Source organism: Botryobacter ruber (assembly GCF_003347595.2).
Classification (GTDB): Bacteria; Bacteroidota; Bacteroidia; order Cytophagales; family Hymenobacteraceae; genus Pontibacter; species Pontibacter ruber_A.
The window spans coordinates 1-42,464 of record NZ_QCZK02000012.1 but is presented as its reverse complement, the minus strand read 5'-3'; the positions used below and the strand labels follow the sequence as shown (position 1 = coordinate 42,464).

32 protein-coding genes, 1 tRNA gene and 1 pseudogene are annotated in these 42,464 nt (G+C 50.8%); 19 read left to right on the top strand and 15 right to left on the bottom strand.

Annotation, left to right across the window (positions count from 1 at the left end):
- Positions 1 to 713: 713 nt before the first annotated feature.
- The 3 genes from DCW36_RS02315 to DCW36_RS02305 all read right to left on the bottom strand — a co-directional run bounded on the left by DCW36_RS02315 (position 714) and on the right by DCW36_RS02305 (position 4,731).
- Positions 714 to 1,964, bottom strand: a complete 1,251-nt coding sequence (locus tag DCW36_RS02315) for an aspartyl protease family protein (RefSeq protein ID WP_114784049.1) — start codon at positions 1,962 to 1,964, stop codon at positions 714 to 716.
- A gap of 204 nt (positions 1,965 to 2,168) precedes the next feature.
- Positions 2,169 to 3,509 carry a voltage-gated chloride channel family protein gene (locus DCW36_RS02310; RefSeq protein WP_114784047.1) on the bottom strand — a complete coding sequence of 447 codons (1,341 nt, stop codon included), beginning with the start codon at positions 3,507 to 3,509 and terminating at the stop codon, positions 2,169 to 2,171.
- A gap of 295 nt (positions 3,510 to 3,804) precedes the next feature.
- Positions 3,805 to 4,731 carry a universal stress protein gene (locus DCW36_RS02305; RefSeq protein WP_114784045.1) on the bottom strand — a complete coding sequence of 309 codons (927 nt, stop codon included), beginning with the start codon at positions 4,729 to 4,731 and terminating at the stop codon, positions 3,805 to 3,807.
- Positions 4,732 to 4,895: 164 nt separating this feature from the next.
- On the opposite strand from DCW36_RS02305, the gene DCW36_RS02300 reads away from it, so the two are divergent.
- The 7 genes from DCW36_RS02300 to mnhG are packed head-to-tail and all read left to right on the top strand — an operon-like array spanning position 4,896 to position 10,822.
- Positions 4,896 to 7,211: a putative monovalent cation/H+ antiporter subunit A gene (locus DCW36_RS02300; protein WP_114784043.1), complete on the top strand. Its 2,316-nt coding sequence runs from the start codon at positions 4,896 to 4,898 to the stop codon at positions 7,209 to 7,211.
- Positions 7,208 to 7,750, top strand: coding sequence for an MnhB domain-containing protein (locus DCW36_RS02295; protein WP_114784041.1), 543 nt, complete (start codon positions 7,208 to 7,210; stop codon positions 7,748 to 7,750). The genes DCW36_RS02300 and DCW36_RS02295 overlap by 4 nt, the downstream gene beginning before the upstream one ends.
- A gap of 4 nt (positions 7,751 to 7,754) precedes the next feature.
- Positions 7,755 to 8,120, top strand: a complete 366-nt coding sequence (locus tag DCW36_RS02290; RefSeq protein ID WP_114784038.1) for an NADH-quinone oxidoreductase subunit K — start codon at positions 7,755 to 7,757, stop codon at positions 8,118 to 8,120.
- A gap of 11 nt (positions 8,121 to 8,131) precedes the next feature.
- Positions 8,132 to 9,643 carry a proton-conducting transporter transmembrane domain-containing protein gene (locus DCW36_RS02285; protein WP_114784036.1) on the top strand — a complete coding sequence of 504 codons (1,512 nt, stop codon included), beginning with the start codon at positions 8,132 to 8,134 and terminating at the stop codon, positions 9,641 to 9,643.
- On the top strand, positions 9,640 to 10,134 hold the full coding sequence (locus DCW36_RS02280; protein ID WP_114784034.1) for a Na+/H+ antiporter subunit E: 495 nt from the start codon (positions 9,640 to 9,642) through the stop codon (positions 10,132 to 10,134). Before DCW36_RS02285 ends, DCW36_RS02280 begins: the two co-directional genes overlap by 4 nt.
- Positions 10,135 to 10,136: 2 nt before the next feature.
- Positions 10,137 to 10,400, top strand: coding sequence for a monovalent cation/H+ antiporter complex subunit F (locus DCW36_RS02275; protein WP_240676020.1), 264 nt, complete (start codon positions 10,137 to 10,139; stop codon positions 10,398 to 10,400).
- Positions 10,401 to 10,402: 2 nt separating this feature from the next.
- Entirely contained in the window at positions 10,403 to 10,822 is a 420-nt protein-coding gene (gene mnhG, locus DCW36_RS02270; RefSeq protein WP_114784030.1) for a monovalent cation/H(+) antiporter subunit G, read from the top strand.
- Positions 10,823 to 10,867: 45 nt separating this feature from the next.
- On the opposite strand, the gene DCW36_RS02265 is transcribed toward mnhG, so the two are convergent.
- Positions 10,868 to 12,283 carry a methyltransferase RsmF C-terminal domain-like protein gene (locus DCW36_RS02265; protein ID WP_240676019.1) on the bottom strand — a complete coding sequence of 472 codons (1,416 nt, stop codon included), beginning with the start codon at positions 12,281 to 12,283 and terminating at the stop codon, positions 10,868 to 10,870.
- A 104-nt stretch (positions 12,284 to 12,387) separates the two neighbouring features.
- Entirely contained in the window at positions 12,388 to 12,846 is a 459-nt protein-coding gene (locus DCW36_RS02260) for a (deoxy)nucleoside triphosphate pyrophosphohydrolase (protein ID WP_240676018.1), read from the bottom strand.
- Between the two features lie 265 nt (positions 12,847 to 13,111).
- On the opposite strand from DCW36_RS02260, the gene DCW36_RS02255 reads away from it, so the two are divergent.
- Positions 13,112 to 13,606: a hypothetical protein gene (locus DCW36_RS02255; protein ID WP_164891006.1), complete on the top strand. Its 495-nt coding sequence runs from the start codon at positions 13,112 to 13,114 to the stop codon at positions 13,604 to 13,606.
- 122 nt (positions 13,607 to 13,728) lie between these two features.
- Here the strand turns inward: DCW36_RS02255 and DCW36_RS02250 are convergent, their stop codons facing one another.
- The 3 genes from DCW36_RS02250 to DCW36_RS02240 are packed head-to-tail and all read right to left on the bottom strand — an operon-like array spanning position 13,729 to position 17,589.
- Entirely contained in the window at positions 13,729 to 14,718 is a 990-nt protein-coding gene (locus DCW36_RS02250) for an NAD(P)H-dependent glycerol-3-phosphate dehydrogenase (RefSeq protein ID WP_170312498.1), read from the bottom strand.
- 18 nt (positions 14,719 to 14,736) lie between these two features.
- Positions 14,737 to 16,107, bottom strand: coding sequence for an efflux RND transporter periplasmic adaptor subunit (locus tag DCW36_RS02245; RefSeq protein ID WP_114784024.1), 1,371 nt, complete (start codon positions 16,105 to 16,107; stop codon positions 14,737 to 14,739).
- Positions 16,108 to 16,113: 6 nt separating this feature from the next.
- Complete coding sequence (locus DCW36_RS02240) at positions 16,114 to 17,589, bottom strand: TolC family protein (RefSeq protein WP_114784022.1); 1,476 nt, start codon at positions 17,587 to 17,589, stop codon at positions 16,114 to 16,116.
- A gap of 460 nt (positions 17,590 to 18,049) precedes the next feature.
- On the opposite strand from DCW36_RS02240, the gene DCW36_RS02235 reads away from it, so the two are divergent.
- The 3 genes from DCW36_RS02235 to DCW36_RS02225 all read left to right on the top strand — a co-directional run bounded on the left by DCW36_RS02235 (position 18,050) and on the right by DCW36_RS02225 (position 21,470).
- Entirely contained in the window at positions 18,050 to 19,015 is a 966-nt protein-coding gene (locus DCW36_RS02235; RefSeq protein ID WP_114784020.1) for a tryptophan 2,3-dioxygenase family protein, read from the top strand.
- 415 nt (positions 19,016 to 19,430) lie between these two features.
- Positions 19,431 to 21,008, top strand: a complete 1,578-nt coding sequence (locus tag DCW36_RS02230) for an NAD(P)/FAD-dependent oxidoreductase (RefSeq protein ID WP_114784018.1) — start codon at positions 19,431 to 19,433, stop codon at positions 21,006 to 21,008.
- 99 nt (positions 21,009 to 21,107) lie between these two features.
- On the top strand, positions 21,108 to 21,470 hold the full coding sequence (locus DCW36_RS02225) for a CoA-binding protein (protein WP_114784016.1): 363 nt from the start codon (positions 21,108 to 21,110) through the stop codon (positions 21,468 to 21,470).
- Positions 21,471 to 21,786: 316 nt separating this feature from the next.
- On the opposite strand, the gene DCW36_RS02220 is transcribed toward DCW36_RS02225, so the two are convergent.
- From DCW36_RS02220 to DCW36_RS02210, 3 genes are all read right to left on the bottom strand, one after another.
- Entirely contained in the window at positions 21,787 to 23,772 is a 1,986-nt protein-coding gene (locus tag DCW36_RS02220) for a tetratricopeptide repeat-containing sensor histidine kinase (RefSeq protein WP_114784014.1), read from the bottom strand.
- Between the two features lie 323 nt (positions 23,773 to 24,095).
- Positions 24,096 to 26,669: an ABC transporter permease gene (locus tag DCW36_RS02215; protein ID WP_114784012.1), complete on the bottom strand. Its 2,574-nt coding sequence runs from the start codon at positions 26,667 to 26,669 to the stop codon at positions 24,096 to 24,098.
- Positions 26,670 to 26,726: 57 nt separating this feature from the next.
- Positions 26,727 to 27,440 (bottom strand): ABC transporter ATP-binding protein, encoded by a 714-nt coding sequence (locus DCW36_RS02210; protein WP_114784010.1) that lies wholly within the window; start codon positions 27,438 to 27,440, stop codon positions 26,727 to 26,729.
- 256 nt (positions 27,441 to 27,696) lie between these two features.
- On the opposite strand from DCW36_RS02210, the gene DCW36_RS02205 reads away from it, so the two are divergent.
- On the top strand, positions 27,697 to 28,398 hold the full coding sequence (locus DCW36_RS02205; protein ID WP_114784052.1) for an arylesterase: 702 nt from the start codon (positions 27,697 to 27,699) through the stop codon (positions 28,396 to 28,398).
- 382 nt (positions 28,399 to 28,780) lie between these two features.
- Here the strand turns inward: DCW36_RS02205 and ispG are convergent, their stop codons facing one another.
- Positions 28,781 to 30,754 carry a (E)-4-hydroxy-3-methylbut-2-enyl-diphosphate synthase gene (gene ispG, locus DCW36_RS02200; RefSeq protein WP_114784008.1) on the bottom strand — a complete coding sequence of 658 codons (1,974 nt, stop codon included), beginning with the start codon at positions 30,752 to 30,754 and terminating at the stop codon, positions 28,781 to 28,783.
- A 163-nt stretch (positions 30,755 to 30,917) separates the two neighbouring features.
- Between ispG and DCW36_RS02195 the strand changes: the two genes are divergently transcribed.
- The gene (locus DCW36_RS02195) at positions 30,918 to 31,298 is read left to right on the top strand and encodes a hypothetical protein (RefSeq protein ID WP_114784006.1); all 381 of its coding nucleotides are present in this window, start codon (positions 30,918 to 30,920) and stop codon (positions 31,296 to 31,298) included.
- A gap of 99 nt (positions 31,299 to 31,397) precedes the next feature.
- Here DCW36_RS02195 and DCW36_RS02190 read toward each other — a convergent pair whose 3' ends face one another.
- Positions 31,398 to 33,590: a glutamine synthetase III family protein gene (locus DCW36_RS02190; protein WP_114784004.1), complete on the bottom strand. Its 2,193-nt coding sequence runs from the start codon at positions 33,588 to 33,590 to the stop codon at positions 31,398 to 31,400.
- A 379-nt stretch (positions 33,591 to 33,969) separates the two neighbouring features.
- Here DCW36_RS02190 and mtaB point away from each other — a divergent pair, with 379 nt between their 5' ends.
- Positions 33,970 to 35,289: a tRNA (N(6)-L-threonylcarbamoyladenosine(37)-C(2))-methylthiotransferase MtaB gene (mtaB, locus tag DCW36_RS02185; RefSeq protein ID WP_114784001.1), complete on the top strand. Its 1,320-nt coding sequence runs from the start codon at positions 33,970 to 33,972 to the stop codon at positions 35,287 to 35,289.
- Positions 35,290 to 35,333: 44 nt separating this feature from the next.
- Complete coding sequence (locus DCW36_RS02180; RefSeq protein ID WP_240676017.1) at positions 35,334 to 35,981, top strand: OmpH family outer membrane protein; 648 nt, start codon at positions 35,334 to 35,336, stop codon at positions 35,979 to 35,981.
- Between the two features lie 138 nt (positions 35,982 to 36,119).
- On the opposite strand, the gene DCW36_RS02175 is transcribed toward DCW36_RS02180, so the two are convergent.
- Positions 36,120 to 37,361 carry an ABC transporter permease gene (locus DCW36_RS02175; protein WP_114784000.1) on the bottom strand — a complete coding sequence of 414 codons (1,242 nt, stop codon included), beginning with the start codon at positions 37,359 to 37,361 and terminating at the stop codon, positions 36,120 to 36,122.
- Positions 37,362 to 37,534: 173 nt separating this feature from the next.
- Here DCW36_RS02175 and DCW36_RS02170 point away from each other — a divergent pair, with 173 nt between their 5' ends.
- Together DCW36_RS02170 and DCW36_RS02165 are read left to right on the top strand one after the other, a co-directional pair.
- Positions 37,535 to 38,800, top strand: a complete 1,266-nt coding sequence (locus DCW36_RS02170; protein WP_114783998.1) for an asparagine synthetase B — start codon at positions 37,535 to 37,537, stop codon at positions 38,798 to 38,800.
- Positions 38,801 to 39,250: 450 nt separating this feature from the next.
- Positions 39,251 to 40,030 carry a DUF6250 domain-containing protein gene (locus tag DCW36_RS02165; RefSeq protein ID WP_114783996.1) on the top strand — a complete coding sequence of 260 codons (780 nt, stop codon included), beginning with the start codon at positions 39,251 to 39,253 and terminating at the stop codon, positions 40,028 to 40,030.
- 30 nt (positions 40,031 to 40,060) lie between these two features.
- On the opposite strand, the gene DCW36_RS02160 is transcribed toward DCW36_RS02165, so the two are convergent.
- A complete protein-coding gene (locus DCW36_RS02160; protein WP_240676016.1) occupies positions 40,061 to 41,689 on the bottom strand; it encodes a rhamnogalacturonidase in 1,629 nt (542 codons plus the stop codon).
- A 268-nt stretch (positions 41,690 to 41,957) separates the two neighbouring features.
- Here DCW36_RS02160 and DCW36_RS02155 point away from each other — a divergent pair.
- Together DCW36_RS02155 and DCW36_RS02150 are read left to right on the top strand one after the other, a co-directional pair.
- A tRNA-Glu gene (locus tag DCW36_RS02155) sits at positions 41,958 to 42,029 on the top strand.
- A gap of 250 nt (positions 42,030 to 42,279) precedes the next feature.
- Positions 42,280 to 42,464, top strand: a pseudogene (locus tag DCW36_RS02150) (Arm DNA-binding domain-containing protein); the annotation flags it as partial.

The window sequence follows — 42,464 nt, the reverse complement described above, 5'->3', positions numbered from 1 at the left end:
CCATTGTAAGAATACTCTTTAAGCTACCCGAAAGCAGCCAATGTGTCTGTCTGTCCCGACCCGTTTTCCTTTTCCTTAGAATTGACGCAGGTAATAATTACCCGCGCGGATTTTAATTTCGTCTCTTTCAATCTCTCAAAGAACTCACAGAAGGACTTCCTCCTTCTCCTGTGCTACTGCTGTAGCTCGTGTTATTTTTTTCAGTTTCAGAACCTTCTGTTCTGATTGGGGTTGCAAAGGTAAGCAGAATTTCTTAACCTGCAATAAAAATGAAAAACTTTTTTTATTTCTTTCGCTGCCCTGCCGGCTGCTGTGCTTTTTTCAGGAAGCGGAGGCAAAGGTAAGCAGCTTTTTCCGTCCTGCCAAAAGAAATTTAAATTCTTTTTTTTACCTCTTTCTGCTTCTGCTTTAGCTACTTACAGCTGTTAGCGAAGCTTCTTCCTGGCCGTCTCCTACTGAAACGGGTTGCAAAGGTAAGTATCTTTTTTCTGGCTGCAAGCAAAAAGGGATATTTATTTTCCTGCTGTTGCTTTCACTACTCCGGCAACCTGTGCTGCCTCTCCCCTGCCTGCTGCGTTGGGGTTGCAAAAGTAGAAATTGTTTCCCGCTTTCCAATAGCTGTAGCCAAACTTTTTACTCCTTTTCGGTAACTGGCTGCAGGTCAGCAGAATTATTATTACGATGTATTTAAAGAAAGGTAAGAGAAATATCTGCTAAATCTTGTTCTCCAGAACCAGCTTAATGTTTATTTTTTTACCGTCGCGGAGTATCCTCATGTGAACCGTACTTCCCGGTTTCTTCTCCAGGTAGCCCAGAATATCCGGAAGCTCAACCTCTTTGCAATCCCTGCTGTTGATCGCAATAAGCTGATCGCCTGATTTAATACCAGCTGTTTCAGCTGTAGAACCACTGTTGACGTGGGAAATTACATATACATTCATTCCTGGCAGGGGTGTACTTACTTCCAGGCCTGTGCCATTAAAATAAAAGGGTTCTTTAAATTTATGATTGGGAATTAAAGCCATCCGGTTGTGCGGGTAATCAAAAATGACAGTAAAGCGGCGTAAAATATCAGCACCAAGGCTGCCATTTCTGTTCGAAAGGTTTAATGCCAGTTTGATATCGTCTTCATCAGGATAAGCAGCCGGTAAGTTGGATAACTCATGTCTGCCAAGTGCAAAGCCATGCAGGCGGCCAATTTTACCATTGATATCACCACCCAGGCCGCGCCCCAGGTAAGCTTCCATGTAGTTCGGCGGCAGTAGCAATTGCTGGTTGCTTGGCAGGTACAACGACATGGTGTTGCTGGCTCCGGTATCTACCACGAGCTTCACATTTATAATATCCCCGTTATGCTGCCGTACATCGGCATATATGTAGGCTCTTTCGCCTTCCAGGTGCAGCGGATAAATCTCCCCTTTCTTTTTGATCTTTATTTCTGTGTCAGGCCTGTAAAAGGTGATTCGCTTGCTGCTGTAATTTATTTTAACAATAAAATTCTTTAATAAGTCGTAGCCGATGAGGCCGTGAATGGGCATTCCCATGCGTGTGGAGATATCCAGTACATCTTCCATCAACACGTAAACATCATGGTCGCGGCCACTAATCCTTTTCAGGCTCATGTTGTTGCCCTTCGAATACAGGGCTTTGATAGAATGCCCGGTTCCGAGTCCTTTGATCTCTATTTCATTTGCTGTATGAAGATTCAGTGAATCGCTGTAATAAAGGCGGGTGATAAGGATATTTTTTACGCCGGAATCTAAAATAAAATTTAGTGGCGGGGAATTGTTTATCTGAACCGGGATCACGATAAGATTATGTACGAGCTTAAAAGGCAGGGTTACCTTTTTATGCCTCCCGCTAAGCTCAACGGTGCTGCCGGAGGACTTTTGTGCCTGTGCCTGAACAAAGAGCAGAATGGTCAGACACAGGCAAAGAAAAGTAAAGCTACCTGACTTTGCCATAATCCATAAATTAAAGGGTACTTAACTGCTTACGTATCAGTATACATAAGGGTGCCTGTTATTGCAAGATCCAAACATATTTTTAAATATGTAACTATTGCCTGGCCGGTAAATAATAGAACATCAGCAAGAGAGATCCTATATTATATAAAGCCCGGATAAGCTCTATAAAGTTCCGGGTAGTGCAGGTAGGGGTAGTATTTATTACTTGAGGCCTTGTTTTTTTCGAAGATCTTTAACAGCGGACAGGTTTTTACCTGTTTCGCGCCCGTAGAACAGATGCTTCGGGCTGCCAATTACCTGGGAGCCGTAAATGCCGGAATGGCCCGAAAAGATATAAGCGGCTACACAGGCCAAAGCCATAAAGACACTGCTTTCGGCTCCGAATAGTTCTATACCCATGACGGTACAGGAAAGTGGGGTGTTGGAAGCACCGGAAAACACGCCCACAAAGCCCATTCCTGCCAGTAGCGCCATGGGCAAGGGGATGGCCTGCGAGAGTGCGTTGCCTAAGGTCGCTCCTGTAAAAAACAGCGGGGTCACCTCCCCTCCTTTAAATCCAGCGCCCAGTGTAAAAGAGGTTAACAGAATCTTCAGGAAGGAATCGTACACCGGAAGCGGTGTTTCAAATGCTTCGAGTATGGTCGGGATTCCTAAGCCGATGTACTTGGTGGTGCCCATGGCAAACACAACCGCTGCTATCACAGCACCTCCTGCCAGGGGCCGGAACGGGGCATAGCTAATGCGCTGCTTAAACTGCACGCTCCAGAGGTGGGTTGCGTTTGCAAACAGCATTCCTGCCAGTCCGAAGGCTGCTCCGGCAAGCAAGGCGTACCCAAAACCGGCCGGCGACATGTCCGGCACAAACGGTATATGGTAGTGTGTGTGCCCCACGCCCCATGCATTACAGGCATAATTGGCCACTACAGCCGCCAGGAAACTCGGTACCAGCGCATCGTAACGCAACCTGCCAATCACAAAAACTTCCAATCCGAACAGAGCACCTGCTAGTGGTGTACCGAAAAGGGACGAGAAACCGGCACTGATGCCCATGATGATGAGGATCTTCCGGTCGCGCGGACGCAGTTTAAACGGCCGGGTAAACTGATCGGCAATGGCGCCCCCCATTTGCACGGCAGTACCTTCGCGTCCTGCCGAACCTCCAAACAGGTGTGTGACCAAAGTGCCAAAGAGCACCAGCGGCGCCATCCGGAAAGGGATTATCTTTTTAGGCGCATGAATTTCTTCCAGCAGCAGGTTATTTCCTTTTACCACACTTTCGCCATAATAATAGTAGAGCAGCCCGACCAATAAGCCCCCCAACGGCAGCAGGGCAATAATCCAGGTATGGGCTTCGCGGTAGTTGGTTACCCAATCAAGCGAAACCAGGAAAAAAGCAGAGGCAGAACCTACCGGTACCCCGACCAGCAGGGCGATGACTGACCATTTAAGCGTAAAAAGAAGGGCCTTGGCTTGTTCGCCTGTAGATAAGAGCTTCTGTAGAAAAGAACTGAAAGCAGATCTGGAAGTAGGTGTAGGTGCCATATTGAAAGCTGATACCACAAATATAACCAATAGCAGCAAACATTGCCCTGCTTCACCAGCAACAGGATAGGCTGTGTCTCGTCACTGGCTTTATAAAAGGAGCAGAGGCTGTGGTGGCTGGAGCAGCAAAACATTTGATCAAGCATTTTCAACCTGCGCCTGCTTAACTAAACCTTGTATCTCCCTTTATTAGTTAATAAACTGTTCTGCTCCAGCCACCACAGCCACTGCTCCTTGTTTTTTGGGTGAAATCAGAAGCAAGAAAACTTATCCTGCAATTTCACTCCGGTCGTTTCTACTCTTCGGTTAAAAGCGCATCCAGCAGGCCGGTTTCCTCCTTCTCATTTTTGAACACGGTTAACGGAATATCATTGTCGTGGCGCAGGATTTTTTCGGTTACACTTCCTACCATAAACACGGCTGCTGCCGACTTTCCTTTGGCGCCAATTACCAGCATGTCGGCCCGGTCGCGTTTTGCGTGCAGCACGATCAGTTCGCCAATATCGTCTTCGCTTTCCCGCTTCACCAGCTTCAGGCTGGTGCGGGAGCCCAGTTCGGGGAACTTGGCCAGCACCTGGTCAAATTTTTCGGTGGCAAATCCTTTCATGCGATCTTCGAAATCGGCATAGCTTTCGCCGAGCGTAATGTAGCCGGTGGGCACCTCGTACACATGCAGGCACGACACCTCCACATCCGGACGGGTAAGGGCGGAGTGCAGCACCCGGTCGAGGGCCATGAGGGAGCAGTCGGAGAAATCGATGCTGACAAGTATTTTTTTAAGTACCGGCTCGGCATTTTCGGGTAAGAACAGGATACTTGTTTTGCCCGACCGCAGCAGTTTCTGGGGCAGCACGCCACTGCCGCGCAGGTGCAGCTTGCGCCCTACCAGCATCAGGTCCGGGTGATACTGTTTGGCACCGCGCAGCAAACCCTTCAGCGGCTTGCCTTCCACTACCTGTATTTCTGTCTGCACCTGTGGCAACTGCGCAAAGTACTGGCTTACTTTCGTTTCGAGGTCGCTGGTGATGGAGCGCTCCAACGGAACATTCTGCTGCCGGTAATCCTGTTTCAGTTCTTCAGGAATTTCAACTTCCTGAATAATGTGAACAAAAAGCACCTGCCGGATAGAGGACTGGCTACAGAGAAAGGCAGCATAACGGATCAGGGTTTCATCCATTTTTGTCAGGTCCAGCCCCACCATCAGTTTTTTTAACGTGTACATAGTTTTATTTTTTTGTCGTGTTCTGGTTATATGAAACTCATGAAAATCCTGCGGATTTCCCTTTCTGAGCTACTGAATTTGAAACTTAATGCGCGCAGGCGGGTAATGTACTGTGTAAGTTCTTTCAGTATTTTCCTCAATTATTTTTTCAATTTTTAAAGTTCATGGTCATTCTTATACTTGCAGGTATCTTGCTGGCGTTTGCGGCACCGCAGCTCTACCACTGGCTGGGCAAGTATACTTATTTACCATTTACATTGTTTGCAGCTGCTGTTTTTGTTTACCTGAGTACCTATGTACCGGGTATCCTGCAGGGCCACACCTACAGCTACGGCTACACCTGGACTCCCAGCCTGAATATAAACATAGATTTTTATTTTGATGGCTTAAGCTTACTTTTTTCATTGCTCATATCCGGTTTTGGTGTCCTGATTATGCTATACGCCGGCGGTTACCTGAAAGGTGACCCGCTCCTGGGACGCTTTTACCTTTACCTGACGCTGTTCATGGTGGCGATGCTGGGCGTCGTGCTTTCCGCGAACATCTTCAGCCTGTTTATTTTCTGGGAACTCACCAGCGTGAGCTCGTACCTGCTTATTGGGTATAAAAACGAAAAAAAAGAGGCTAGGGATGCTGCATTACAAGCTTTACTCGTAACGGGCAGCGGCGGACTGGCCCTGATGGCGGGCTTGCTGCTGCTGGGAATCGCCGGCGGCAGCTACAGCCTGACAGAACTGCTAACCCGGGGCGACCTGGTGCGGGCCAGCGAGCTTTACATACCTGCGCTGGTGCTTGTGCTAGCAGGCGCGTTTACCAAGTCTGCCCAGTTCCCCTTCCATTTCTGGTTGCCCAATGCCATGGAAGCCCCAACGCCGGTTAGCGCCTTTCTGCATTCGGCCACCATGGTGAAGGCCGGTATTTACCTGCTGGCACGCTTAAGCCCGGTAATGGGCGGCACCGAGGCCTGGCAGTACAGCTTAATGGCGGCAGGTGGCATTACGGCCGTGTTTGGTGTTTTCATGGCCATGCAGCACACCGACCTGAAAGCCCTGCTTGCTTACACCACCATCAGCGCGCTTGGCCTGCTGGTAACCCTGACCGGCATTGGCGCTGCCCCTGCCCTGCAGGCCATGCTGGTGTTCCTGCTGGCCCACGCCCTGTACAAAGGCACGCTGTTTTTAGTAGCCGGAAACGTTGACCATGCCACCGGCACCCGCGACCTGAACCAGCTGCAGGGATTGGGAAAAAAAATGTGGCGCACAGGTGCTGCGGCTACCATGGCGGCGCTGTCTATGGCGGGTGTGCTGCCCTTTTTTGGGTTTATCGGGAAAGAACTGCTCTACCAGGCTGCTCTGGAGGCCGAAGTGTTTGGTTTCCTGCTGCTGGCAGTTTTTTTCATCACGGGTATGGTGTTTGTCACGGTTGCCTTTGTGCTGGGCTATGGCCTGTTCTGGAAGAAAAGCGAAAATACTACGCCGGTGCAGCACCACCTGCCACCTTCCCTGTATCTGCCGCCGTTGGTACTGGCTACGGCAGGCCTTGCGTTCGGACTCCTGCCCGGTATCATGGCGACCCCACTGCTGCAAAGGGCGGCCCAGGCAGTGCTGGTGGAGGAGCAGTCGTTTAAGCTGGTCCTGTGGCATGGCTTTAACCTGGTGCTGGGGCTAAGCCTCCTGACGCTGGTAGCGGGCTATGTGGTGTTCCTGTACTCCATCCGCCTCCGCTCCTTTGCGCCGTTTATCGACAAAGTGCACCGCTTCGGACCAAATTACCTGTACAAACTGTCCATCGTAGGGCTGCTTTACGGCGCTACCCGCATCACTGCGGTCATCCAGAACGGGTACCTGCGCAACTACATCCTGGTCATCATCCTGACCCTGATGACACTGGTAACCATGGCGCTCTGGAACGGCGAACCGGCCCTGGAATTCGGCAGCCGGATGTACCAGCTGCGCGATGTCCGGATTCATGAACTGATACTGGTGCTGCTGATTTTTCCGGCGCTGGCCTTCCTGCTGCTCACCGGGTCGCGTTTAACGTCTATTGCCATCATGGGGATGATCGGATACACGGCAGCGCTTTTTTACATTCTTTTTGGCGCCCCGGATGTAGCTGCCACGCAGCTACTTATCGAAACGCTCACCGTCGTGCTGTTTGTCCTGATCCTCCATAAGCTGCCGGCTTTCCGTAAACTAGTAACCAGTTACCAGCGCATCCGGTACATAATTGTTTCTGCCGTTTTTGGCGGCATGATGACCTATGTGATGCTGCTGGTAAAGCAGTTCCCGATAAAGTCAGAATTAAAGCGCTACTATGGCGAAAACGGTTACCTGCTTGGCAAAGGGCACAACATCGTAAACGTTATCCTGGTTGATTTCAGGGCACTGGACACGCTGGGAGAAATTACCGTATTAGCCGTAGCAGCCATTGGTATTTTTGCCGTTCTGAAGCTGCAACTGGGGAAAGGAGATAACTCATGAAAACACTTATCCTGGCCGTTGCAATCCGCATCCTGCTCCCCCTGTTCATTCTTTTTTCACTCTACATCCTGCTCAGGGGGCACAATCACCCGGGCGGGGGCTTTATCGGCGGGCTTATCTGTGCCATTGGCTTTATTTTTCATACCATGGCCCACGGCCCCGGGCATACAATTGCTTCTTTTTTCTGTATATGCATTTATGTGCAACCCCGGCAAACCGGTCAAAACAAACTTTCTCACTTGCTCCGCCTTCTTTCAGCAAACGTAGTTAACCGAAAAAAACTGAAGGGGAATGCCACGTATACCCTGAAGCTGCTCCAGGTAGACCCCTTGTTTATTATTGCCAGCGGCTTGTTTTTTGCCGCATCCAGTGGCGTTGCGGGGCTGCTGCTGCAGCAACCCTACATGACAGCCTATTGGGCTGATTTTTACTTGCCGGTGTTTGGCAAACCCGGAACCCCCATCCTGTTTGACTTTGGCGTATACCTGCTGGTGCTGGGGGTGATCCTGAAAATAACATTTGTAATGGCAGAAGAATAATCCCATGAACCTTATAATTCCAGTTCTGATAGGTGCTTTTTTTGGGGTAGGGCTGTACCTCATCCTGCACCGCCACTTTTTTAAGCTGATCCTGGGTCTTATCCTGTTCGGTCTGGCAACCAATATGTTCATTTTTGTGATTGTAGACTTGTCCAGGGGCAGCACGGCCATCATTAAAAGAGAAAACGAGGTAGCCGTGGAGCCCTTTGCCGACCCGGTGCCACAGGCGCTGCTGCTCACAGCCATCGTTATCGGTTTTGCCATACAGGCCTTTGCCATCGTGCTTATTAAAAGAGTGTTCCAGGCCATCGGAACCAACGACCTGGACGATCTGGATAAGACGGACAGAATTGACCAATACTACAAGTAACCGCTCCCGCCATGATCCAACTGCTGCTCGTTTTGCCGCTGCTGGTGCCCCTGTACGGTGCTATCCTCTGCCTCTTTTGCTGGCGGAAGCTGCAGGTGCAGATGGCTATCGGGGTGGTGACACAGCTGGGCCTGCTGACCTCCTCGATCTTTTTACTGCAGGTGGTAAACAAACAGGGAATCGTGACGACCCAGGTCGGCAACTGGCCGGCACCGTTTGGCATCACGCTGGTTGCCGATTTATTTAGTTGCCTCATGCTGGTAGTAAGCGCCGTGGTAGGGGTTTCGGTTTTCCTCTTTTCGCTGCGCGGCCTCGATGTTAAACGGATGGATTTTGGCTATTACCCGCTGCTGCTGCTCCTGCAGCTTGGCGTAAGCGGCGTGTGCCTGACAGGCGATATTTTCAATTTGTTTGTCTGGTTCGAAGTGCTGCTCATCTGCTGCTTTGTGCTCATCGCCCTGGGCGGTAAAAAGAACCAGCTGGAGGGGGCGATTAAATACGTAACCATTAATTTCCTGGCTTCCGGTTTCCTGCTCACCGGCACCGGCATTGTGTATGGCTTGCTGGGTTCGCTTAACCTGGCAGAGCTGGCCCTGCTGGTGCGGTCGGCTGAGGCACACCCCAGCCTCGTGACATTGGCCGCCATGTTTTTCCTGGTGGCACTGGGCATTAAAGCAGCCATTTTTCCCTTGTTCTTCTGGCTGCCTGCCTCCTACCACACCCCACCCATTCCCATCTCCGCGTTTATAGCCGGACTTATTACAAAGGTGGGGGTGTACGCCCTGGTGCGGCTGTTTACGCTGGTGTTTGTGCTGGAACTGGAGCTGATGCTGCCTATCCTGACCTATGTGGCTGGTTTCACCATGGTCATCGGGGTGCTGGGGGCCGCCTCGCAGGTCGATTTCCGACGCATCCTGGCTTTCCACATCATCAGCCAGATCGGGTACATGATCATGGGCCTGGCGCTGTACACGCCGCTTGCCCTGGCCGGCTGCATTTATTTTGTGGTACACAACATCCTGGTAAAAACCAACCTGTTCCTGATAAGCGGGGTGGTAGCACACCGGCACCGCACCTTTGCCCTTCGCAAACTGGGCGGCATTTACCTGAAGCAACCCACGCTGGCGCTGCTGTTTATCATTTCGGCGTTCTCGCTGGCCGGCATCCCGCCGCTCTCCGGTTTCTGGGGAAAGTTTATGCTGGCAAAAGCCGGTTTCGAAACCGGGAGTTATGGCATTGTAGCCACCTCGCTGGGCGTCAGCCTGCTCACGATCTTCTCGATGACCAAGATCTGGAACGAGGTTTTCTGGAAGAAAAAGCCGGAAACGACGGAGGATGAGATCGAAACGAAAGTAGAAAAATATGAGAACAGGCTCCTGCACCTGCCCGTTGTGTTCCTGGTGCTGTTTATCCTGGTGCTGGGGCTTGGTGCGGAATCCTTTATTCAGTTCACCCTGAAAGCCGCAGACCAGCTGCTCAACACCGATATTTACATAAATGCCGTATTAAAGGATGTAAAATGAAAACTTTCCTGCTCCATATCATCATCGCTTTTGTAGCGGCTTACCAGTTCTTTCTGCACCTGCAGGTGCTGCCCTACAATGCGACCACGGCTTCGGGTGTTTTTTTCACTGTTTTTTTTCTCCTGTGGCCTACCAGCCTGCTGTACCATCCCTCCTATTTCCGGAAACTACCCAAAGCCATCAACCTGTTTTTTTTCTTTGTGAAAGAAGTATTGCTGGCCAATCTGAAAATAGCGTACGATATCATCACGCCGAATTATATCATGCGACCTGCTTTCCTGGCGCTGCCGCTTACCTTAAAAGATGATGTGGGCATTACGCTGCTGGCCTGTATGATCTCGCTTACACCCGGGTCGCTGAGTGTTGATTTACGGGAAGACAAAGGAGTGCTGTATGTGCACACGCTCTATGTAAAAAACAACGAACTGGAGCAGATGAAAAAGTTTATCAAGCACGGCTTTGAACGAAGAATTATTGAACTAATAACCTGACTATGTTCCATTACACGTTAATGATAGCCATTGCGGCTTTAAGTGCCTGCCTGGTGATGACAGCGATCCGTTTTGCCATTGGCCCGACGCTGCCCGACCGGGTAACTTCTTTCGATTTGTTTGTAGCCAATGTGATCGGCATTATTGCCATTTATGCCGAGCTCACCGATAATGCGAATTACATTGATGTAGCCATCATTTTATCGCTTTTCGGCTTCCTGGGCTCCATCTCTTTTGCGTATTACCTCATGAAAACATCCCGTTGAATATGCTGGAAAACATTGATATGTTGCTTGTGAAGGAAATTATCAGTTCCGTTTTTATACTGGCAGGCGTGGCCTTTATGCTGATCGCCTCGATCGGCCTGCTCCGCTTTCCTGATTTTTACATTCGCATGTCGGCTATTACCAAAGGCGCGACGCTGGGGGTGGGACTGATTTTGTGCGGGATGGGGATCTATTTTAACCAGCCTTCGATGCTGCTGAAAGTGATTGCTATAATCTCTTTTACCTTTATCACGGCCCCGGTAGCGGCACACGTAATCGGGCGCACCGCCGTCCAGAACAGGATTCCTTTCTGGCATAAAACCAATACCACCGAACTGCAGGATTACCTGAAACATACGCTCCTGGAAGAAAAAGTAAGCCCCGATGAGGCCGCCGACAACAACCACCATACTCCTGAATAATGGAGCAGCAGTGGCTGTGGTGGCAGGTGCAGCAGCATTTTTAGCCTATTTGTCGGGCAGGAAATTACCCACCGAAAACACATTTTCCAGGCCGGCAGGCAGTTCCATCCGGATGCGCCATTCTTTCGGGTAGTAGTTGTTGATGCGGTTGCCGATCTGCTTTGCCCACCCCAGCGGCAGCTGCCGGTACTGCAACAGCACCCAGTCGTTGCCGTGGCTGCCCAGGCTGATGTCTTCTTTGCGCAGGTAACGCAGGGCCTGTTCCAGTTCCAGTTCTGCCTGTGCAAATTCCGGTTTATTCAGGTACCGCGACAGCGCCAGGGCATGCTGCGGCTTCAGCTTTTTGCCTTTTACTTCTGCTACCTCTGTGCCGGCATACAGCACATACAGTTTCTGGTACACCTCGTCCGCAGCTTCGAACAGCGCAGCCGGAATAGCCGAAATATTTTCCCCGTATTGCAGCCACTCGAACTGCTCCGGCTCCAGGAGCCAGTTTTCGACCAGTGCTTTCTCTTTTTTCCCGGCGGTAGTCAGCTTGAATTTTTTCTTTTTGCCACTACCGCTACTCCTTTCTTCGCCCGACGTTTTGCGCAGAACGGCCATAAAGAAGCCTTCGCCCTGCAGGCGGTGCGGGTAAAAACGGTAGCCGTTAATCCCGTTCAGTTGGGTTGGTGTAACTCCCCAGGCCGGGTCCAGTTCCAGCGGCATGCTTTCGGCCGCCTGCTGCCCGGCGAGCCAGGCCATGTTGCATTCGTTTTCGGCTTCGTTCCAGGTGCAGGTGCTGTAAATTAAAATGCCGCCCGGTTTCAGGGCATCCCACACATCGGTCAGGATGCGCTGCTGCCGTTGTGCGCAGAGGTTCACATGCTCTTCGGACCATTCCTGAATCGCCTGCGGGTCTTTGCGGAACATGCCTTCGCCGCTGCAGGGCGCATCTACTACCAACACATCAAAAAATGACGGTAATTTGCTGAAATCGCGCGGATCGCTGTTGGTAACCAGCACATTGCCACTCCCCCACTTTACCACATTCTCTGCCAGGATGTTGGCCCGGCTGCGGATCACCTCGTTCGAGACCAGCAGGCTGTCCGGCGAAAGCAGGCTGGCCAGGTGCGTGGATTTGCCACCTGGCGCCCCGCACAGGTCCAGCACCTGCAGCCGTTGCGACAGGTCGGTTGCCTGGCGCATGGCCTGCTCCAGGAACATGGAGCTTGCCTCCTGCACATAGTAGGCGCCCGCATGCAGCAGAGGGTCCAGCGTAAACAGGGGGCGCTCGGGCAGGTAATAGCCGGCAGCAGCCCAGGGAACTGGTGAAAGGTTTGCCGCTGCAGACCCGATCTTTGTGCGGTTTAAGCGGATGCTGACCGGTGGCGCCGCCTGAAAGGCCTGCTCAAACAAGTGATATTCTGAGCCCAGCAGTTGCTGCATCCGTTCGGCAAAGGAAAGTGGTAATGCGATCATACGGGCAAAGTTAAAATTAAATCAGCAGCATCAGGCAAAGGCCCCGGGATAATAAAGAGGAGCTAAATTTCTTTACTGCAGCCGCCACCACAGCCACTGCTCCTTTACTTGCTGCCCGACCTGAGCTGCAGGTATTCCTCCACCACCGGCACATCGGCCGGGCACCAGTCAAAGTTTTTCAGTCCGGAAAGTGGCACCCACGCGTGCGCCTGATGCTCCGCCAGCGTTATGTTGCCGCCCCGGTAGCGGCACGTGTACGGAATCAGTTCGATCTTAAAGGAGCCGTAATCGTAAACGACCGGCGTCAGGCGGGAAACCGGTTCAATGTCCAGCTGCAACTTTTCCCTTATTTCCCGCACCAGCGACACCTGCTCGGCTTCGCCTTCCTCTATTTTTCCTCCCGGAAACTCCCACAGGAGCGGCTGCGCCATTTCCGGACTACGCTGCGTCACCAACACCCGCCCCTCCGCTTCGAGAATGGCGCAAACAACTTTAATGACAGGCAGATCAGGCATAAACACCGTAACGTTGAAGTCCAGCCACAGGAGCAGTCGCTTTCCCATCAGCTCCGGGAGAATATGAATTTACTTTAGGCATCGATTATGGTTTTAGGATAGCCAGGCCCTGTTTTAATTTTACAGGATGGAAACATGCATCCCGGCACATCCGCTTCCTGGTGAGGCCATGAAAAAAGAAAATGAACGTTCGCTCTTGCTGTTTTACATAATGATAAAGAAATTCTTCTTAATTTACCCGTCATTTTTGGAGTAGTTTGAGAAAAACTTTTTTGTCAGGCTTTCTCTTTCTTTTATGCAACAGCAGGACCTTATGCTATTAAGCAGGAACTATAACTTTTTGGCCAAAACCAGTATCCGGATGGGCCTGGCCAATATTTCGTTTTTCGGATTAGTAACCTGGCTACTCTGGAAAGATACACCGGTTGTTCCGCTGTGGGGAGTAAAAAGTATGGCAACGCACATTATGTTCCTTAGCTTCGCCTGTGGTTTTATCTTTTGTTTTGCAGCTACTAAATCTACACGTGCCGCCTTAAGAACAAACAGGATACGGCCGCTGAACTGGCACCTGAAAAGCCAGACAATGATAGACCAGTTGCCGCGGCATAGCCTGCACCGCGCCTTTTTTGTAAGCCTGATGGGGTGTTTCCTGGGTATACTGGTGCTGTTCCTGTTTCACCTGTACCAGGTGCAGCAGCTGCTCCTTACGGAATTCATAATTTTCAATATGATTTACGCGGCTCATTTTGCGGCCGGCGCAGCCACCATTTCGGTGTACCGGGCCATGGGCGACTTTACCATAAAATAAACCCGCAGCAGCTTTTGCAGGCAAGCGCCTGTGGTGCAGTGGCTGTGGTGGCAGGTGCTGCAGAATTTGGGGCAACCTGCAAAGCAGGAAAACGATAAATTCCATCTCCCACTCCGCCGCCGCTACCTCAATTTGTCTTTCAGAATTTCAAACTCGACTGCCGGCGAGATGCGCTCGTACAGGATGTGGTACACGGCCGTGGTAATGGGCATATCTACTTTGAGGTGATTGTTCAGCTCGTAAATACTTTCGACGGCATAATATCCTTCTGCCACCATGTTCATCTCGACCTGTGCCGATTTTACGGAGTAGCCGCGGCCAATCATGCTGCCAAAGGTACGGTTGCGGCTGAATTGCGAATAGGCTGTCACGAGCAAATCGCCCAGGTAGGCCGAACCGCTCAGGTCGCGGTGCATGGGCAGGATGCTGTGCAGGAAACGTTCAATCTCCAGCATCGCATTCGATACCAGCACCGCCTGGAAATTGTCGCCATAGTTCAGGCCGTGGGCAATGCCGCAGGCCAGGGCAATGATGTTTTTGATGACAGCGCAATACTCAATTCCGTCCAGGTCGTCGAGCGGATTGGCCTTCACGTAACGGTTGCGCAGCAGTTCGCAGAACTGTTCAGCCGTAGCAATATCATGAGACCCGATGGTGAGGTAAGATTGTTTTTCGAGGGCAACTTCCTCGGCATGGCAAGGTCCCGCGACAACCAGCTGGTGGCTGTTCGGCACTTTGTAATGGCGTTCCAGGTAATCGGAAACCAAAATGTTTTCGTTCGGGATCATCCCTTTGATCGCCGAAATCAGGACTTTATCCTTGAAGGCATTTTTGTGCAAAGGCGCGAGGGCCTGTTGCACAAAAGCTGCCGGAACTGCCAAAATAACCCAGTCTGCTACGGCCACCGCATCCGCTATGTCGGTTGTCGGTTTTACGTAGTTCAGGTCCATGGTAACGCCGCTCAGGTAGCGCGGGTTGTGCCGGTAGTTGACCAGGTGCTGCACATCGTTCTCGTTGCGCATCCACCAGTGGATTTGCGATTTATTTTCAGAAAGTATTTTTACAAGCGCTGTGGCCCAGCTTCCGCCGCCAATTACTGCTATCTTTTCCAAATTCAAGCTGCTATTAATTTAGTTACCGGCGGCTATTGTGCCGCCTCCTGCTGCATTCTCCTGTTTTACGACTACGCTGGCACCGTCTTTAAGCGTTCTGGCTACCGCTCCGAAAGGCCCCGAAACCACTTTCTGTCCTTCGGTTAAGCCTTTTTTAATTTCGATGTTTTCGAAGTCGCTGATGCCTGTTTCTACGTTTACTTTTTTTACCGTGTTGGTGGCGGCATCGTATAAAAAAACGATTTCGGCAACAGGGCCATCCGGGGTCTGCTGCTGCTGCGGTGCGGCTTCAGGTGCATTTTCTGCTTCCGGTTCCGGCTGCTTTACGCCGGTGCGGGTCGTTACGGCCGACAAAGGTACAGATAAAACATTTGATTTGCGTTCGGTCAGGATATCGACAGAAGCAGTCATGCCGGGCCGGAACGGTCGGCTGGATTTGGCTGCCAGGTGGGCATAGGAGGAGTTGAGCAGCCGGATACGTACCTCAAATTCCGTTACGGCTTCCAGCGAGGCCGCGTCTTTGGCGGTATTGGCAATAGCCGTTACCACGCCTTTAAACTTTTCGTCGTTGCTGGCATAGGAGTCTACTTCCACGATTACAGAGTCGCCCAATGCTACCCGGATAATGTCGTTCTCGTTCACGTTTACCCGTACCTCCATGTTGTTCAGGTTGGCGATCCGCATGATTTCGGTACCGGCCATCTGCGAGGTACCTACCACCCGTTCCCCCTGCTCTACATTGAGTTTGGAAACGGTGCCGCTAACCGGGGCATAAATCGTTGTTTTGTTCAGGTTCTCACGGGCATCTTTCAGCGAAGCCAGCGCATTCTGCACACTGAATTCGGCCGCACGCACGCTTTGCACCAACGACTGCACTTCCTGCTCGCTGACTTCGTAATTTGCCTTTATCTGTTGAAATTCGGATTCGGAAATAACTTTCTGCTGGTAAAGCGTTTTATTCCGTTCGTAGTTCTCGGTAATCTGCCTGTTGTTGGCCCTGGCCTGTGCCAGCCGCGCCTTTGCCTGTGCCAAATTAGCCCGTGCCTGGTTTACCCCCGCCTGCTGCGCATCCACCATCGACTGGTAGTTGTCGGGCCGGATGCGCAGCAACAGCTGCCCCTTCTTTACAGAATCGCCTTCCTGCACATGCAGTTCTATGATCTCGCCCGACACATCGGGACTTATTTTTACTTCAGTTTCGGGTTGAATTTTACCGGAAGCACTTACTTTCTCTACGATGGTTGTTCGTTTTACTTCAGCCAGCACGACCTCCTCTCCTTTAGGTCCGCCAATCCAGCCTTTTTTCTTTGCAACGAGTAAACCGATCGTTAACAGGACTAGTGTTCCGAGCAGAAAATAAATTAATTTATTTGATTTCTTAGCAGCCATAAATTTCTAAAGAGATAGTTTTTTGCCCTGGTAGAAATCCAGGATTTTGAGCTTGAAAGTGTATTCGTACTTAGCCTGAAGTAAACTGGATTGAGCAGAACGTAAGGTGCTGGCAATGAGGTTGAAGTCGATGGTATTGATGACGCCGCTGTTTAACCGCAGCTCCGCATTGCGGTAGTTTTTTTCGGCTGCCACTACCTGTTGCTTGGCAGCAACGTACCGTCGTTGCGAGGCAACGGCGTCCACGTAAGCCTGCTCTATGGTTTGCCGCAGGTTGTTGCGGGCAATGTCAGCATTCAGTTTCGCATTCTGCTCCGATATCCGGGCCCGCTGCACATTGTTACGCACCTGGAACCCGTTAAATATGGGAATCTGCAACGATAAGCCGACACTCTTGGCAATGTTGTCTTTTAGCTGGTCGAAGTAAGGATAGTCCCTGTTTAAGCTTCTTACCCCATACACTTTTACATAGGGGTTTCCAATCGGCTGATTTCCCTCCGGATCCAGGAATAACTCCTGCCGTAAAAAGGAAACCGTGGTTTCACGGCCATACACGAACCGGCTGTTGTTGGAGTACCTGGAGCTGATGCCCGCTGACAGGCTTAAACGGGGATAATAAGCGCCCTGCGCCACTTCGATGGCTGTGGCGGCACTCAGCACACGCAGGTCGGCTGCTTTGATAGCAGGCAGCGTTTGTACCGCTATGTCGTACACCTCGTTCCCGTTCACTAACACAGGATTCTGGTCCGGTTCCGGGATCTCGGGCACCTCGATCCGGAAGTCCTGGGAATAAGGCAGGTTGAGCAGTTGCATAAGCGAGAGGCGTGCTACATCGAGTTGGTTCTGCGCATTGATGTAGTTCAGCTCATCCGTTGCCAGCTGCGACTGCAGGTCGAGCACGGCATTTTCGGCCACGCTCCCGGCTTTAAACAGCACGTTGGTCCGCTCGAGTTGCTGTTGCGTGAGGGTTCGCTGCAGGTCGGTGGTTTTGATCAGTTCGGTTGCAAACAGGATGTTCAGGTAAGCCGTTACTATCTGTATGCTGATGTCGTTCTGCACCGAAAGGGCCTCCTGCTCGCTTGCCTGCAGCTCCAGCTCATTCTGTTTGATCTGATTTAGTTGCTGAAAGCCCATAAACAAGGGCACCGAAAGCCCTGCCTGCACACTGCTGGTCCGGGCATCCTGTGTCTCCAGGCTAAACGTTACCGGGTCCTGGAACGAACCTGCGTTATAGGAATAATTGCCACCTGCATTTATGCTGGGCAGGCGGTTTAACTTTGCCTGTCTTACGTCTACAGCTTCAAAAGACTTATTTAACTGGCTTTGCTGCACCCGCAGGTTGTTGCGCATGGCATAGTCGATAGCTTCCTCCAGCGACCAGGTATTGTCGGTTCCGGCACCAGTTTGCTGTGCGAGCGCCCCGGCGGCGCCTGCCACCGATAAACAGGCTGCCAGCAATAGCCTTTTTGATAATATGTGCATAGTTTACAGGGATACGCGCTAGTACTTCGTTTTAGAAACGGCTACATACCGTCCTAAAACAGTTTCTGTACTTCGCAGATGCTCTACCTTATTTCTTCCCGCTGCCCCTCAGATCAGCCCTCGCTACCGAAGTAACCGGAAAATATCTTAAAAATCAAATTTAACAAATTACCGGCAGTAATTGCGGTAAGAGAAGGTGCAGCACATTTTTTCTAGACCAACGCCATCATTCTATCGACCAACGCTTTTCACGTTCCGCTTTAACAGGTTAACCAGCCTCACAAGTCTTGTTTGTGGTGCTCCTACCTCCTGAAAAGTGGGCATACAAGCTCTTTTTTTTCAGGAAAAACTAAAAAACAACCCTAAAAGGTGAAGCATATTCGGTCGGTGTATTTCAGAAAGCAACAGAATTAAGTACTTTGCGCTGTTTTTTGCAGCTACTTACCAAAAATTAAAGTTTATGGAGCCCGCTAATCATCCTGAAGTGCTCGAGCAGTTAAAGCGTTTGCAGGAAAAGTATGTGCCACTTGGCCAGGACCTTGCCTCCTACCTGGAAGGGTTGTACCATACCGATTTTCTTAACTACTGGGATTACATTCATCTCGATACGCTGCTCAGCCTGCAGGTACCGCGTACCACCATACCGGACGAGAAGATTTTTATCATGTACCACCAGATAACGGAGCTGTACTTCAAGCTTTGCCTGGAAGAGTACCGGCAAATAGGTGACGACAAGGCGCTTACGGTTGAGATGCTCATGAAACGCCTGAAGCGCATTAACCGGTATTTCGACAACCTGATCGATTCGTTTGATGTGATGGTGGACGGCATGGACCAGAAGCAGTTCCTGCAGTTCAGGATGGCGCTCATGCCGGCCAGCGGTTTCCAGTCGGTGCAGTACCGCATGATCGAAATTGCCTCAACGGACCTGCGCAACCTGACCAATAAAGAAAAACGGCTGGCGCTGGGGCAGCACGTGACGCACGAAGACCTGATCGGCTGCATCTACTGGAAAGAAGGCGCTACCGAAGTTTCGTCCGGTTCCAAGACGCTGACGCTTATCCGTTTCGAGGAAAAATATACCGACCAGCTGATCCTGTTTGCAAAGAACTACGAGCATAAAAATGTATGGGCTGTTTATCAAAAGCTTTCGCCCGAAGACCAGCAGAACCCGCGCCTCCTGCGCCTGATGCGCGAGCTCGACAGCAACGTAAACGTAAACTGGCCGCTGATGCACTACAAATCGGCTGTGCGTTACCTGCAGCGCGACCCCGAAGTGATAGCCGCTACAGGAGGCACCAACTGGCAAAAATACCTTCCTCCAAAGTTTCAGAAACGCATTTTCTACCCCGAGCTCTGGAGCGAACAGGAACTGGAAGAATGGGGCAAAGGCTGGGTTGAAAAAATCCTGAATGGAGATGTTTAATATTGTGCTAATTTTTTAATGTGCTGATGTGTTAATACCAGATAGTATGTACTCAGTTCCATAAAACTATTCCTCCTTTGTCATCCCCGCAGGGGATCTTGTGGGCGAGCTGCAGAAACATCTGCTAAAAGCCTATTCGTAATGTAAGGTTCTTTTTACTATTTGGTATAATTTGCTCATGTGTCCATAAAAGCTGTGAAAGACGGTGGATGGAAAACTTACTGGTGCTTGAAAATGAATTCTAATGGAACTGTCGGTGTTCTGGTTCTAAGCTGCATATAAAACTAATGAATCATTAGCACATTAACACATCACCCCATTAGCACATTAATCAATTAACCCATTAACCCATTAACACATTAACACATCAGTACATTAATTTAAAGTTTAAGGTTAACTACCTTACCTGCTAGTAATGAAGAAGAAAGAAATTGAAGTAGTGTTATCGCCGGAGGTGGCGTATGACAATGAGCTGCTGGAACGGGAGCTGATACGGCAGGCAAAAGTAAAGCCCGAAGAGGTGGCTTTTATACACCGCCTGAAACGTTCCATCGATGCGCGTGGGCGCGAGGTACAGCTACGGGTGCGCGCTGATGTTTACCTGGAACAGCCTCCTGCCGATGTACTGGGCACGCCATTTACCTACCCGGATGTAAGCCGTGCAAAGAAAGTAGTTATTGTGGGCGCCGGTCCTGCCGGTCTTTTTGCTGCCTTGCGCTGCATTGAATTAGGCCTGAAGCCCGTGGTGCTGGAGCGCGGAAAGGATGTCCGCACCCGCCGCCGCGACCTGGCTGCCATCAACAAAGAACACGTAGTAAACCCCGACTCCAATTACTGTTTCGGGGAAGGCGGCGCCGGTACCTACTCCGATGGCAAGCTCTATACCCGATCCAAAAAACGGGGCGATGTGCAGCGCGTCCTGCAGGCACTGGTGCAGCATGGCGCCACCCCCGACATTCTCTTTGATGCGCATCCGCACATCGGCACAAACAAACTTCCTGTTATTATCGCCAACATTCGAGAAGCTATAAATGCTGCCGGTGGCGCGGTACTTTTTAACCAGCGGGTAACGGACTTTATCCTGGAGCAGGGCGAGATGAAGGGCGTGGTGACGCAGGACGGGCAGGAACATACCGGCGAAGCCGTTATCCTGGCAACTGGCCACAGCGCCCGCGATATTTTTGAGTTGCTGCACCAGAAAGACATCACGATCGAGGCCAAGCCTTTTGCCATGGGCGTGCGGGTAGAGCACCAGCAGCGCCTGATCGACAGCATCCAGTACAAGTGCGAAGACCGGGGCTGCTATTTACCGGCCTCGTCTTATTCGCTGGTACAACAGACGGTGTACAACAACAGGCAGCGCGGCGTGTTTTCGTTCTGCATGTGTCCGGGCGGCTTTATTGTGCCGTCTGCTACAGCGCCCGGCGAGGTGGTGGTAAACGGCATGTCGCCGAGTCGCCGCGATTCGCGCTTTGCCAATTCCGGCATTGTAGTAGCCATTGAGCTGGAAGACATGGACCTGGAAACGCATGGTGTACTGGCCGGGCTACGGATGCAGCAGGCACTGGAGCAGAAGGCCTGCGAAATGGCAGGCGGAACGCAGAAGGCCCCGGCCCAATTGCTGGCCGATTTTGTAAACCGAAAAACAGGCGGCACGCTTTTAGAAACCTCTTACCAGCCCGGCCTGACACCCGTGGACATGAATACGCTTTTTTCACCGGACATGGCTTACCGCCTGCGCGAAGGCTTTAAAGCTTTTGGCAGCAAAATGCGCGGCTACCTGAGCAACAACGCCCAGATCATCGGGGTGGAAAGCCGGACCTCCTCTCCTGTCCGCATCCCACGCGACAGGGAGACGCTGGAGCATGTGCAGGTAAAGAACCTGTATCCCTGCGGGGAAGGTGCCGGGTATGCCGGCGGGATTGTTTCGGCTGCCATGGATGGCGAACGTTGCGCCGAAATGATTGCGGCAAAGGTGTTTCGGGTGGTGTAGACATTGGTGTTGCAACAACCCGGATATGATTTTTACAACCTATCCAATAAATCGGAGTTTAATACCTAAGACTATGTTTTGATTCAAAATATTGTAGATATGAAAAAGACACTGGTATTAGGCGCTACCGACAACCCCAGCCGCTTTGCCTATAAAGCCGTTCACAAACTGCAGCAACACGGGCATGAGGTGGTGCCGGTAGGCATTCGCAAAGGGGAGGTTGGCGGAAAACAGATTATTACGGACAAGGCGCAACCCATCGAAAATATAGACACCGTCACGCTGTATGTTGGTCCGCAGAACCAGCCTTCGTGGTACGATTACATTATTTCGCTCAAGCCAAAGCGGATCATCTTTAACCCGGGTACCGAAAACTACGAACTCGAACGGATGGCCGAAGCCGCGAACATCGAAACGCTTCATCACTGCACCCTGATCATGCTCGCCACAAACAGCTATTAAATTTTTTTATTTTTTTCGCAATAGCTGTAACCTTCCTGTTTAGGGGGCGTTAAAGACAATATAAAACATTAAGCAGATGGCATTGTTGTCTATGCTTTGAAGAAGGGATCTTTCACAAGGTCCCTTTTTTTATTTTATGCCGGCCTGTACCAGCCCAAAACAAAACCTGAAGCGCAACAGAGGCTGTGGTGACAGCTGCAGCAGAATGGCAACAAGCGCGCTGCAGGAATAAACGCCTACCTTTTCAGGCTGTAAAACGCTGCTGCACCGGCCACCACAGCCTTTGCTCCTGCTTATGCGTGCAACTGCAGAAAAACTACGCAAGGGCCTGCGGTACAGGCGCCGCCAGAGCTGCTTTGGGCATAGCAACAGAAAAAGTACTGCCTGCCCCCTCTTTACTCGCGACACTTAAGGTGCCGTTGAAATTTTCGACAAGCTCCCTGCAAAGCTTTAAGCCCAGGCCGGTGCCTCTCTCGCCGGAAGTACCCGGCGTAGTAAAGCGTCCACCTGTAAACAAGCGGGCCAGATTTGCAGCCGAAATTCCTTTTCCTTTATCACTGACCATAACAACCGTTTTTTCATCCTGGTCAATGGCCTGTATTACGATTTCCCCGCCCGGATAAGAAAATTTTATGGCATTCATCAGCAGGTTTCGCAGCACAAAGTTGAGCCTTTCTTTATCTGCCAGAGCAACAGCATCTGCCGCAATCGCATTCCGGAACGTTATATTTTTTTTCTCTGCATGAAACCCCGCCAACTGTATATTTTCTTCAGCCAGCTGATGCAGCTGAACTGCCTCTATCTCCACTCCTGACTCTTCGAGTTGTGCTTTGGCCCAAACGAGCACATTGTCCAGCATCCCCACCACAACAGCCATATTTTTACTCAGCAACCCGAAAATATGCTGTACATCACTCTCCGACAAGGCATTACGTTGCGAAAGATCCAGAATAGCTTTAATGGAACCAAAGGGGCCTCTCAGGTCATGGGAGATAATGGACAATACCTTGTCTTTGAACAGGCTGTGGTTTTCCAGCTTTTTATTTTGCTCACGCAGCACCGCCGACTGCAGCGATATCTCGTTTTTCTGCTTGATAATTTCACTTTGCTGGACCTGCATCAGGTGATGTGCCTCCTGCATGTTTACATAGGCTGTTTTAACGCGCCGCCTGTTCAGGTACAGCACCACAAGCAGCACCAGCATCAATAAAATCACGACAGCAGCCAGCGCAAGCGTTACTTGCTGGTGCCGTATTTCGGCAGCCTGATTTGCCCTATCTTTTTTCAGGTGCTGGTTTTCAAGCTCCTTCTGCTCCGTTTCGTATTTTGCCGTTAATTCAGACTCAATCCTCGTCCGGCTTTCGGTATTCAGCAACCTGTTATGCTCCGTAAAAACAGAAAGGTATTTATAGGCCTGCTCATACGACTGCATGGAAGCGTATACAGCATGTAACAACCGCGAAGCTTCTGCTATTTTTTTACTTGACTCTACTTTAACCGCCATGTCAAAGCTTTGCTGCGCGTATTTCAGGGCTTCCTCCTGTTTACCGATTGCCTGGTAAATTTCAGCTATTTTTCCCAGCGAAGTCATCCTGATCATGTCGTTATGTATTTCTTCATTTAAGCGGACAGATCTGAATAAATAAGGCAATCCTTTTTCGGGTTGTCCCAGCAACAAATGTACATTCCCTATGTTATGCAGGCTGATGGCCAGGCTGTTTTTGTTTCCAATCTGCTCCTGCAACACAGCTGCACGGCTGAAAAAGCTCAGGGCCTGCCGGTACTTTCCTTTCTCTTCGTATACATTGCCGATGTTGTTGTAAACTTTGCTTAAGCCCAGCTGGTCGTTTACTTTTTTAGCCAACTGCGAGGCCCGGTGATAGTTTTTTATGGCTCTGTCCGCATCATTTATTTTGTAATAGACGATGCCCAGGTTTATGTAGGAAGCAATCAGGCTGGAGGTATCTTGAACCTGCTCACTTAATTTCAGGGCGCTATAATGGCAACGCATGGCCTCGTCATACTCCCCCATAACCAGGTGCGAATTTCCCAGCAGGTTCAGGGCTTTGGCTCTTCCCTGCACAAACCCCACTGACTCAGCCAGTTTCTCAGCAGTGTGTCCATAGAACCTGGCTTTTTTGGCATCGAACAGGATATAGTGCTTGCCAAGCTTGTAGTTTAGCATAACACGTGCGGAGTCGGTTTTGGCTTTCGGAAGCTCTGCCAGCAAACTATCTGCAAGCTTATCCTTCGCCTGCAGGGTACCTGAAAAAAATAGCAGCAGCAATAAAATTATCTTCATCAATCAGCAACAAACATAAGTACAGCAAAGCAGCAGGAAATTTTTGCAGCTGTACCCGTGGTTTCAGCCTGGCAAAACACTAGCGTTAATTCTCCAACTGGCAGATAAACACAAATTTAGCAAAATGAATACAATTTTAGGTTTCTTGTTAAATTAAATTTATAAAACTGATTTTCAGTAGAATATAGCCTGTTGACTACTTTTTTTAATATTGTTATCTCTCACTGCTCATGTAGCCTTTCTATATATAATTAAAAAACAAATAATTTATAACTTATCTGGTAACCGGGTGTTATTACGACATGGTGCAGGCCCTGTTTTTTTTACGCCTCGCTGCGCAGCACCTCCAATGGCGGACGGTTCAGCACACCGCGACTATTGAGCAGGCCAACTGTGAGCGTTAAAAGGGCTACTATCACAAAAATGACCAGCAGCGGCCATACCACGGGCACAAACTCCACCTCGAAACTAAACACTGCCAGCGCCCAGGCAGCGCCAAAAGCAATTACGCAGCCCGTAGCTGCCGCCAGTATGCCCAGCAGCAGGTATTCCAGCGCAGAAATGGAAAAGATCTGCTGTTTGCTGGCTCCCAGGGTCCGCAGCAGCACGCTTTCCTGCACCCGCTGAAACTTGCTGACATTAACTGAACCGACCAGCACCAGCAAGCCGGTAAAAATGCTGAACAAGGCCATAAACTGAATCACGAAGGAGATCTGGCTCACGACCTCTTCCAGCGTTCGCAGGATCAGGTCCAGGCCGATGGCCGAAACGTTCGGAAACTGCTCCACCACCTTCCGCTGAAACCGCGCCGACTGCTGCTCGTTCTCGCTCCTCGACATCAGCACATGAAACTGCGGCGCATCTTCCAGTACCCCTTCCGGGAAAACCACCAGGAAATTGCTCTGCACCCGGTTCCAGTCCACCTTCCGCAGGTGCGCGACACGGGTCGTAATGGGCGCTCCCTGTACATTAAAAATCAGTGTATCGCCCAAGCCAACTTTCAGCCGCTCTGCCATCCGTTCCTCCAGCGATACGGGCACCAGCTCCTGGTTTTCGGCCTGGTTTTCGGTCCAGGTGCCTTCCAGTGTTTTTTCAGCGTCGTTTAAGTGGTCGCGGTAGGTGACGCGGTACTCGCGGGTAAAGGAGCGTGGAGAAATTTCAAGGGTCGTGTCTTTCCGCACATCGTTCAGCGTGTACTGCTTTACCTGCTCCAGGCGCATGGTCACGATCGGGTCGAAGTACAGGATGGGTAAGCCTTCCTGCCGGGTGAGCGCTGCCACCTTTTCGCGCTGTGCATTCTGGATGTCGAACAGCACCAGGTTGGGCTGGTCTTTGGTGCCGGCAATGGAAACTTCACTTAAGAGCGTGCGCTGCACCATGAACAAGGTGCCGATGAGGGCCGTACCCAACCCGATGGACACAGTGAGCAACAGCGTCTGGTTGTTGGGCCGGTACAGGTTCGCCAGCCCCTGCCGCCACACATAACCCCAACCCGTCGGAAAATATTTACGGATAGTCCAGGAAAGTCCCGTCGCCAGCGCCGCCAGCACCAGGAAAGCGGCAATTACGCCACCGGTAAAGTAAAGCGCCTGCCACCACGTCCCGATCTGCCACCGCGAAAACAGCAGGATGAAAAACAGAATCAGCGCATACACCGCCCAGCGCAGCGGGTCCCGCTGGCTGGTAAGGTGCTCTACCGAGGCCCGCAGGGTAATGAGCGGCGACACCCGCCGGATAGTCAGCAGTGGCAGCAACGCGAACAGCACCGAAACCACCGCCCCCAGCAGCACTCCCTGTACCGTAGCACTCAACGAAAAGTAAGCATCGACCTCCACCGGCAGAAACGCCTTGAACAGCACGGGCAGCACCAGTTGCAACACACTGCCAATAGCAGCACCTGCCAGTCCGCCCACCAATCCCATACCCGTTACCTGGAACAGGTACACCAGGAAAGCCTGTTTAGAGCTCATGCCCAGGCACCGCAATATGCCAATGGTAGACAGCTTGTCCCGCATGTACACGTGCACGGCGCTGGCAATGCCCACACACCCCAGCAGCAGCGCAATAAAGCCGACCAGCGCCAGGAAACCGGCTAACTCGTCATAGGCCTTGCCCATCCCTTCCTTGCGGGTTTGCACCGTGTCGTAAAACATGCCGTATTCTTCCATGCGCGGCTCCAGTCGCTTTGCCAGCGTGTCGGGTTGTACGGAGGGCGGTAAATCGATGTAATAGTAATACGAAACACGGCTGCCGCGCTGGATGAGACCAGTCTCCGACAGGTATTGCCGCGGAATGTATACAACGGGTGCAATGGCCGCTGTCATGGCGGTCTGGCCCGGTATGCGGTGCAGGGCGCCTTCAATCAGAAAAGACTGGTTCCCTACCCGGATCGAGTCGCCGGGCCTGGCTTCGTATTGCAGCATCAGGTTGTAATCGACCAAAGCACGCCTGGCCTGCCGGAAGGTGCGGCTGGCATTGTCCGGATCTGTTTCGATGGTACCGAAATAAGGAAAATCTCCTTCCAGTGCCCGTACCTGCACCAGGCGGGTGGCATTGCTGTTGACAAAATACACCATCGAGAGCAGGCGGTTTTCGTTGGATACGCGGCCCAGGTTGGAAACAGAATCTACCAGCATGGCTGCCAACGAGTCGGGTTCCTTGTTCATCGCCATGACCAGGTCTGCGCCTATCAGCGATCGTGCCTTTTCGTCAATAGCCTGCTGCAGGCTGTTCCGGAAAGAATTGATGGCGACCAGTGCCGCAATACCCAACACGATAGACGATAAAAAAAGCAATAACTTGCCGCGGCTACGGCGTGTATCGCGCCAGGCCATTCGGAGCAGCCAGGGAATGTTCAGCTTCTGCTTATCTGGAAAATGTTCTTTAAAATCAGGCACAGTTTTACTTTAGTTAGAGTAGGCTAAACAGCGGTAAATAAATGATATATACCGGAATCAGGCCTCCTGGTCAGGCGAAGGAATGGCGGCAGGAGCGCCGGTATCGGAAACGATATGACCACCTTTGATGCGGATGATGCGCTGCGTTTTTTCGGCCAGCTCCATGTCGTGCGTTACCAGTACCAGTGTCGTGCCTGCTTCCCGGTTCAGGTCGAAGAGCAAACGCTCCACCCGCTCCCCCGTTTCCTCGTCCAGGTTACCGGTGGGTTCGTCTGCAAAAAGAATGCTGGGCCTGTTGGAAAAAGCCCGCGCCAGCGACACCCGCTGCTGCTCGCCACCCGACAGCTGCGTGGGGTAATGGTCGTGCCGCTCGGCCAGTCCTACCCTGCCCAGCAGCTCCATCGCCTGCTTCTGCACATTGCGCTCGCCCCGCAGTTCCAGCGGCACCATTACGTTTTCGAGTGCGGTAAGCGTAGGAATCAGCTGAAAATTCTGGAAGATAAAGCCCACATACTGGTTCCGTACCTGCGCCCGCTCATCCTCCGACAGCTCATCGAGCCGGATACCATTCAGGATAACCGAACCGGAAGTAGAGCGATCGAGCCCGGCACAAAGCCCCAGCAGGGTAGTTTTACCGCTTCCGGATGGCCCCACGATAGAGAACGTATCGCCGGCCTGTAACGAAAAGTTTACGCCCTCCAGCACTGTCAGGTGATGTTGGCCGCTATGATAAGTTTTGCTTAGATTCTGAACATCTAGAATAGTTGACACGATTGAAGAAGTTTAAGAGTTAGAAAGTTTGGGAGTTAGAGAGTTTAAAGGTTTTTGTAAGAGTGATATAGCATCTGAATTCAAGGAGTTGAAGTAAACGGTTTCTGATAACATAATTTCTATCTTCATACCTGGCGTTTTCGAGTTCTTAGGTTAAATGAATTTGAATAAAACAATTTAACCTGATCGGCTCGTTATAGGTTTTTAGAACCTTACGTTTAAATTTAGGAAACAAAATATTCTACACGTGAAAAAGATGAAATTATTCCCGCTTTACTTCCTGTTTTTACTGTTTCTGCTTGGTTGCGGACAGGCAGCACAGGAAAACAGCGTTGAAACAGCAGGTGAAACACAAACCACAGCATCAAACGAGAAGCAGGCCAGGTCGGAAAGAACCAAAACCATCCTCTTTTTCGGCAACAGCCTGACAGCAGGCTACGGACTGGAACCAGACCAGGCTTTTCCGGCGCTGATACAGGAGCGGATTGATTCGCTGGGGCTGCCTTACAAAGCTGTTAATGCCGGTGTAAGCGGCGAAACTTCAGCTGGTGGTAAAAGCCGTATAGACTGGCTGCTCAAACAACCCATTGATATTTTTGTGCTGGAGCTTGGCGCTAACGACGGCTTGCGGGGTATTAATCCGAGCGATACCTACAAAAACCTGGCAACCATTATCGACAAGGTACGCGCCAAAAACCCGAAGGTGCAGGTCGTGCTGGCAGGCATGCAGATGCCGCCCAGCATGGGCCAGAACTTTACCACTGAATTTAAAGAAGTGTACACACGCATGGCTCAGGAAAAAGGAACGGTCCTGATTCCCTTTTTACTTGAAGGGGTGGCTGGTAACCGGGAGCTGAACCAGGGCGATGGTATTCATCCGACCATAGAAGGACAGAAAATACTGGCGGAGAATGTCTGGAATGTGCTGGCGCCGCTGGTGCTGGTAAAGGAAAGCTGACACAAAAACTTTTTTTTCACTTTTGTAACCCTGCCACCGCCTGTTTCCGTATAAAAGAACGGCTAAAAGTTGAAGAAATTCATAAAACAGGAAAGGCTCCACTGGAAACAGAAGGAGCCTTTCCTGTTTTTAATTGTGCCGCATTGTGCCGCAGGTAGCAAAATTTGATCTACTGCTTTCACAAGACAAGTTCTTAAAAAGAAGGAGCAGTGGGTATGGTGGCAGCTGCAGAAATATTTCAACGATTTTCTCAAAAACTGCAACCATTACTATACAAGGCTCCGTATAAAAGAATGGCTAAAAGTTGAAGAGATTCAACGAAATAACGGCTCCACAAAAAAATGTGGAGCCGTCGTTTTTTTATAGCATGTTGATTTTCTGTCTATTCTTCCAGCCTCACCGGCTCCAGCCACCGGTCATCTTCCCGGATCAGCTCGATCAGTTCATCTACAGCCCGGTCAGCTGGTACAGACTTTTTTACCACCGTCTGACCGCGGTAAAGCGCTATTTTATCTTTGCCTACCCCCACATAACCATAATCAGCATCCGCCATTTCGCCCGGACCGTTTACAATGCAGCCCATAATCCCGATTTTCACTCCTTTCAGGTGGTCGGTGCGTTTGCGGATCATGGCGGTGGTTTCCTGCAGGTCGAACAGGGTGCGGCCACAGCTGGGGCAGCTGATGTACTCGGTCTTGCTCATGCGCGTGCGGGCTGCCTGCAGAATACCAAAGCTCAGGTTGTTCAGCCTGTCGATGGTTTGCAGCCACTCCCCTTTTTCCCGCTCCGGCAGCAGTTCTGTGCCGAGCATCACACCATCACCAAGTCCGTCAATCAACAACCCGCCCACATCCGTGGCGGCATAAAGCTGCACCTGGTCGGGAGTCAGTTCACTGTAGGAGCGCTGGATGATGCAGGGGGTGCTAACCCCGTTGTTCATCAACCGGAAAAAGCATTTGCGAAGTTCCGGCATGGCATGCTCATTACTCGTCTGCAGCAGGAGAACCACTGTTCTATCGTTATTAAGATGCTCTAAAAGAACTGACGTTAAATCACTTATCTCTGCCTGTATAAAGTTAAGCTTCGGGTGTAGTTGAACAGCTTCGGAATACTGATTTGCTGTAAGCAGCGGGTGCCGGTTTTCCTGATCCTCCAAATTTTGCCACTGTGCATAGTTCACAATTTCTTTCAGGCCATTGGGCAGCATAAAGGTGATTGGATGATCGCCAGTGTAAATATAATCGGCGCCCAGGTCGTTCATATTAAACTTGTCGAGCAGCATGGAGTACAGGTGGCCTACTGCTTTCAGGTCGGCATAGCTGATGTCGCGGAGGCGGCTGAGGTCTGCTACCACACGCGGAACATTCTGCGCCCCGATATTTTCCACTTCCGAAGTTTCGCGGCGGTGGTACTGGAACGGGTCGATGGGAACATTGCAAAGCGGTTTGATTGGTTTGGCTTTTTCGGCCCGGTGGGTATAGCGGTCGATAAGCGCTTTGGCCACAGGCGCCTCCGCCTCGGGTGCTTCCGTTAAGGATACCCGTACCGTATCGCCCAATCCGTCTTCCAGCAGCGTACCGATACCCACAGCCGATTTAATGCGGCCATCTTCCGCTTCGCCGGCTTCGGTTACGCCCAGGTGCAGCGGGTAAGGCTGTAGCCCTTCTTCGTCCAGCTTTTGCACCAGCAACCGGTAGGCCTGCACCATCACCTGCGTGTTGGAAGCTTTCATCGACAGCACCACCTCGTAATATTGCTCCTCTTCGCAGATGCGCAGAAACTCAAGCGCACTCTCCACCATGCCCAGCGGCGTATCGCCGTAGCGGCTCAGGATGCGGTCCGACAGCGAGCCGTGGTTCGTACCGATCCGCATGGCTGTTCCGTGTTCTTTACAGATGCGCACCAGCGGCACAAAGCGCTCCCGAATCCGGTCGAGCTCCGCCTGGTACGAAGCATCATCGTATTCAATTGCTTCAAATTTCTTTTTATCGGCGTAGTTGCCTGGGTTGATGCGTACTTTTTCTACTATCCGGGCAGCCACTTCGGCAGCATTCGGTGTGAAGTGAATATCGGCAATCAGCGGTACACTGTAGCCACGCTTCCGCAGTTCTTCTTTGATATTCCTAAGGTTTTCGGCTTCCTTGATGCTGGGAGCTGTAATGCGAATGTACTCGCAGCCGGCCTCTATCATGCGGATACACTGCTCTACCGACCCCTGCGTGTCCATGGTATCAACAGTGGTCATCGACTGCACCCGTATCGGGTAATCGCCTCCCATGGGCAGGCCGCCAATAGTTACTACACGTGATTTCCTGCGTTCGTATGCCGTGAGGCTCGGGCAATAGTTCTTATTCATATCAATAGGTTCGTCTCGTTCCATTAACTATCCGGAAGCGGGCTTTGTTCAAAATCCGGCAATTGTCTGTTTGCTGCACCGTTTACGGCACTATCCCGTAAAATTACCTATAAATTTCTTTGTCCGGGCAAAGCGCCAGGCTAATTCTAATCAAAATATAAACATGATACAGATACCATTATCCCTGCCAAGAACTTCGAAACAAAAACTGGATATGCTCCTGCAATGGGGAAAGTTGCGGCAAGAGCAGTTAAGCGAGGCTGCCAGCATCACTAAAGATACGATTGTGGATTTTATCAGGCGACAGGCGGCACGGGGCGAGTGGCAGGAAATACAGCAGGTGCTGCGCGGAAAGCCTATGACCAAAGCTGCCCGGTTTATGATGAAAGAGCTGCGCGACAAGGTGGTGCAGAAACTCATCATGCGCCTGGGCCTGCGTCCAATTATTGCTGTGGCTATTGCGGCCGTCCTGCTCCCACTGATCCTGGCAAAATTTGGCGGCAGCCTGCTGAACAGGGTGCGTAATGGACAGGAAAATCCGTAAAGAAACTTTTCTGCTCCTGCCACCACTGCCTCTGCTGCTAAAACAAAGAAGGCATCCCTTTGGAGGATGCCTTCTTTGTTACTATGGTACAGAACTGAATTATCTGTTGAACATCAGTTCGCGGTATTTCACTAATGGCCAGTCTTCGTCGTCTACCATCAGTTCCAGTTTATCAACGCTGTAACGGATCACATCGAAGTACTGGAACACTTTTTCCTGGTACATGATGGCACGCTCGCGGGCATCTTCAATTTTGTTAGCCACTTTACGTGCATCTACCATCGCTTCTACATTTTTCTGGATAGTGCTGATGTGGTGAGACATCTTCTTGATAGACTCCAGCATAGACTGGGTGTAATCATCTTCCAGGCCAAGTTCTTTCAGGCCACGGTAGTTGTTGATCATCTTGTTCTGATAAGCAACAGCAGTAGGCACTACGTGGTTGATGGCCAGGTCGCCCAGCACACGCGCTTCGATCTGAATCTTCTTGATGTACTCTTCCAGAAGGATTTCGTGACGGGCTTTCAGCTCGATTTCAGTGAAGATTTCGTTGCGAACGAACAGGTCTACTACTTCAGAACGGTGGTAAACGTCAAGTGCTCTAGGCGTAGTTTTAACGTTTGATAAACCACGACGCTCAGCTTCCTGTGCCCACTCTTCGGAATAACCGTTTCCTTCGAAGCGGATTGCTTTAGATTCGGCAACGTAACGACGAAGTACCTGGATGATCGCCAGTTCTTTCTTCATCTCGTCGTTGTCGATCAGGGCGTCAACTGTCTGACGGAACTCTTTTAACTGGTCAGCTACGATAGTGTTCAGCACCGTCATCGGGTTAGACACGTTTGCAGAAGAACCAACAGCACGGAACTCGAATTTGTTACCAGTAAAGGCAAACGGAGAAGTACGGTTACGGTCGGTGTTGTCGCGCAGGATTTCAGGGATTTTATCGATACCCAGTTTCAGGTACATGTTATCGCCTTTCTCCATTGGCACTTTCTCGGTACGCTCTAGTTCGTCGAGTAAGGCAGTCAGCTGCTGACCAACGAACACAGACATGATAGCAGGAGGCGCTTCGTTGGCACCTAAACGGTGGTCGTTGCTGGCAGATGCGATGCTGGCACGCAGCAGGTCAGCATTCTTGTAAACGGCACGGATGGTGTTTACAAAGAAGGTAAGGAACTGCAGGTTTTCTTTTGGCTTTTTGCCCGGTGCAAGCAGGTTAACACCCGTGTTGGTGCTCATTGCCCAGTTATTGTGCTTACCGCTACCGTTTACGCCTTTGAATGGCTTCTCGTGCAGCAACACTTTAAAGTTATGACGATCCGCTACGCGGTCCATGATGTCGCAAAGCAACTGGTTGTGGTCGGCAGCAATGCTGGCATCCTCAAACGTTGGAGCACACTCGAACTGCGCAGGCGCCACCTCGTTGTGACGTGTGCGAAGCGGAATACCCAGTCTGTGAGCCGTTTTCTCGAAGTCTACCATGAAGGCATGCACACGCGTAGGAATAGAACCGAAATAGTGGTCTTCCAGCTGCTGACCTTTGGCAGGAGAATGTCCGAACAGTGTACGACCGGTCATCACCAGGTCAGGACGTGCCTGATACAGGGCTTTGTCCACGATAAAGTATTCCTGCTCGATACCCAGCGTAGTGCTTACTTTGGTAACATCTTTATCAAAGTACTGGCAAACAGGCACGGCAGCCTCGTTTAACAGGTGAATAGACTTAAGCAATGGAGTTTTGTAGTCCAGCGCCTCGCCTGTATAAGAAACGAAGATAGTAGGAATACAAAGTGTTTTCGTATTAGTGGTTTCGATGATGAAAGCCGGAGAAGAAGGATCCCAGGCAGTATAACCACGCGCTTCGAACGTGTTACGGATACCGCCGCTTGGGAAAGAAGAAGCATCAGGCTCCTGCTGTACCAGTGCACTACCTTTAAAAACTTCGATCGCATCACCATCAGAAGCAAGATCAAAGAAAGAGTCGTGCTTCTCGGCTGTAGCGCCGGTTAATGGCTGGAACCAGTGCGTGTAGTGCGTGGCTCCTTTGCTCATTGCCCATGATTTCATGGCAGCAGCAACAGCATCAGCCAGGTTACGTTCTACCTTTTCGCCCGATTCAATAGCTCTTTTCAGCTTCTTGAAAACATCAGACGACAAAGTCGCACGCATGGCATCCATGCTGAATACGTTCTCACCGTAATAGTCGGAGATTTTTTGTGAAGAAAAGTTTACTTCACCAGGTTGACGCTGGCTAACTAGCTCGAGCGCTTTGAATCTAAGTGTGGCCATGTGTTATTGTTCGTATTTACAAGGTATCGCAAATATAATCAGAAAAATCTTTTTGCAAGAGGAATGGTTGAAATTTTACAGGGTATTTGCCCGTTTTTTTTATTTTTTTCTCAAATCGAGGTTTATTTTTTTAGTATTTCACACAAAAACAGCGGCGAATCGTAAAAAACACGTTTCAAAAAAAGGGGTTATAACATCAGCTGACAATATATGCTTCTGCCTATAGAGCGGCAACCAGCTAGCGAAAAGCCTCTTACAGCAGGTGAGGGAATGGTGGCAGGTGCAGCAGTATTTTTTTATTTGCCTGCCCCCGTCCGGCAATTTAACCAATGAACAAATTAGCACATTTACACATTAAGGAGTAAATTGCAGACTGATTATGAAAAAAGTAGCATTTTATACGTTAGGTTGTAAACTCAATTATTCCGAGACCAGCACCATCGGGAGGATATTCCAGGAGCGTGGGTTCGAAAAAGTGGAGTTTACCGACAAGCCGGACATCTTTGTCATCAACACGTGTTCTGTAACCGATAACGCTGACAAGAAATGCCGCAAAATTGTAAAGGAGGCGCTAAAGTACTCCCCTGACGCATTTATTACCATAGTAGGCTGTTATGCGCAGCTCAAACCGAAAGAGATAAGCGAGATACCGGGTGTAGACGCTGTGCTGGGTGCTGCAGAAAAGTTTCAGCTGGTGGATATCCTCGATGGCTTTGAGAAAAAAGAGAAGCCGCAGGTACATGCCAGCCAGATCAGCGAAGCCAACACCTTTCATAACTCCTACTCCTTCGGCGACCGCACCCGCACCTTTTTAAAAGTACAGGACGGCTGCGATTACTCCTGCTCCTTCTGCACCATTCCGCTGGCCCGCGGCAGCAGCCGCTCCGACAGCATTGCCAACGTGGTAACTTCTGCCCGCGAAATAGCCGGAACAGGCGTGAAAGAAATCGTGCTGACAGGCGTGAACACCGGCGACTTTGGTTTGCAGGATGGCAAACGGGTAGAAACATTTTACCAACTGGTACAGGAACTGGAGACGGTGGAAGGCATTGAGCGCTTCCGGATTTCGTCGATAGAACCCAACCTGCTCAGCAACGACATCATTTCGGTTGTAGCGCAGAGCAAACGTTTTATGCCGCACTTCCATGTGCCGCTGCAGTCGGGCTCGAATAAGATACTAAAACTGATGCGCCGCCGTTACCAGCGGGAGTTGTATGCCGACCGGGTGGCTACCATCAAAGCCCTGATGCCGCACTGCTGCATTGGCGTGGATGTGATTGTGGGTTTCCCGGGCGAAACGGAAGAAGACTTCCTGGAATCCTATAATTTCCTGAACGAACTGGACGTAAGCTACCTGCATGTGTTCCCTTACTCCGAACGCGAAAATACGCTGGCGCCGGGTATGGGGGGCAAAGTCAGCATCAAAGACCGGAACCGCCGGGCCGATATGCTGCGCATTTTGTCGGAGAAAAAGAAACGCCATTTTTACGAGCAGAACATAGGCCGGGAGTTTACGGTGCTGTTTGAAGATGATGTAAAAGACGGCCTGATGGAAGGCTTTACCGAAAATTATGTGCGTGTAGTCGCAAAATACGACCCGGTGCTGGTAAACGAAACAAAGCACGTACGCCTGACCAGCATCAACCCAGGCGGCCTGATGGAAGCAGAAGAAACGTTTGCCGAAATACTTAAGCATTAACTGAATTAAATTCCAACCATAAAGAAATCTAAACCAACAAACCAGTGAAAGTAACCAAAATAGCCGTAGGCATGCTGGCTGCCACCCTGCTGTTCAGCGCCTGCAAACAAGACAAAAATTCACAGGCAGATGCCGTTGTAACAGGTTCTGATGCCGCAACCAGCGATGCAGAAACACCGGCTCCCATACCTGTAGAAAGCATTGTTTACATCAATTCCGATACACTGCTTACCAAATACGAATACTTTAAGGATGTAAACGAGCGTCTGAAAGCAAAAGCCGAAAAAACTGAAAAAGGACTGCGCAACGAAGCAGAAGCGTTCCAGAAAGAAGTAGCCAGGTACCAGCAGACAGGAGGTGGCATGACAAACGAGCAGCGTGCCAACACCGAAGAAAGACTGGCGCAGAAGCAACAAATGCTCCAGATGAAGAGCCAGAATGCGGGCAACCAGATGGCCAAGGAAGAATCTGAGGAAATGAAGAAGCTGTACGACCGCGTTGAGGATTACCTGAAAAAGTACAGCGATGAGAAAGGCTACAAAATGGTGCTTACCTACTCCCGTGGCAACAGCGCCATCCTCTACAGCGACAGCACGCTGGATGTTACCTCAGATGTTGTAAAAGGACTGAATGAAGAGTACACTGCAGAAAAAACTGCCGAAGCCGAAAAGAAAGAAACAAAGAAGAAGTAGCGAAGTCCGGACTGGGTTAAATTTTTTTTACATACACTAACCTTCTGCTACCGGACCCCGTATAAATAATCAAAGGGCTGAGAATTATATCTGAAAAGATAAAGTTTTCGGCCCTTTGTTTTTTTGTGCCTGCTGCAATTACTCGTACCGCAGTGCCTCAATCGGGTCGAGCTGCGAGGCTTTATAGGCCGGGTAAAAACCAGACACAACCCCTACGGCCACACAGATCGAAAGTCCCACCAGCACCCAAACCCAGGGCACCACAAAGCCGCCATCACTGATCAGGGCAGCAATGCCGTTTCCCATCAGCAGCCCCAGTAAGATACCTACTATTCCGCCCAGCACACAGATCACGATCGCTTCAATCAGAAACTGCTGCCGTATCTGCAGCGCGGTTGCTCCCAGCGCCTTCCGCACCCCGATTTCCTGCGTACGCTCGTTCACCGACACCATCATGATGTTCATCAACCCGACAGAAGCTCCCAGCAGGGTGATAAAACCAATTACAAAACCACCGGTTTTTAGGTAGCCCGAAATTTCGTTCAGCTTTTCGAGCGCGGTATCGCTGCGGCTGATCTCAAAGGAGTCCGGCTGGCCCAGCGGGTCCTGGCGCAGGGTACGCATAATGCCGGTGGCCTCCCCCATCACCCAGTCCAGTTCTTGCGGCTGGCTGATGCTCGTTTTAATGCCATACGCCAAGGTGTTGCCACCCAATGGGATGTGCCGCCCGGTTTCCAGGGGAATGATAATGGTGCGGTCGCCGCTGTTGCCCCCCATGGTGCTCCCCTGCTTCTCCAGCTGACCGATTATTTTAAAGCGCCTGCCCAGGAAGGTAATCATCTGCCCCACCGGGTCCTGTTTCGGAAAAAGCTTGTCTGTTATTTCGGCTCCCACAATGGCTACATTAGGACCATTTTCCAGCTCAAACACAGAAAAACTCCTTCCGCTTGCCAGGTTCAGGTGCTGGTTCTGCAGGTAGTGCTCGTTTGCAGCCACAACATTAATGTTCGGATTAGTTTTGTCCTGGTTGCTCTTCACCACGGTCGCCCCGGAAACATGGGCAGAGATGCTTACAAGGCCCATGTCCTGCATCAGCTCTTTAAAACGGGTGGCCTGCCTGTAAGTGATTTCCGGATATACTTTCGCTACCCGTCCGCCGCGGCTGCCCCTGGAGTCGTAGCCTTTGCGGCGGATATCAAAGGAGTTTGCTCCCAGGCTGGAGAAGGTCTGTTCGAGCGAATGTTTCATGCTGTCGATAGCCGTCAGGATTCCGACCAGCGACATGATGCCGATGGAAATGATAAGCCCGGTCAGGATGGTGCGAAGCAGGTTGCTCCTGATCGCACGGAGGCCCTCCCGTATATTTTCTAGCAGATTCATGGAACAGAATTATGCGCTCGACAGCTTTTTTACGTTAAATTACATGGAAACTGGTTTTGTCCGTACGCAGGTCAGAAACAGCTATCCATTTAACTTCTATAGCTAAGATAAGCTCATTTACTGATTTAAAGAACCTTTTTGATACTTTTGTTTAAATTACCAAAGACTTTACAATGTTATTCCGCTATACCGCTTCCTTGCTGCTCACGCTGTTGCTCATCACCAACAGCTTTGCCTCTACCATACTTATTCCCATGGATGAATCGCAGAAAGACCACCTTAAATCGTATGGGGTGGCGTACTGGGTATTGAATAAAAACATCCCGGTCGACTGGCTGCTCAACTACCGGGGCGGCAGCTTTGCATTTGAGTATCACCAGCAAATTGAAAACGAGCTGGTGGTGCGGGGTATCAGCTACCAGGTTATTTCCGATGCGCAGTATACCGGTGTGTTGTCCGAGATCAGCAGCCCCGAGGCCAATATGGATGTGATGAAACTGGAAAAGGTCCCGAAGGTGGCAGTGTATTCTCCCAAATCAAAACTGCCCTGGGACGATGCCGTAACGCTGGTGCTGACCTATGCCGAGATCCCGTATGATGTGATCTACGACGAAGAAATTATGCGCGGCGACCTGCCCAAGTACGACTGGCTGCACCTGCACCACGAAGACTTTACCGGCCAGTACGGGAAGTTTTATGCCAGCTACCGCCACTACCCCTGGTACCAGCAGCAACAGCGCGAGGCAGAAGAATCAGCAGAAAAGCTGGGCTTTGCCAAAGTGTCGCAGCTGAAGCTGGCGGTAGTGAACCGCATCAAGGAATTCTGTGCGGGCGGCGGTTTCCTGTTTGCCATGTGCTCCGCTACTGATACGTATGACATCGCCCTCGCAGCCGAGGGTGTGGACATCGTAGAAGCCATGTACGACGGCGACCGTGCCGACCCGAATGCCCAGCAGAAACTCGACTTCGGCAAAACCTTCGCTTTCCAGGATTTCCGGCTGGTGCGCAACCCGCTGGAGTACGAATACTCCAACATCGACATGCAGCCGCAGGAGCGTGCCGTATCCGAAAACAACGACTTTTTCCAGCTGTTCACCTTCTCGGCCAAGTGGGACCCGATTCCGACCATGCTCTCGCAGAACCATACCAAAACCATCAAAGGTTTCATGGGCCAGACAACCGCTTTCCGCAAGAGCCTGGTAAAGCCGGAGGTGATTATTATGGGCGAGAACCCGGAGCTCGGTGAAATCCGCTACATGCACGGCACCTACGCCCGCGGCACCTGGACCTTTTACGGCGGCCACGACCCCGAAGACTACCAGCACCTGGTAGGCGAAGACCCCACCGACCTGGCACTACACCCGAACTCGCCCGGCTACCGCCTTATCCTGAACAACATCCTGTTTCCGGCGGCCAAAAAGAAAAAGCAGAAGACCTGATTTTAATGTGCTGATTATTTAATGTGTTAATGTGCTAATGAAGGAGCAGCGGTTGTGGTGGCAGGTGCAGCAGAATATTTCTGAACCGGGATTGAAGCAGATTAATGGATTTAGCAGAATGTACCTTTTACAGGGTTGTTTCATTCTAAAATCTCTGGCGCGATCGTCTATGTTCGTGTCTACTACTCGCGCCCTCACGCCGGTGTGAATCATGCTACAGTCAACTTCCTGCGGCCAGAGGCCGCGCCATGGCCATGAATTATGGGTCCTGCTTTTAATGAAATCTGATAAATCCATTAATCAGTTTAATCCAAGTTCAGACAATTAATCTGTAATATTCCGGGTTCAGACAAAATACATTTCAATAATTATATATAAATTAGCTGCACCAGACCGGTTACTTCTTTGTGGTGACCAGTTGTAAAAGCCACTTCAAACTTCGTGTGTAGCATGATCAACAAACTTCCTGTACTACCATTTGCTGTTTTTCTTTCCGTTGCCTTTTCCTGTACACCTGCCCATGAAACCAGGCAGGCTTCCACCAACCAGCGTGCTGTATCGTCAACTGTTACTACAACGGCACCGGCGGCTACTGCACCCATTTCGTTAAACTATAAAAAAGGCAGGTTGCTGTTCGAAGACGATTTCGATAAGGACCTTTCGAATTACATAATTGAAACACCCGCTTCTCCAAATTCAAGCATCGGCATCGAAGACAACAAGCTGGTGATTGACGTGGACGGAGGCGCTACCGTATGGCTGAATAAAAAGCTTTCGGGGAATTACATGATCGAGTACACCCGGAAAGTGCTTGTGGATGGCGGCAAAAACGACCGCTTGTCGGACCTGAACCAGTTCTGGATGGCTTCCGACCCGAACAACCCGAACCTGTTTACGCGTACCGGTGTGTTTAAAGAATACGACCCGCTGCTGATGTATTACGTGGGCTTCGGCGGCAACACCAACTCCACTACCCGCTTCCGGAAATATGCCGGCACAGGCGAACGCGTGCTTTACCACGACCTGAAGGATAAGGAGCACCTGCTGGAGCCGAACAAAGCATACAAGATCAAAACCATCGTGTACAACGGCGTGACCAAGTTCTTTGTCGACGGCAAAGAGTTTTTCTCCTTCCAGGACCCGGAACCGCTGCGCGAAGGATACTTCGGTTTCAGAACCACCGAGTCGCGGCACGTGATCGACGACCTGGAGATACACGCGCTGGAGTAGAGACGCGAGGGAGCGTTTCTCTACAAACTGCTATAATGTCTTTTGCGTCACCTTCCGGATCTCGCTGTTTTTCAGGTTGAGGCTTTCGTGCAGTTTCAGGTTCTCCACGTTCTTTAGCACCATGGTCGAAATGCCTGTTTCAACCTGCGCCTTCACGTGGTTAAATTCCGCTCCTTTTACATCGTCGAGCACAAACGGCGGACGCTGGTCTTCCGCCATCAACCGTATATCCACGTTGTTGAGTTCAATCCCTTTCACGTGCCGTATAAAAAAGCCATAGGCCGGCATAGGACCCATTTTGGCAGGTTCGGGATACTGTTTTTCGTTTTCAGGCGGATGGATGGCCGCCATTTCTTTGGTACCGCCACCGGTATAATGAATCTGGATGTTGCTCAGTTTCACATCCTCAATTTCGTGCCCGGGCAGACCTGAAATAATCGAAGCAAACTCCGAATTGGCATTGTACACGACAAAGTTGCTGATGTTGATGCGCCGTAGTTTGCCTACCGGCGTTCCTTCGGGACCACGCATGCGGGCGCCCAGGCGCAGGAAGAGCGGTGCGTTAATGATGTCGCGCATGGTGATGTTGGTGATCGTCACATCCTCCAGCAGCCCACCATCTACTGTTTCCAGGGCCAGGCCGCGGCAGTACTCAAACACGCAGTTGCTGATGGTGATGTTCTTAAAGCCCCCGTTCGATTCGGTGCCGAACTTGATCCTGCCCGTTACCCCTTCCTTATCCGGAACCGTATGATACTCGTTGCGCTGGTAAGTGCCGTTGATGAAGGTGCCGCGGTCGTAGCCTGTTACCTGGCAGTTGGTGATGGTCACGTTTTCGGTGGCGCGGGCATAGCCCAGGGCATAAGAGCTTTTCAGGCAGATGGCATCGTCCCAGGGCGAGTTGATGGTGCAGTTGGAGATACGTACGTTGCGGCAGCAGTCCACATCGATGCCGTCGCGGTTAGTGTCCATCTTAACATTATCAATGGTAAAGTTATCGACGCCGGTTGCCAGGATGCCGAAGTGCCCGCCGTAGAGGATGGTGATGTCGCGGATGATGACGTTGCGGCAGAGCTTGAGCGCGATGGCTTTGTTGCCCAGGCCAGGTGTTTGCCGCCCCCCACGGGTGAGGCCCTTGCCATAGATGGTGCCGGTTCCGAGGACAGAAACATTTTCCAGGTTCTCGCCCCAGATCAGGCTGTTCTGCCAATGGCTGTGGCCCCAGTCCTGGTACTTGTCGTGCGGATTTGGTTCGCCCGGGTCGTATCCTGCACCACCCTCCACAGGCGCTGCTCCTTCCAGCACCGCCCCCTGGTCCAGGTACAGCGCGATATTGCTTTTGAGGCGGATGGAAAAGCTCAGGTAGGTGCCGGCCGGGAAATAGACCGTGCCTCCCCCCGCTTCGGCGGCTGCCAGAATGGCTTTGTTTATCGCATCGGTGTCGAGGGTGGTGCCGTCGCCTTTGGCTCCGAAATCGCGGATGTTATAAACACCATTTGCGGGCTGATTTACCTGGCTGACAGCAGCAGAGGGTGTGGTGGCAGGTGCAGCAGTATTTTTTGGCGTTGAACAGGCCATTGGTACGGCTACTCCCATACAAAGCAGAAAGAAATTATGTTTGAAGCGGTTACGCTGTTTGCCGCCTGTTTGCTGGACCATAATACTTAATGAGTGTGAAGGTTTACCCGGTTAATATAGCTCAATTTGAATAAATAATCAGGCAATACCAAATGCAGCGAACATTTCCGGAATGAATTGGTCTTGAAATAGTTTTTCGTAGGCAGGTTACAGCGTGCAGCGCATTCAGCAACAAGGCAGTAGCCGTACCGGCACAAAAAGATTAACCATCCTGCGAAAAATTGCGTAAAAAATATTTGCAAATTCAAAACAGGCTGCTACCTTTGCACCCGCAATCCAGCAACAAAATGGTCCGTTCGTCTAGGGGTTAGGACTTCAGATTTTCATTCTGGCAACAGGGGTTCGATTCCCCTACGGACTACAGGTTATCATACCAAACTTAGCTAAAAGCCTGCAAATAAAGCATTTGCAGGCTTTTTCTTTTTCCACCACCACCGATTTGTTCGGTTTTTCCCAAAGAATAGGAGCGTAATTCGGTGCGTCATTTTTTACACGCTCCCTGACTCACCGAATTTTGCTGAACTCACTGACACGCAAGCTGTACAGCCTTTGTACATCTTGATTCTGTTTTGCTGCTAGGCTAACTTGTTCAACCGTTAAGCAGCAAAGCCATGCGCCAACGTATCAAAATCATCTTCTACCTCAAAAAGCCACGGCACTACCAGGCAGGCCCGGTACCTGTTTATCTTCGCATCACCATTGCCGGAAAAAGAGCAGAAATCTCCACCGGAAGAAACTGCGAGCCCCGCCGCTGGAACTCCTCTGCCGGGAGAGCTTCCGGCACGAAAGAAGCCGT

Excerpts from the sequence above, each read along its gene's own strand:
- DCW36_RS02240 (WP_114784022.1), bottom strand. The coding sequence starts at position 17,589 with ATGCACATATTATCAAAAAGGCTATTGCTGGCAGCCTGTTTATCGGTG.
- DCW36_RS02265 (WP_240676019.1), bottom strand. The coding sequence starts at position 12,283 with ATGATCGCATTACCACTTTCCTTTGCCGAACGGATGCAGCAACTGCTG.
- DCW36_RS02315 (WP_114784049.1), bottom strand. The coding sequence starts at position 1,964 with ATGGCAAAGTCAGGTAGCTTTACTTTTCTTTGCCTGTGTCTGACCATT.
- DCW36_RS02290 (WP_114784038.1), top strand. The coding sequence starts at position 7,755 with ATGAACCTTATAATTCCAGTTCTGATAGGTGCTTTTTTTGGGGTAGGG.
- DCW36_RS02205 (WP_114784052.1), top strand. The coding sequence starts at position 27,697 with ATGAAATTATTCCCGCTTTACTTCCTGTTTTTACTGTTTCTGCTTGGT.
- DCW36_RS02255 (WP_164891006.1), top strand. The coding sequence starts at position 13,112 with ATGCTATTAAGCAGGAACTATAACTTTTTGGCCAAAACCAGTATCCGG.
- DCW36_RS02225 (WP_114784016.1), top strand. The coding sequence starts at position 21,108 with ATGAAAAAGACACTGGTATTAGGCGCTACCGACAACCCCAGCCGCTTT.
- DCW36_RS02165 (WP_114783996.1), top strand. The coding sequence starts at position 39,251 with ATGATCAACAAACTTCCTGTACTACCATTTGCTGTTTTTCTTTCCGTT.
- DCW36_RS02190 (WP_114784004.1), bottom strand. The coding sequence starts at position 33,590 with ATGGCCACACTTAGATTCAAAGCGCTCGAGCTAGTTAGCCAGCGTCAA.
- mtaB (WP_114784001.1), top strand. The coding sequence starts at position 33,970 with ATGAAAAAAGTAGCATTTTATACGTTAGGTTGTAAACTCAATTATTCC.
- DCW36_RS02300 (WP_114784043.1), top strand. The coding sequence starts at position 4,896 with ATGGTCATTCTTATACTTGCAGGTATCTTGCTGGCGTTTGCGGCACCG.
- DCW36_RS02195 (WP_114784006.1), top strand. The coding sequence starts at position 30,918 with ATGATACAGATACCATTATCCCTGCCAAGAACTTCGAAACAAAAACTG.
- DCW36_RS02275 (WP_240676020.1), top strand. The coding sequence starts at position 10,137 with ATGTTCCATTACACGTTAATGATAGCCATTGCGGCTTTAAGTGCCTGC.
- DCW36_RS02295 (WP_114784041.1), top strand. The coding sequence starts at position 7,208 with ATGAAAACACTTATCCTGGCCGTTGCAATCCGCATCCTGCTCCCCCTG.
- DCW36_RS02245 (WP_114784024.1), bottom strand. The coding sequence starts at position 16,107 with ATGGCTGCTAAGAAATCAAATAAATTAATTTATTTTCTGCTCGGAACA.
- DCW36_RS02260 (WP_240676018.1), bottom strand. The coding sequence starts at position 12,846 with ATGGGAAAGCGACTGCTCCTGTGGCTGGACTTCAACGTTACGGTGTTT.
- DCW36_RS02285 (WP_114784036.1), top strand. The coding sequence starts at position 8,132 with ATGATCCAACTGCTGCTCGTTTTGCCGCTGCTGGTGCCCCTGTACGGT.
- DCW36_RS02305 (WP_114784045.1), bottom strand. The coding sequence starts at position 4,731 with ATGTACACGTTAAAAAAACTGATGGTGGGGCTGGACCTGACAAAAATG.
- ispG (WP_114784008.1), bottom strand. The coding sequence starts at position 30,754 with ATGAATAAGAACTATTGCCCGAGCCTCACGGCATACGAACGCAGGAAA.
- DCW36_RS02175 (WP_114784000.1), bottom strand. The coding sequence starts at position 37,361 with ATGAATCTGCTAGAAAATATACGGGAGGGCCTCCGTGCGATCAGGAGC.
- DCW36_RS02220 (WP_114784014.1), bottom strand. The coding sequence starts at position 23,772 with ATGAAGATAATTTTATTGCTGCTGCTATTTTTTTCAGGTACCCTGCAG.
- DCW36_RS02310 (WP_114784047.1), bottom strand. The coding sequence starts at position 3,509 with ATGGCACCTACACCTACTTCCAGATCTGCTTTCAGTTCTTTTCTACAG.
- mnhG (WP_114784030.1), top strand. The coding sequence starts at position 10,403 with ATGCTGGAAAACATTGATATGTTGCTTGTGAAGGAAATTATCAGTTCC.
- DCW36_RS02170 (WP_114783998.1), top strand. The coding sequence starts at position 37,535 with ATGTTATTCCGCTATACCGCTTCCTTGCTGCTCACGCTGTTGCTCATC.
- DCW36_RS02280 (WP_114784034.1), top strand. The coding sequence starts at position 9,640 with ATGAAAACTTTCCTGCTCCATATCATCATCGCTTTTGTAGCGGCTTAC.
- DCW36_RS02230 (WP_114784018.1), top strand. The coding sequence starts at position 19,431 with ATGAAGAAGAAAGAAATTGAAGTAGTGTTATCGCCGGAGGTGGCGTAT.
- DCW36_RS02235 (WP_114784020.1), top strand. The coding sequence starts at position 18,050 with ATGGAGCCCGCTAATCATCCTGAAGTGCTCGAGCAGTTAAAGCGTTTG.
- DCW36_RS02160 (WP_240676016.1), bottom strand. The coding sequence starts at position 41,689 with ATGGTCCAGCAAACAGGCGGCAAACAGCGTAACCGCTTCAAACATAAT.